The sequence below is a fragment of the Paenibacillus eucommiae genome (assembly GCF_017874215.1).
Lineage (GTDB): Bacteria > Bacillota > Bacilli > Paenibacillales > NBRC-103111 > Paenibacillus_AI > Paenibacillus_AI eucommiae.
Genome location: NZ_JAGGLB010000001.1, coordinates 461,371 through 519,041, shown reverse-complemented (window position 1 = coordinate 519,041; position 57,671 = coordinate 461,371). Strand labels below are relative to the sequence as shown.

Below are 57,671 nucleotides of genomic sequence, written 5' to 3'. Positions count from 1 at the left end.
TATTTCTTCTTTTATTTGCTAAATTAATTCTTCTCAAGTTTATACCGGTACACTGGACCTATTTCGCCGATTTCGGACTCACCGACTTGTCCAGATTAGGTTTTTTTTCGGAATTATGGGGATTTACCGGCAACGCGGCGTATTGGCTGCACCGTTTGTTCTATACAGCACTTATCATCATCATTTTCAGCGGAATTGTGTATAGGGCAATGGACAGCAGGAAGGAAAAAAAGCGTAATATCATTTTTTACCCAATCGTAGCCGCAGCTGTTGTGACAATGTGTATAAGTGTTTTTTACTATGCTTCTATTTGGCAGGAGCGTACTGAGTCCGCTAAGCAGAATTTAGCATTTTATAGAGAACTGCCTCAAGAGAATCCAGCGGAGATCAATCAGGCTGCTATCGAGCGGTTTTTGGCTGGAAAAGAAGCGGATCCGAATATGAATCCGTTAACGCAGCAGCATAAAAATATGCTGCAAATCGGCCAGCGGTACAGCGGGCTGACTGCTCTCGACTACGATTTGAAGGTAAACTTGGAGGAGAAGCACCGAATGGAGGTGCAGGGCACGATTCGGTTGAAGCATGGAGGCAATGAGGCATTTGGCCGGTTTCCGCTGTCGTTAAGGCATCATTTCCAAGTAAATGAAATAAAGGTTGATGGAATGCAGGCGGACTTCGAATGGGAGCCAGGAGAGGATGTTGTGTGGGTTGTTCCTGCTAGCCCCTTACAGCCTCGGACGAACGTGAAGCTAACAATAGTTTATGCAGGTACGGTCAATGACTGGTACGATCCGCAAGGATCGGGAGGGATAGATAATTCCTTGGATGCCCATTGGGAGCGAAGGGTTTTTATTGATAAGGATCAGTTGTTCCTGCCAGGATATTACGGATGGTATCCTTATCCGGGTACCGACAGACTGGCCGGGCTGGAGCAAATCCACTTCGACGGAAGGATTTCAAGCCCCGTTATGGATGAAGCTGTGAGCGAGAGCGAGCCTTACCGGCTGCCTGCCGATTTCCATGTAGAAGTTGAAGCGGGCGGGCAGATGCGTCTTGTCGCAAATGGGGAGAGGACGGATTTGCAAGCTGCAGGGGGAAGGCAGCGGGTCAAGTTCGATGCTGCAGGCATTCGCGGCTTTAACCTCATTGGCGGGGATATTACCGAGTGGAAGGAAGCGAACGATCATACAGCGCTTTCGATTACTTTATCCAATCAGATTCCACCGGCTAAAGCTAAGCCCCTTACAAGCAAGCTGCTCACGCATTATACGGAATTGGCTAAAATTGCAAAGATGCTGAATCCCGATGCCTACTACCCGAATAACATTCATTTCATCCGCACGGATTACCCGGGCAGCAGGACCAATGATTCGTTGGACAACCAACTATTATATGACTTGCCACTCAGGAGAGATTCTCTCAAACTGATCGATGGGAATGGCCTCAGCTATTTACCGTATTTGATTCATCCCGCCTCGATGACCAATAACGGATTCTGGTACTTTGATAAGTATCTTATGAAGGAGACTGTTCTAGCATCCACCACCATGCCCAGTCCCATGTTTAAACTCACAAGCTATATGACAGATGCTATATCGCAATTTATTGAGCACAGTGGTAATCCGCAAGACGGACCGTTGTTTATCCCGAGTAGGCATAAATTGAACGGCGCGCCGCATCCGGTTTACTTAGCGATGAACAATGTCTATCAATCAGTCGGCAAGGAAGACTTTCCGAAGGTGATCCTGCAAATATACGAGTATGCGCAGCAGTTTGAAGGAGAAGTCAAGAATGAGGATGCGAAAGTGGACACGGATTTCACCACATTTCTAAACAAAATCGCCGCTGCACGGCCATAGGATGAACGAAAGGGGAATTGAACCATGACTTGGTTTACAAAATGGGCCTTCGTCAACAAAGCTGCTGTACTCTTTATGGCGGTATTGTTTATGGGGTTGGGCATATTCAGTTATTTTAAACTTCCTATGGAGTATCTCCCCTCGGCAGATAGACCGGAAGTGAGTATTACCATAATCGGTCAGGGCTTTGACGCCCAAACAATGCTGACTGGTGCAACGGAGCCTTTAGAACATGCTTTATCCATCGTAAAAGGAAAAAAAGAGATGTTCTCCACCTCGGCAGATGGATTTGCTAAAATTGAAATGACCTTTGACTCGGGGATGAACATGAAGGATGCCAAAGCAAATGTGCAAGAGGCGGTCAACGCCATCACGCTCCCGCAGGGAATGTCAAAGCCCTTTGTTGTCCAGTTTAATACGTCCATGCGTCCAATTGCACAGCTATCATTAACCTTCAAGGACGGATTAACGAAGGAAAATATCGCACTGGCACAGGATCGGATTTTACCAAAATTCCAGCAAATTAATGGCGTTTCCAGCGCCGTACTATCTGGAGCCTCTGAATCCAGAGTGTGGATTCATCCGGATAAAGATAAGCTTGCCCAAGCGAAAGTGCCGCTGCAGGCTTTAACGGGCGCCTTGAAGGGCCAAAATATGTCGGCTGCGATAGGTGAAAAGTCAATTGACGGCAAGGCTAGTGAAATCAAAGTTATCGGTAATCTCACAGATCTGGCGGCAGTGGGTAATTTGATTATCGCGCCAGGGATCAAGCTCAAGGATGTTGCTGCAGTAGAGGCGGCTTCTAATCAAGAGAGCATTATGCGAGTTAATGGTAAAGATTCCTTGGAAATTATCGTTACAAAGGATGCGAGCTCAAACGCAGTAACGATTGGAAAAGAAATTGCCACAACCGCCGAAGGTATACAGAAGCAATATCCTAATGCAACAGCAGAAATCTACAATGCGACTTCCGATAAGGTCGTCTCCTCGGTGAACAGTATGATGAGAGAAGTATTGCTAGGTGCTTTATTCGCTGCTATTGTCATTCTATTATTTTTAAGAAATCTTCGATCTACGCTGATTACGGTGTTCTCCATTCCGCTGTCACTAGGCTTAACCTTGTTTCTCTTATCGAAATCAGGTGTTACTTTAAATCTGCTAACCTTGGGCGGTGTGGCCGTTGCCGTCGGGCGACTTGTCGACGATAGCATTGTCGTCATCGAAAACATATTCCGCAGAACGCAAAAAGCGGAGTTTTCCAAGGAGTTGATTATCGATTCGGTACGCGAAGTTGCCAAAGCGATTACGGCTTCCACCTTAACGACAGTTGCGGTTTTCCTGCCGATCGGTCTATTGGAGGGCACCTTGCAGGCCTTTCTGCTGCCTTTTGCCTTAACTGTCACCTATGCTTTACTCTCTTCCCTGTTCGTAGCGCTCACTGTCGTTCCGCTTATGAGCGCGTGGCTATTAAGAAACGCCAGTTTGAAGCCTCATAGGGAACCGGGAAGGTTATTGCATGTACTAGCATGGGCATTGAATCATAAGATCATAGCTATTGGACTTTCCCTGTTTCTATTCATAGGCTCCATAGTCATGTATATCGCTTTGCCCAAAGGTGCCGTCAGCGCTGAAGATGATACTTCTCTATCCTTCGGTTTAACGTACTCGCCGGAAACGCCTGCCACTACGTTTAAAGAAAAAGCAATTGAATTTGAGAAGTTTATCATGTCACAAAGTGAAGTCAAATATGTTATTATGCAGCTAGGCAACAGCGAAGAAAATGCAAAGTCCGGGCAAGTCGTTTCATCCAGGAATGCCCAATATTCTGTTCTATTAAAAGAAGGCGTGAATGCCGATCATTTTCGGGAGCAAATCAATTCCTATGACGCTGATTCGGATACAGGTCCCAAGGTCACTCCGGTTACGCTGGATTTGACGGGAGACAATAAACAGGAATTGGCCAAAGCCGCCGCTGTTGTCACTGCCGCGGTGAAAGCCATCGAAGGCGTGGAAGATGTAAGCAGCAATCAGGATGAAACGAAGCCCGGATATGCTATCGTTGTAGATCCGGCTTTAGCCAATCCACAGGAAACCGCGCTGACCATTCGATCCTTGCTAAACCCGACACCTATCGGTTCCATGGTTCTGGATGGAAGAGACACGCCTGTGTTCCTGGATGGGATGATCCATCCATCGACCAGTACCGACCTGGCTGGTCTTCAGATCATGACAAGAACCGGAACGGCAGCGTTATCATCAATTGCAAAAATTGAAAAAACAAATGGTTCTAGCAGCTTTTATCAGAAAAACGGACAGCCCTATATTCGAATCACAGCTCAAGTCATAACAGATAAAATGTCTGATATGAATACAGAGATTAGCACCGTGATCAAAGATTTGAAGCTGCCAAGCAGCATTGCAGTCGTGCAGGGCGGGGCATTCATTGATCAAACTGGCGACTTTACAGATTTATATATGAACATGCTGGTTTCCATCGGCATTGTATTTCTGATTATGCTCATTACGTTCAAAACATTCCGCGCCCCGATTGCATGCATCCTTTCGCTCCCATTCGCTGCAATCGGCGCAGTATTGGCAATGATGGTCACGGGGACTCCTTTTGAGATGACATCGATCTTTGGGATCGTTATGCTCATTGGAATCGTCGTGACGAATGCGATTGTATTGATTGACCGTGTGAATCAGAATGAACAAAACATGAATATACGCGAAGCTTTGCTTGAAGCAGCGTCATCACGTATGCGCCCTATTCTTATGACAGCTGTGGCTACAATCTGCGCGATGCTGCCGCTGTTGTTTGCCAAATCTGAGCAGGGCAGCCTTGTTTCCAAAGGATTGGCGGTCGTCGTGATTGGCGGATTATCCTTTGCCACTGTATTTACGCTTATTATGGTGCCTACCTTCTATGAAGCTCTTCATTATATGAAGGCGAGACGTGAGCGAAAGCAGCAAGCCGATGCGAACATGGTTGCAGCATAAGGGCAGGGTTAATGAACTGGAAGAAAGGAGGGATGCTTGTGATTTCCGACGAGGAATTGCTGGAACAGATTGCACATGGCAATGAGGCCAGCTTGGAGGCGCTTGTGTATCGGTATCACAAACCGATTTTTGAATATTTGCAGCGTATGCTGAATAATAGCTCTCTTGCGGAAGACTTGTCTCAGGAATGCTTTATCCGCCTATGCCAGACCGTGCGGACGGGGCGGCTGCCGAGCCGGTTTCGCCCATGGATCTACCGAATCGCCACGAATCTGTGCAAGGATGTATGGAAGTCATCGGCTTATCGCAAGGAATCGTTATGGGAAGCTGAGAAACTGTCCCTCCATTCCGACAGTGAGACTGTCTCTTCTATATTGGAGCGGCAGTGGGAACGGGAATCGGTCATTCGCGCACTCGGCAGCTTGGCGGTTGATGAGAGGGAAATTATCATATTAAGATTTTACCACGAGCTGAAACTGGATGAAATTGCGGAAATGCTGGAACAGCCGCTAGGCTCCATCAAGACGAAGCTATATAAAACATTTAAAAAAATGGCTCATCTGTTAAATACGGAGGAGGTGGATAAGCATGGAACGGCGCGGCGTCAAAGATGAACGGATACAAGGAATGTGGAAGGAATTGGATGATTTAGTGCGGGATGAAGAGGCGGACAATGCAGATACGAATGACCTCAGCCTTGACATTTTCGAAGAAACCACACTTAGAATGGAAAGATATCAGGTAGCCAGTCCGTCCGATGAACAAACGAAGGCACTTCTCTTACGCTTAACTCCGCTTGTGGCTGGGCCGGAACCCATGAGGTTCTCAGACCAACTGCTTGCTGCGGAGCCGGATCAGTCTTCGCTTTGGGTAAGATTTATTCGCTCCATTACGTCTCAGGCTCAAGTGTTTTCCAGGATGTTCTGGATCATATCCGCTGTCATTATGGCTGCAGGTGCACTCGGTATGCCTCTAATGATCCGTGATTATAGCAATGGTTTATTGCTTGTCTCGTCGTTCGTATCTGTTGTTAGCGTCTTTTATGCGATGAGATCCTATGGTACGCCGATGTCCAGACTGGAAGTGACCTTCCCTCTTTCTCAAGTAGAAATGATGATGGGACGGCTCATTATTATTGTACTCTACGACATTGTACTGGCTGCTGCGGTAAGTATTCCCTTATCGATAGCTGGACTTACCGGCCCGCTGTTTATTTTTATTACCAGCTGGTTAGTGCCTCTCTGCTTATGCACCATAATGGCTTTTGTCTCTATTGTTCGCTTCGGCATTTGGATCGGAGGCGCTTTATCGATAGCGGTATGGGGCGTTCAGCTGTCACTTGGGGATTTGCTTGGACCGTTCTACTTTTTGAGTGACGCCAATTATGAGTTTTGGGGAAGCAGCCGTCTCCTTGCACTTGCATTAACGGTAATACTCTGCTTGCTGGCATACCTTACGATGCGAAGCAGCAGGAAGGGGGATAGCGCTCACTATGATCAGGCTTGATGTACGCGGCGCGGCGTTTCGTCATTCGTTATCCACTCCGTGGATTTTTGAAAAAGTGGAGATTTCCTTGTCTCCGGGGATCTACGGTTTATTTGGTCCCAACGGTAGCGGCAAGACAACGATGCTTCAATGTATAGCGGGAATAAAGGCTTTCAGCAAAGGAGATATTCGGTTCATTCTGGATGACCGGCAATTGAGGGATAAGGGATTCCGCGAGAGACTCGGATATGTGTCGCAGGAGTTTGCGTTCTATGAAGAGATGAAGGTTAAAGATTTCTTGATTTATGTAGCCGGGATGAAGCTGATTCCACCCCAATTGGTTCCGGGCAGAGTAGCGAAGCTGCTAAGCGACTTTGGCCTCGCCGGGTTCGGACAATTCCGAATCGAATCCTTGTCCACGGGGCAAAGAAGAAGATTATCGATTGCTCAGGCGATGCTTAACGATCCGCACTTGCTTCTTCTGGATGAACCCCTGGAAGGGCTGGATTTGGAGGAACGGGTCCAGGTGATGGAACTGCTGAATGAGCTTGCCGGCAGCTCCATTATACTAATGGTGAGCCATATTCTTATGGAAATCGAACATTGGGTCGATCAAGTGCTCTTCATCGTGGATAAGCATGTGTTGGGTCCGAAATCGCCGCAGCAATGGAAATCGGCTATGCTGCACGAAGCGAAGGGAGAATGGACAATGGAAGCCGCTCACTCCGAACTGGCTCCAACTTTGGAAGATGTATATCTTGAGCATGTAAGACGGCGTAGTGGAATGGCTCTATAGCTTGCGGCAGTGTAATTTTATGTTTCAATCAAAAAGTGGTGAATCAGGTGTTAATCCTGGTTTACCACTTTTTTTTAGGCTCAAGCTAATAATTAGTGCTTGACAGTCAAGCCATTCGATGGCGGTTAAATGCTACGAAAATGCCAGCTTTATAGTGGCCCGGTACTTGTCATAGCTATTTTCATATCGACGAGGGTAACACGTGCGCTCAGGGTCACCGCAGTCCGTTAGAAGCGGAAATGCAGCGAAATGAGATTGTAAAGGTCACGGATGTCCCTTACAGGCTGAAAAGGGGGCGATTGTGGGGAAAACCACCTTCTAATGGTCGCGGATGTCTAAACTTGCCCCACTATGCTTCCAATTTTATGGAAATATCAAATATTGGAAATTAAGTTGATTTTATATAAATAAAAAATATCCAAATGAGCCCAATAATAATAATTTTTCCCTTTTAAAGCACTGGGAACGAACAAAATTACTAAAAACAGCTATGGCTTGCCGCGGACCCCCGACATGAAAGCGGCTCTTTTACAGAAAATAGAGCTGGGGCTCTACGAGGAGAGATCAAATTTCATCATATATTGGTAAAATAGTATATTTTTCCGCTCTTGAACAACGCTCATATGGAGCTAATATGAAATCCCATTTTTCTGGAAGCGTTGTGGGTCAAGTTTAGTCGCGGATGTCCATTAGAATCGTGAATATGTAAAAATCAGCCTCTAAAGGTCAGCGGTGACCGTTAAGACAGGTCCTTTCCGTATATGGAAGAAATCTTCCGTCGTGGTGATATACGGATTCTGCATCGGTCTATTCCTCTTTTGTTGTTGGGTAGAACTTTCAACCGTACAGGATTGGCAGATGTTTTTCCAGTTTTAGCTATCCATTCATTTGTCAAGCACTGATTGTGGTGTTGAACCTTTTTTTATGAACTAAAATTTGTTGTTCTTACCGTCAATTATAGATCATATATAATATTTAATAAGACGAACTTTATTTTTTGGCATACATGGAGGCATATTCATCCCACTTTAATTTCTATATGAAAGCGGTTTACTATTTGCTTTTTCAAGGAGAGGATGCTCCCGGCACAAATAAGGATTTGATGAGCAGGGCTGTATAAAAGAGGGCTAATTAATCATAAGGAGGACGACTCAATGACACGTGCATGGATGCTTAGGGTATGTCTCATCGCTATACTGGCAATTGTGTTTACAGGGTGCAGCAAAGATAAAGAAGTAACTGAAAGCAAGACAACTACACCGACTAAAACATCAAGTCCAACACCGGCGGCCGTTGATAGCAAGGGGAGCGGCACAGATGGCACAGATGGTTCAGGTACGGATGAAGGCAAGGGCGATGGAGCAGCCAGCAAGTATGATCCTCCAATCACTTTGACTACAGTAAGGGTAAAGGCTCCTACCATTAAGTATACAAATGGCGATACGGTAGATAACAACCCTTGGACTAGAGCTTACGAGAAGGAATTCGGCATTAAGATCAAAGCGGTGTGGGAGGTCGATCCGACCCAGCTTGAACAGAAAATGAATTTAACCATCGCTTCAGGTGATATTCCTGATTTCTTTATGGTCAATGCTGAGCAATTTAAACAGCTTACGGATGCTGACCTGATTATGGATTTGACTGATGCATATAACAATAATGCTTCGGACAGGGTCAAAGGCATTCTGACAGAAGGCGGCGAGTTGCCGCTCAAATCGGCAACCGTTGACGGCAAGCTGATGGCGATTCCATTTACCATTGGAACGCAGGAAGGCTCCTCTATGGTGTGGCTGCGCAGCGATTGGCTGCAGAAGCTGAACCTGCCGGAACCGAAATCTCTGCAGGATTTGCTGGCGATATCCGAAGCGTTCACAACAAAGGACCCTGACGGAAATAACAAAAAGGATACATTCGGCTTGGCATTTGATAAAGATTTCAGCACGCTGAACGGGTTCTTGAACGGGTATCACGCGTATCGCGGAATTTGGCTGAAGGACGCTTCAGGTCAATTGGTGTACAGCTCGGTTCAACCTGAAATGAAAGCAGCACTGCAAAAGCTGCAGGAGATGTTCAAAGCTGGCCAAATCGATCGTGAATTCGGTTCGAAAGCTTTTGCCAAGGTCGGGGAAGATATGATTAACAACAAAATTGGTATTTTGTATGCATCCCCCTATGTGGGATTGTACCCATTGCAGACAGTAGTCGATAAAAACGCTGAAGCCGAATGGAAGGCGTATCCGCTTCCTTCAATAGACGGAACCCCGGCAGTAAACCAAGTTAATTTAGGAGTTAATGGGTACTGGGTTGTAAAAAAAGGCGTGAAGAACCCAGAGGCTTTATTGAAGATGCTCGATCTGTGGGTCCGGACGTTCTATGAGAACAAAGACCCTGCTATTAATGAAGCATTGGTCAACGCTGCTGATGGCAGTGAAATTTGGCAAATGAATGCGATGGCCGCTTACCGGGCTTTTAAAAATGTCGATCAATCCAAAAAGGTTGTTCAAGCGCTAAAGGACGGCAATACGTCGGAATTGACTGGCGATGACATGGGCGTATACGAAAAAATCAAAAAGTTCAACGAAGGCGACCGCACATTATGGGGATGGGACGTCATATTCGGCGAAGGTGGATCAATGTCGATATCCGGATATTACAAGGATAATAATTTGTATATCAACAATGAATTCTATGGGGCTGCTCTGCAGGCAACCGTGGATAAAGGCCCGACACTCAGTAAAATGGAGACGGAGGCGTTCACCAAAATCATTATGGGCGCTTCGATAGATGAATTCGACAAGTTCGTGGAAAACTGGAAAAAGCTTGGCGGGGATGAAATCACTAAACAAGTAAACGATTGGGCTGCAGGCAAATAACGGGACGAATTCGAAGTAATGCGAAAAGTAAGCGAGGGAGAATTGGAGTAAAAGTAGGAGTAGGTAAGGGGACGAGGAGCGTGGGAACTCAGAAGCGCTCCTTTCTCCTTACGGTTATATGGGAGTGCGAAAGGGGGAATTGGCTTGCGGGGAAGAACAGCGAATTTACCATTACATTTGATGCTCTGGCCGGGTCTGCTGATCGTCCTGATCTACAGCTACGGTCCGATGCTGGGCATCGTGATCGCTTTTCAGAAGTACATTCCGGCAAAAGGTTTTTTTGACTCCCAGTGGGTCGGGCTGGCGAATTTTAAATATTTCTGGAGCTTGCCGGATACGCTGCAGGTGCTGGGAAATACGGTGTTTATTGCTTTTATGAAAATTATCACAGGCTTGATTGTGCCTATCACTGCAGCATTGCTGCTGAACGAAATTGCCGCCAAGTTTGTGAAACGCAGTGTTCAGACCTTGATTTATCTGCCTCACTTTCTTTCCTGGGTTATTCTCGGTGGAATTTTGATTGATCTTTTATCGCCATCCACAGGCATTGTGAATTCACTTTTGGTGGCAGTTGGGGTTGAACCGATCTATTTTTTAGGCAGCAATCAATGGTTTCCGTATGTACTTGTGCTTTCAAACATTTGGAAGGAATTTGGGTTTAGCACGATTATTTATTTAGCTGCACTCACCAGTATTAATCCGACGCTGTATGAAGCAGCCGTGGTGGATGGAGCGAACCGCTTAAGGCAAACATGGCATGTTACTCTGCCTGGAATGAGGCCTATTATTGTACTGATGGCTACACTCAGCTTGGGGAGTATTCTCAATGCGGGCTTCGATCAGGTGTTTAATTTGTACAGTCCTCAGGTATATGAAAGCGGAGATATTATTGATACTTTTGTATATCGAATGGGGTTGATCAATGCCCAATATGGACCTGCTACAGCCATAGGACTGCTAAGCTCTGTAGTATCCTGCATCTTTATTTCAGGGACTTACTTTCTGGCCTACCGCTTCGCCAATTACCGTATTTTTTAAAGAGGAGGGTTAGGAGTGAACCAGCGTACATCCCTAAGCAGGAAAATTTTCAGCATTTGCAACTACACGCTGTTAATTGGTATGTCCCTACTTTGTTTACTGCCGATGATTCATGTTCTGGCGATATCTTTCAGCGATAATGTTGCGGCTTCTGCCGGAGCTGTCAAGCTGTGGCCTGTGGATTTCACTACGAAATCTTACGAATTTGTATTAGCCAAAAAAGAATTTATAACCTCACTTGTGGTCTCTGTACAGCGGGTTTTTCTAGGCACTGTAATTAATATGATGTTTACGATTTTAATGGCTTATCCGCTTTCCAAGGAAGCATCGGTGTTTAAATGGCGTACGCTGTATGTTTGGGTGCTGTTCTTTTCTATTCTTTTTAGCGGTGGACTGATTCCCTGGTATATGACGATTCGGGCAACGGGGCTGCTGGATACGATATGGGCTTTGGTGATTCCGAGTGCTGTGCCTGTGTTTAATGTGATTTTGCTGCTTAATTTCTTCCGTGCATTGCCGAAGGATTTGGAAGAAGCTGCTTTTATCGACGGTGCGGGGCATGTCAAAACTTTGCTTCGGGTCTACATTCCACTCTCGGCTCCTGCGCTGGCAACTCTGGTCCTGTTCACTGTGGTAGGGCATTGGAATTCCTGGTTTGATGGGCTTATTCTGATGAATTCTCCCGATCATTATCCGCTGCAAAGCTATTTGCAAACGGTGGTCATCCAGCGCGATTTCACTTCGCTAACCGAACAGGACATCAAAACGATGAAAGAAATTTCAGACCGCACGGTGAAGGCTGCGCAAATTTTCATGGGAGCTTTGCCTATTTTGCTGGTGTATCCTTTTCTGCAAAGATTTTTTATCCAGGGTATTGTGATTGGCAGTGTAAAAGAATAAACGATTGGGAGGGAAGTCATGATGAACAAACGAGCAAAGCCATGGTACAAGTCCAGTTTTCGGCGCAGCCTGACCGATATGCATATCCCTGACTGGGATGGACGGTTTCTATCGGAATTTGAGCCGCAAAATTATGTCGAGATGCTGGAACTGGCTCATGTGGACACGGCTATGATCTATGCGACCTCATGTCTTGGAATTGCTTACTGGCCAACAAAGGTAGGTCATATGCATAAGGGCATTCAGGGCAGGGATACCTTGGGAGAGCTGATTGAGGGCTGTCATGGCAAAGGGATGAACGTCATTGTTTATTATAATTTTTGGTCAAAATGGGCTTATGATGAGCATCCGGAATGGCGTGTGGTTTCAGAAAAAGGTGAGGGTACAGCAGAATATTTGTGGGACAAGGGGCGTTACGGGGTATGCTGCTTCAACACGCCTTACCGTAGCTTTATGATCTCTCAGATCGAGGAGCTGTGTGAGCGGTATGAATTCGAGGGTATGTGGATCGATATGATTTTTTGGCCGTACACGGTCTGTTACTGCTCGGGCTGCCGCAAAAGATACCATCAGGAGATCGGCGGCGATATGCCTCGGGTTGTAGATTGGCAGGATCCGGGCTGGGTGCGGTTTCAGCGAAAAAGAGAAGAGTGGCTTGCTGAATTTACGGGTGAGATCACGGCAGTCATTAAAGCCAGGAAGCCGGATGCCACGGTAGGACATCAATGCTCCGCTTGGTCGGTTGGCTGGAAAGCGGGAATGTCGGGCGCTGCCTTTCAGCAAAGCGATTACACCAGTGGAGATTTCTATGGGGATGCGCTGCATCAATCTTTTACATGCAAGGCCTTTTATCATTTGACCGAAAATAAACCGTTTGAATATATGACCTCGCGCTGCCCCGATTTAACCGACCATACGACGAACAAGCCCAAGGAGCTGCTGCGCGCTCACATGTATGCCTGCATGGCGAATCAAGGCGGCTTTTTATTTATCGATGCGATAGATCCTGTGGGAACGTTGGACCAGCATGTATATGCGACTATGGGGGAACTGTATAAAGAAGTAGAAGCTTATGAGACATATATGAATCATGATGCGCTGTTTTGCCAGGACGTGGCGATTTATATTAATTTCGAATCGGAAATTCCGCTTTATGAAGGGGAAAAGGCTTTAATAGCCCGGGCTACCCAGGCGGCCAAATCATTAATAGAAGCTAATATACCATATGGTGTGGTGACGAAGAAAAATTTGCACGAGCTGTCCCGTTTTCAAGTTGTTATTTTGCCGAACGTTGGGTGGATGGATGAAGAGGAAGTGACCGCATTTAAAAAGTATGTGGAACAAGGCGGCGGCTTGTACGCAAGTAAGCGCACCTCGCTTTGGAACAAAGATGGAATCGAACAGGCTGATTTCCAATTAGCTGATTTGTTTGGTGTTTCTTATGCAGGGGAGACGGAGGAACAAGTTACTTACATGGCCCCCGCGGCAGCTGACGGCAAGATATTCTCCACATACTCGCGCAAATATCCGGCTACGATCCAGGGCTCGCAAATGCTCGTTACAGCGGCAGCCGGCGTTCAGACTGTGGCTAACATAACGCTTCCCTTTGTAAATCCCAAAATCATCGGCAAATTTGCTTCAGCCATCAGCAACCCTCCAGGCATTCAAACGGACTGGCCTGCTATCGTCCAAAACAATTATGGTCAAGGCAAAGTCGTATATGCTGCCGGAGATTTGGAAGGCGTTCCTCATGAGGGGCAGCGGGCCATCTTTACGAATTTGATTCGCTCGCTGGCATCCAAACCGTTTTATTTTGAATCGGATGCACCTAAATCTGTGGAAATCACTTTATTTTACGATCAGTCTGCGGAAAGATATCTCATCTATATGCTTAATTTCCAGGCAGAGCTGCCCAATATCCCCGTTGAAGGCATTCAGGTGAAAATACGAATGGATGACGACATGGAGCCGGGCAAGTTATTGTGGGTACCGCAAAATGTGAGCATCGACTATCAAATTGTGGAAGGCCATCTGGTATTTACAGCTCCGAGGTTGGAGACGTTTCATTTGCTTGTGTTGGAAAAATTCTAGTACATACTTGGCTTATTTTCTATGCTATAATAATAGACGTTTGCTTCCCAGAGGGGAGCCGCGGTTCGAAAACTCCCGCGTCAACAAAACTAGGAGGATGAAAGTGTATGTTTAATTTCGGTTGGGGCGTGATTTTCGTCCTGGTCAACTTTGCGTTGTTCCTGATTTGCTACCGGTTGTTCGGTAAGCAGGGATTATACGCGTGGATTGGTGCAGCGGTCGTATTGGCCAACATTCAAGTCATTAAGACGATTGACATGTTCGGTTTTGTGATGACGCTGGGCAATACGATGTACGCTACGATTTATCTCGTAACGGACTTATTGAATGAGAAGCATGGCGAGAAGGAAGCGAAGAAGGTTGTATGGTTTGGCTTTTTTATCCTGATAATGAGTGTAATCATTATGCAGATGGTGCTTGTATTTGAGCCTGTGGAAACTGAGGTTCCGGCACAGTCTTCTCTGGAAACGATTTTCGGGTTGATGCCAAGGATCGCCTTGGGCAGCTTGGCGGCTTACTTCGTGAGCCAGTTCCTCGATGTAAAGCTCTTCAGCAAGCTGAAAGTAAAGTTTCCGACACGCGGCCAGCTGTGGATTCGCAACATCGGCAGCACAGGGGTCAGCCAGATGGTGGATACGTTGATTTTCTGTGGCATTGCTTTCGCGGGTGTGTACACCTGGGACGTCTGGTGGGATATCGTAATAACGACTTATGTAATCAAATTCGTCATCTCAGCGGCCTCGACTCCGGTTATTTATTGGGCCAGGAGCTTTAAGTTTACTGACTGAGGTCGTGAAACATATAGTAAGGCAATTCGATTCGTATGATGATGAGCTCAAGAATGAGCCCAAGCCGAACCTAGGCTTGGGTTTTTCTGTGGTTTGCGCGCCTAGCCAAGCTAGGCACAACTAATATAAGCCCGAAAGGTGAAATGGCGAGCTGCGGAAAGGGAGTCGGAGGGGGCGTAGTACCGATGAAGTGAGGACAACAAAACCTCATGGAGGGAAGGGCGCCGAAAGGCAATACCCTACTTTGTTCAAGCAAGCCAAGGAGGTAAGAGTGAGTGAATGCAGCCAAACCTGCTAACTACGCCAATGTAAAAACACAAGAACTTCCAAGCAAGCTATACCTTGAAGCTTGTAGTGAATAATTTTCTATTACAGAGTGCAGCTTTGCAGTGATAAAGTAATCGATGGTGCCATTCATTCTCTAAGGAATCAAAAGGAAACTCAGATTTTCCCTATCTTCACTATCCCTTTCACTCAGGAAGCAACCTCTACTGGCAGTTCGTTATCGCTTTGAGCGTGGCACGTTAGGCAATTTGCAGCTGAGTTCAGGGAAGGTAAGTAGCAGATCCTCTCGATTGTGAGTACTGGTGGGGCCATTACTCATCCCCAGCGCCTTTGCCGCTACGAAAATTTCCTCCAAACAAGAGAAAAAACCTTGCTGGCTGTCCGCTTGAACTGGGTGTTCATTGATTGTAGCTGAATGAGGGAATGGCTGTGGGAGGAAGAGCGGTAGCGTCCGCCTTTAAAGATTTGTTCCAACCTCCTCATCTCTACTATTCAAAGGAACAAATCTTTAACAGCGGCTGGAGCCCACAGCCATTCCCTCGGCAACGCACCCAAGTCACGAACACGCACCTCAAAGGACTCGCAAGGCTTTTTTCTTACATAAAGAAGCGATTTTTCTGTAAATGTTCCCATAAGCGATGAAAACCATCATTATCGGGAAGCGCCCATAATCCGTAGCACTGGTGGATAAAATGTCCGAATCCTTTTATTGATTGACGAAATAGTCTGATTACAACCATATATTCCCTTGTTATAATCTAGTTACATACAACGCGGAGGTGGCACTTTGAACCGACCAACACCGAGGCTTATGGCCAAGGACTATTCGATTACTCCAACGTTTCCTTTTCATTTGAGCCACTGGGTGCATGATCGTTTTACTCAAATGAATATGCATTCTCATGAATTTGTTGAGCTTGTTGTGGTTTTAGAAGGCTCTGCGACCCATGTATTCGATTCCAAGCAGTATGGCGTGATGAGATATAGAATATCTCCGGGAGATATTTTCATTGTGAATCCGGATGAGCATCATAATTATTATTTGGAATATGAAGAAACGGTTGAAGTAGTAAATCTGTTATTTTATCCTGAAATTATTGATTATGCATTGCTATGCAGCTCAGAGCAATCCGAATTGATGGATTTCTTCTATATTCAGCCTTTTCTGAAGGAGAAAGCTCGTCTGACTTCCATTTTGAAGCTGGATGTTGGCGCAACAGAAGTAGTAAGAAATCTGGTTCAGAAGATAGAAAATGAATTTTTGGCCAAGCATGCCGGATATCAAATATTAATTAAATTAATGTTCAATGAGCTGATTCTTCGTTTAAGCAGGTATTATGCAGAGCGGCCCAAATTGGTTGAGGGTCCCTCCAGCCCAAAGGATTCCCAGCCCTATATTAAAGATTCCTTTAGAAGGGTGATTGGATATATAGAACGGCATTACAATACCGATATTACGCTAGGAAAGCTGGTCTCGATTGCATCCTGCGGAGAACGTCAGTTGAGCCGCGTATTCAAGGAAACAACGGGGTTGTCCATTATCAACTATATCCACAAAATTCGCATCGAGAAGGCAAAGTTGCTGCTGCTGCATAACGCAGGTATACAAATATCTTCCGTTAGCGCTGAAGTTGGATTTAGTGATGTAAGCTATTTTAACAAGATATTTAAAAGGTTGGTAGGCATAAGTCCAAGGGAGCACCAGGATTTGGAGCAGCAAATTGAAAGGTGACACAGTAATGATAATAGATAATGGAGGTACATAATGACAACAGAAATCAGTGTAAGTATGGAATGGAAGCAAGCCCCTGCGAAAGCTCTGATTCGTGTAAGTAACGGTCTCTTGCTAGACGGCGAAGTAATCAGGGGTGATGGAAGGTGGACGAAGGAGCATTTGTTTGTTAGTAGTGGGGGGGCTTGTCGTCTGAATCTTGTTCTTAAAGAACAGACGGAGAGCGGAACGAAGAAAACGATCGTCACTATTGAGACAGGCAAGCACGCTTTCAGTTTTTTTCTGAAGGATGTTTGTAAACGCTTTCCCATCTTTATTCCTGCATATGGAGCTGCCGTAACGGAAACAGAGGATGGCAGGACGTATGAGCAGATTGAGCAGAATATCAGGCAAAAGGGGCTTGTTACCTATCTTCAGCAAATGGAGCAGGAACCGGAAGAATCCTTCGAGGAGGCTGCAAGGCACACGCGCTCCATGACATGTCAAACTTGGTTGGGGACTTCAAGGGATGTGCGGATTTTTGAGCTTGGGTTTCGCGGAATTAACAAAGATGAGCTGCAATGGGATTGGGTACAGCCGCGCTATTACGGAGAAGAAGTGAAGCTTCCAGAAAATGAAGGGAAAGCTGTTCGCTATCATTTTCTGCTTGGAAGAGGGATTGGCTGTACCGATCCAGTGACTCGGAGACTGGAGGATGGTGTGCTGCCGATCGCCCATACTGAGATTGCGGATGGGGGAATCGTATATAAAAGCATTTCTTTCGTCTCTATGGAACATAGCGGGCTGAGGGCGGAGACGCTAAAGGGCACTCATTATTTGGTTGCAGATGGTTTTGGTTTTGGTCATATGCTGACCGCAGAGCAAGAATCGCAGCGTCAGAAGCTATTGGACACGGAGATGATTCAAGAGGAGGAGACGGTCTTTTACTTTCGTGTTGAGGCGGTCAATAACACGGAAGTCCCGCGTTACGCCTGGTTTAAAAACGTTATTCCAAACGGATGGACGTTAGGTGCTGGAATGGAGTACGAGTTTGACCGTGACCAGGGATTCGCTCAATACGGAACGGGCAGGGTGTTTGCCGTGTCTCTAATGAATGGCAAACCGATGGCCTGTGAAGAGCAGGCAATTCTGATCATGCCCGGGGATAAAGCGGTATACGAATTTCGCATCCCCCATCAACCTGTCTCTGAGGAGCGTGCGCGGAAATTACAGAAGCAGAATTTTTCAGCTAAGCATGAGGAATGCCGAGTGTTCTGGCAGGAGAAGTTGGCGTCTTCCGCGCAGGTTACACTGCCTGAGAAACGAATTGAAGAAATGCTGCAGGCAGGCCTTCTCCATCTGGACTTGGTGACCTATGGTTTGGAGCGGAGGGGAACGTTAGTTCCTTCTATTGGAGTCTACACAGCTATTGGTTCTGAAAGCTCTCCCATTATCCAATTTATGGATGTCATGGGCTGGCATGACACAGCACGCCGCTCGCTGCAGTTTTTCTTTGATAAACAGCATGAGAATGGTTTTATGCAAAATTTTGGTGGCTATATGCTGGAAACGGGTGCTGTCTTATGGTGTGTAGGGGAGCATTACCGATACACCCGTGATGAGGCCTGGATCAGGCAAATCAAGCCTGGATTATTGAAAGCCTATCACTATTTGTTGGCATGGCGGCACAAGAATAAGACGGCAGAGCTGAGAGATCGGGGCTACGGGATGCTTGAGGGGAAAACAGCTGATCCAGAAGATCCCTATCATTCGTTCATGCTTAACGGGTATGCGTATCTAGGTCTCAGCCGCCTGGCGGAGGTACTGACTCACAGCGATCCAGATATGTCGGCGAACATTCGACAGCAGGCGGAAGCGCTGAAACGGGATATTTGCACGGCATTTACCAAATCGATGGCTAACTCACCCGTCGTTCCGCTTGGCGATGGAAGCTGGGTGCCGTCATCGCCTCCTTGGGTTGAGGATCAGGCTCCTCTCAGCTTATATGCTGAAGCGGGAAAATGGATGACCCATGGCTCTATTTTATCGCGTGATTCGCTGCTCGGCCCACTTTACCTGATTTTCCAGGAAGTTATTTCACCTAATGAAGAGGCTGCCAGCTCACTGTTGCAATATCATACTGAATTGATGTTCAGTCGTAATGTTGGTTTTAGCCAGCCGTATTACAGCATACACCCATGGGTACATTTGAAACGCGGTGAAGTTAAGCCGTTCCTGAAAGCTTATTATAACGGATTCGCTGGTTTGGCGGACCGGGAGACCTATACGTTCTGGGAGCATTATTGGCATGCGAGCCCACACAAAACGCATGAGGAAGCCTGGTTTCTCATGCAGACACGCTGGATGCTATATATGGAGGATGGGCAGACATTACGCTTGCTGCCTGGGGTGCCAAGACAATGGCTGGAGGATGGGAAGGTCATCGAGCTGCGTAATGCCGTCAGTTATTATGGACCTATCACCCTGAGGGTAGAATCTCAATCGGCTAAGGGGGTGATCATCGCAACGCTCGAATGTGCTTCCGGGCGAATGCCTGCAGCGGTAGTCTTCCGCCTTCCACATCCAACTGGCGGAGTCCCCAATGCTGTATTCGGCGGGATTTACGATAAGGATACAGAGAGTGTAAGAATCGAAGCTTTCACAGGCAAAGCCGAAATCAAGCTGCAATATGAAGTGCTACAACAGATATAGGATAAAAGGAGTAGAGAAACCGTATGGAGGAAGAAAAGGATTGGCATGCGAGATGGATTTGGGCAGAGAAACAGGATACGTCCAGGAAAAAAGACTTTCAATTGGTTTATTTTCGCCGTGAATTTCACCTTGCAGACACGGCAGGCTGCCAACTCGTTGTCGATGTATCGGCAGATAGCAGATACCGATTGTTTCTGAATGGAGAATCCGTTGCAGTCGGGCCCTGCAGAGGGGATGGGAAGACACATTACTATGAAATTGTCGATCTATCAGACAGACTTCAGGAAGGGGGGAATATCCTTGCCGCCAAAGTGCTTCATTACGAGGATGACAGGCTGGCACCCTCGGCTATTATGAGTGCGGCAACTGGCGTTTTTTTGCTGCAAGGTGCAGTAGTTTATGAAGATGGCAGGGTTATAGAGGACCTATCAAGCAACGAGCATTGGAAGTGTATGTACGACTGTTCGCTTACCTTGCTGCAAGAGACGCAAACTTGCGTCGGAGGGCTGGAGTCGGTTGACGGTTTGGCTGTCCCGCATGGTTGGGAGACCATCCATTTCAATAGTCGGCATTGGCAGTCCGCAGTCATAATCAGTGAGACTTATCACCCGATCGGTGGAGCCTTGACCCCGTGGCAGCTTAAGGCAAGGCCGATCCCCGCGATGTATGAACGGCAGAGGAGCTTCGTCAGCTTGATTCGGCACAAGGGAGTAATTAGCAAAGCAGATATCGCGCATTTGTTGAATGGCACAAGAGGATTGCATGTGCCTGCCGGAACCAGGTTAACGTTGGAACTGGATGCCGGAGAGCTGACAACGGGTTATCTTCGATTTGTTATGGAAGGAGGCAAGGGGAGCGAAATCAGCTTTCTATGCTCGGAAAGCTATGAAACAGAAGATGGAAGAAAGGGGGTGAGGGATGACCCGGAGGGGAAGGTGCTCCGGGGTAACCGGGAAGCTTACCTGGTATCAGGAAATAACGAGTTTGGATCTGAATCGTACGAAACCTTCTTATTTCGTACGTTCCGATTTATCCAATTGGACATCTTCGTAGCGAACGAGCCGCTCATGTTACATTGTGCGGATTATCGCGAGACGGGCTATCCATTAGAGGTAAAGGCCGCGTTTGCATGCTCGGACGAGACTTTGTCACCCTTATGGGATAATAGCCTGCGAACGTTGCAGCGTTGTATGCACGAGACGTATATCGATTGCCCTTATTATGAACAGCTTCAGTACAGTATGGATACTCGTCTGCAGATCCTGTTTACTTACAACGTTAGCGGGGACGACCGGTTGGCGCGCAAAGCGATTCATGATTTTCACAGCTCGCTGCTGCCCGGCGGTATGCTGCAAAGCCGCTATCCCTGCAATCAGCCGCAGGTCATACCCGGGTTTGCCTTACACTGGATCATGATGGTGTACGATCATTTCCATTATTGGGGGGACGAGACATTGGTCCGCCGGTATCGACCGACCATTGATGCTGTATTGGATTGGTTTGGAAGACGTATAGGCACGGATGGTCTCTTGAAAGCTGCACCGAAAAGCTATTGGTCTTATGTCGACTGGGTTGACGAATGGGAAACGAGTCAATCACGAGGTGTGCCGTGTCCAGGGAGGCGTGGACCGTTGACGGTGTACAATTTGATGTATGCGGATGCGCTGCATAAAGCGGCATATCTCCATGAAAGAACAGGCAGAAAGGACTGCGCAAGCGAATACAAGGATCAGGCAAGTAACATCATCACGGCTGTAAAGGAGCAGTGCTGGTCATCGGAGCTTCAGTTGTTTCAAGACGGTCCCGGGCTTGAGCAATACAGTCAGCATGCCCAGCTGTGGGCCATTCTTGCCGGTGCGGTCCATGGAGATGAGGCGCGCAGGATATCCATCGAGCTGATGAATAATCAATTGCTGCTGCAGGTTTCGTACTCGATGATGTTTTTCCTTTTTCGGGCTATGTCAAGTGCGGGAACGTATGAGATGACCTTTGAAAAGTGGGATTTATGGAGAGATCAGGTCAACCTGCATATGACTACATGGCTGGAAGATCTGGTGTCGGAGAGGAGTGATTGCCATGCTTGGGGAGCCGTGCCGCTTTATGAATTCCCTTGCGAAATCTTAGGGGTTAAGTCTGGGGGGATAGGTTTTTCCCGTCTTGTGATTGAGCCTAAGCTTGGCAGCCTTACCTGGGCGGAAGGGGCAGTTGTGACTCCTCATGGTGTCGTTAGTGTGTCATGGCATAAGGATGGAGAGAATGGCAAGTTTCATATTGATGTAAAGGGGCTGCATGGAATTCCTACGGAAATTCGTTTGCCCGATGGTACGGTTCATGAATATGAAGGCCGTAATGAGGCAGAGATTGAATCGTTTGTCCATATTGAAATTTGAAAGGGGAAATGAAAAGAATGAGACCAATACGAACTGTATGGTACATGTTCCTGATTGCGCTGCTCGGTTCATTAGCAGCAAGTTCCGCTGCACAGGCAGCTGAAAGTACGATTGACCGGTTTCCGATCGGGATCTATGAACCGCCGGACCCGGTTCAAACGACAGATGCACGTTATGCGGAAATAGCGGAAATGAATGCCAATTTAATTATTGGCGACAATGGTTTGGTGACCCATGCAACGAATGAAGCTGCTCTGAACTTAAGTGAGAAGTATGGGCTTAAATTTATGGGCATGGATTGGGGCCTCGTGTCCAAGTCCAGAATGATTCAGCAGCGGATCAGTGATGGGAACGGTTATGTGGTGAAGCGAATCCAAACCATTGGCCAAACTTTCCATGGTCCGACTGACAACCCGAACAGTCATTTGAAATGGTTTATTGGAAGCATTGCGATCAAGCTGGATGTTCAGCAATGGCCAGCAGGAGCAAAGCTTAACTTATGTGTATACGATAGTCCTCTCAAGACGAAAACTATGGGGTGCGATTCGGTCGCCAGCCCGATTCCAACGGAATATGCTGAGTTTTGGATAAATCAATATGTAGATTCAGCTAACACATCCTTTTATTTGGAATTGGCAACGCATACGGACCATGACATAGGCAACATCCTGGCGAGTAAAAATGACGTTTATGCAGACGGCCAGGCTTATGTGAACGGCCAGCCGCAAACGAATGATCTCTACTTTGAGGTCAGGTTTTCCAAAGAAGCGAGCGCCTATTCAGAAGGAGCAAGACCTACTGACGATTATTTAAAGTATTTAACCGATAATTTCAAGGATAAACCTGCATTTTATGGCTATAATTTGCGTGACGAACCGTCATTTGCCCTTATGCACAGACTGGAAGATGCAACCAAAAAATTAAAAGAATACGATCCTGATCATAAGGTATACGTCAATCTATTCCCTAATTACGGAAGTTTTGAACACTTTTTCAGCGAGGTTGAATTAAGGCATAATTTGAGTTTAACTACAGGCGTGCCGCTTGGCCAAACATTCCGAACTGAAAGTAATGAATATCAATTGTCTACTATTAGAATGTTCCTGAATTCAGGCACATGGACCCAAGACGAGAAGGTGAAGGTGACGTTGTGGGATTCGGCAGACAAAACAGAGCTGCTTCATGAGCAAGTTGTCGACAAGATGAGCAACGATTGGCCAATCTTTTATTTCAATGTATCTGTCCAACCGGATACCGAATACTATTTCGAGCTGGAGCATCTGGGTGGAGGAGACGGGTTTATCGGCTCTGTCGTCGCGCTTGATGAATTGGATCGTTACGGGAGCGCTTATTTAAATGGAGTGATGCAGCAGCAGGATCTGTATTTTATCGTCAACCAGCTATTTACGCCGTTCTCTTATGAGGATTATATTTATCGCTGGCTGCAGACTAAGCCGGATGTGCTGGCTTTTGACAACTATCCTTTTATGAGTGATGGCAGCATGCGCAGCAATTTTTACGAAAATCTTGAGATTATCCGCAAACAATCCTTGAGGAGCAACACTGACTTCTGGTCCTTTGTCCAATCTACCGGGATTGAAGGCTTGTATCGCCAGCCGACAGAACAGGATATGCGCTTGGAGCTCTATTCCAACTTGGCATACGGAACAAAAGGTTTGCTATATTATACTTATTTCACCGGTGCATCGTGGGCTGCACCCTATTTCGGAGCGCTGATTTTACCTGATGGAACGCGGAATGTAACCTATGAATATGCCAAAAAGCTGAATGCCGAAGTACTAGCCCTTGGACCGGCCTTGAAGAAGCTGACTTCTAAAGCGGTTTATCATAGCGGTGAACCACCGCAAGGAACGAATCGTTTGCCTGATGACTTCTTCTTTCAGCCGACGAACCCGGATCATCCCGCGGTGATCAGTCAGTTGGAAGGTCCTGATGGGCAAGCTTATGTGATGGTCGTCAATCGTGGAACTAGCAACGGTCGGGTCATTCCTTTTACGCTTCCTGGCAAGCCGGCTGCAGTAATGGAAGTTTCAAAGGTGACCGGTGAAGAAATCAATACGAATTACAATACTGAGACAGGGGAATTGTCTGCTGGGTTCGACGCTGGAGAAGGCCGGTTGTTCATTATTTATGAGAATGAAGCGCCAGCTGACGTGAAGGCACCGGCATGGGAAGACGGAAGCGAGCTGTGGGGCTCCGCGGTAGGAGAAACGGGTGTAACTCTGTCTTGGACGCCAGCCACTGATAATTGGAAGGTGACGGGGTATCGAATTTATGTTAATAATGAGCTTCGGAACACCATTAGCGGTGACAGTACGGAATATGAAGTACAAGGCCTGCAGCCAGATACAGGTTATGCATTCAAGGTTGAAGCGGGAGATGCCGCAGGTAATTGGAGTCAAGACGGCCCCGAAGTAATGGTAACCACAAAGGCAGAAGAAACGCCAGAAGATAGGGAACATCCCGCATGGCCTGACGGAAGTAATCTGTCTGCGACGGATGTGGGCCAGACGAGCCTCCAGCTTACGTGGACGCCTGCGCAAGATAATCGAGATGTTGTCACATACCAGGTATACAAAGGAAATGATGTGCTGACGAGTGTGAGCGGAAGTGTGTATGGGTATTATGTGACCAGACTAGAACCGGGTACTACATACTTGTTTAAAGTGAAAGCGGGAGATGCCGCTGGTAATTGGAGCACTGATGGTCCTGAAGTAACGGTAATAACGAATCCGACTATCGTTGTTCAGCAGCCAAGTACCTCAAATCCTGCACCCTCAACCCAGGTGGATTCGTCTCCTAAGCCGATTGTAAATGACAGAAAAACTGTGGATGAGAGTGTTTGGAAGAACGTAAAAAACGGAAAGGCCACCATTCGTATGAGTAAGGGAGAAGATGAACTGCGGCTGCCGGCTCATAGCGCCATATTGTTGGGCAGTAACCGGCTGGAAGTGATTACCGATGGAGCAACGATGCTCTTTCCTTCCGACGTTTTCTCAGCATTGACGGCATTGTTGGGCAGAGAAGCGACGAAAGACGATCTCATTGTGTTAAAAACCAAGAAGCTGGATGAGAACGCAACTGCTGAGCTTATGAACGGGAATAGCGGGAGAAACACAGTGTTAAAAGCAGGCAACGGTATTTATGAGCTTTCCTTGTCCCTTGTAGACAAAGATGGCAAAGAACATAAATTGGAGGCATTTAACAAACCAGTTGATGTTGAGTTTTATTACGACAGGGCTAAAGGAAATGAAGGCCTTCTTGGTGTCTATACTCATAATGAGAAGTCGGGACAATGGGAGTTTATCAATGGAACGATGAATAGCCAGCAAAAAACAGTAGTGGTGCAGTTGAGACATTTCAGCAAATATGCTGTGCTCGAATATAACCAGACATTTAATGATGTGCCTGATACGCATTGGGTCAACAAAGCGTTACAAGTACTGGCAGCAAAACATGTGATTGAAGGCATGACGGAAACAACATTTGTGCCAGGGGGTAAAACAACGCGTGCGGAATTTGCCGCTATGCTTTCGCGGTTGCTTGACTTAAAATCGAGGGGGACAGCAGCGTTTACTGATGTAGATTCATCGCAATGGTACGCGGATGCAGTAGGAGCTGCCTACGAAGCGAAGCTGATTGAAGGAAAGAGCTCAACTACGTTCGCCCCCAATGATCAAATTTCCCGTGAAGAAATGACAGTGATACTCGTCCGCGCATTCTATTACAAGAGCGGCAAAACAATGGGCAAAGCGGCGATTTCATTTACGGATAACAGTCAAATATCCGATTGGGCAGTAGAATATATCCAATCTGCCGTCTATGAAGGGTTAATGGAAGGGCTCGAAAGAAACCGGTTTAGCCCCTCAGCATCTGCCAGCCGTGCTGAGGTTGCTCAAGCAATTTATAATTTTTTACAGAAAATTTAAGTTAGAGCATATCGTGGAAGCCTGTTGAGATTATTCTCGACAGGCTTTTGGTGCGCTTGGCAGCAGAACGATTTGATATATATCCTGTGTTTATCCATTCCCGTATTGACCCCGTAGGAAAGATGTTATAATATATATTATATATAATAAAGCGCAATTGTAAGCAGCAGCGTGACAGACAACAGCTTATAAGGAGCGTGGCAGAAGAGAGAGTGGAGCTATGGAATCTTTGGTTAATAAGCAGTCGTTCATTGGTTTAGATACTTGCACCTGGCTGTATAGTGGAGCGGAAGTGCCTGTGCACCAAGGCTGTATGGATGCAGTCAATGAGTATTTGCAATATAGGGGCAAGGGACCTGGCGGCAGGGCGCATAATGCGGAGATTGAACAATTATGCAAGCAGAATCTGGCTCAGCTTTTGCAGGGGAATCCAGAAAATATCGCATTGCTATCGAATTCATCGGAAATCATTTCTATGATCGCCCAGTCGCTGGATTTCGAAGAGGGCGATAATGTAATCCTGAATACTATCGAGTTTCCTTCAGGGGTTCTTCCCTGGTTATTGTTAAAGAGCAAAGGTGTAGAGGTTCGTGTTGTAGATCATAAGGACTGGAAAATTTCAGTGGAAGACATTATGGATCAGGTGGATGAGCGCACAAGGCTCGTCATAACCAGTCATGTGAGCTATCATACGGGTGCGAGATTGGATTATAAAAAGCTCTATGCAGAGCTTAAGAAAACCCAAGCCTTGCTTCTGCTTGATATCACACAGTCCCTTGGTGCTGTTCAGGTGGATATGAATCATGCTGATTTTGTTGTGTGCAGCTCCTACAAGTGGCTCTTATCACTTCATGGCGTTGGAGTTTTAGGGGTTAACCCGGCTCGTGTTCAAGCATTCAATCCGAAGTCTGTAGGCTGGAGAAGTGTGGCGGATATGTTTGGACCAGACCGCTTTAAAACGGTCACCTTCCAGGATGATGCGCGCAGATTCGAGCTCGGCTTTCCAAGCTATCCAACCATTTATGCGATGCAGTATTCAACTGGCCTGCTGCTGCGGGAAGGTCCGGAGCGGATTGAACAGCATATTCTCTCGCTTGGGGGAATGCTGATTGAACAGCTCAGTGAACTGGGCTACGAAATTATGACACCAAAAGAGCCAGATAAACGAGCAGGCAATATATGTGTTGTGGCCGAGCGTGGAGAAGAAATCGCAGACGAGCTGCACAAGCAGCAGATCTATGTGTGGGGCGGTGACGGCAGGTTCAGGGCTTCGATTCATTTATTTAATGATTCAAAAGATATTGAAACATTAATCCAAGCGTTAAGGAGCTTCCAATGACCGCCAATACGAATGCGAATTCGAATATAAATGCGAATGCGAATAATGCGAAGGCCAATACAAAGCATCGCGCTTTGGAAATTCTTGAAGATTTAATTCGCATACAAAGCGTCAATCCGCATTATGGTGATGGGGCAAAAGGTGAAGGAGAAGTCGCGGATTACATTGAAGCGCGCTGCCGACAGGCGGGGCTCTCCGTCAGAAGACAAACTGTCCTGCCCGGACGAGACAATTTAATTGTGGAGATTCGAACAGGTAAGCCCGGGGGTGCATTGCTGTTCGAGTCGCATATGGATACGGTCTCCATTGGAAGCATGGAGAATGCGCTGGTTCCAACTTACCTGGACGGAAAGCTTTACGGCCGTGGGGCTTGTGATACGAAAGCAACCTTGGCAGGGATGTTATATGCCATGGAAGAATGTGCGAAGATCGCGGATCAGCTGCCCAGGGACTTGGTCTTCTGCGCTTCAGTCGATGAGGAGCATGCTTTTCGCGGCTTAGCTGCGTTTATGGAGCTGGACCTGCCCTTCTCTGGAGCTGTTGTTGGTGAACCGACGGAGCTTGGAATCGTGGTAGAGCATAAAGGCTGTGCCCGCTTCACTGTCCATACGCACGGTAAGGCAGCACACAGCTCTATGCCCCAAGAAGGCGACAATGCCGTTTACCAAATGATGCAGGTCCTGCGCTTCATTACAGAAATCGAAGAGCCCAAACTGAATGCTGTTCACAGTCGGCTGAGCGGCTCTCCAACGATTGTAGTGGGAACCATACAGGGTGGCAAACAGATTAATATTGTCCCGGAGAGCTGTGTCATCGAGGTTGACCGGAGAATTATTCCGGGTGAGACGCCTGAGCAGGTTTTGCAGGAGTTTGAACAGCAACTGCTGGATGCTGTGAAGCAGCATGAAGTTAAGGCAAGTGTTGAACCGCTGCTGCTTGATCCTGCGCTAAATACGCCGCATGATTCGGCTATCGTTCGTGCGTCACAAGAGGTAGCCCAGTCACTTGGACTGCAAGATCAATTATGCGGGGTTCCTTACGGAAGCGATGCCAGCAAGCTGCAGCAGTGGAAGGGAATCCCGACAATTGTCTATGGACCTGGCTCGATTGCGCAAGCGCATTCCAAGGAGGAATGGGTGCCGGTGGACGAGGTTGGGCAGGCCGCGGAATTTTATTTGCAGCTGGCTAAGTCGTACAAGGGACAATAGAAGTTGGGTTTTGATTACTGGAGCATAGATTCTTAGACTATAGAACCTATCATAAATTTAAATCATAGATTCAATCATACAGGAGGTTCAAAGATGAAGAAGGAAATCATACGTACCGATAAAGCGCCTAATCCTTCAGGAGCGTACTCGCAAGCTGTTAAGCTGGGGAATATGGTTTATGTGGCTGGAACCTGTCCATTTGAGTTAGAAACAGGAAAGGTGCTTGCTCCTGGTGATATTGGAGCGCAGACACGCATTGTTTTGTCCTATATGCAGGAGATTTTGAAGGCAGCTGGTTCTTCTATGGATAACGTTGTGAAGGTAACTGCTTTTGTGGATGATCTGGATCAGTTTCAAATATACAATCAGGCATATGGCGAGTTTTTCCAGCATGAGCCGCCTGCGCGCAGCACGTTTGAAATCGGCAAGTTTCCAGTAGGCATGTGTGTAGAAATCGAGTGTATCGCATTTATAGAGGAGGATCATTCATGAAAACGCTAGTTTGGAATGCAGCAGAGACAATGAACATTGAAGAGCGGGAAGTACCGGTTTTGCCGGAAAATGAAATATTAATCCGGGTTGAAGCGGTTGGGATTTGCGGTTCGGAAATAGAAGGATATTTGGGTCATAACAGTTTGCGGATTCCGCCACTCGTAATGGGACATGAATTTTGTGGACGCATTGAGCAGGTAGGCGCTAAGGTTCCAAATAGAGAAGGCATACAGGTAGGTCAAAAGGTAGTTGTCAATCCGCTGCTGTACTGCGGGGAATGCAACAGCTGTCTGAAGGGCTTGACGAATCTCTGTGCAAGCCGTTCGATTATTGGTATCCATCGTTCAGGGGCATTTGCCGAATTTGTTGCTGTACCTGCCAGTGCGGTTGTGCCTGTACCGGAAGAAATTGATTCTTTCCGCGCTTCGCTTGCTGAGCCTTTAGCCTGTTCCTTGCGTGCAACGCGGCGGGCGCTGAGCCAGCATCCTTTTGCCAATGTTGTGATTTTCGGCGCTGGTGGAATTGGTTTGCTGTGTGCCATGATGGCTAAAATATTAGGCGCTTCACGCGTTATGATTATAGATACGAATGCCGAGAGACTGCAAATAGCTCTGCAAGTAGGGCTTGATGAAGCTGCGAATCCAAAAGAAGAGAACGTGGAAGACAAGGTGAAGGCAAGCTTCGGCTCCAAGGGCGTGGATGTTGTCATTGATGCTGCCGGTTTTCAGCAAACGCGGGAAGTATCTTTGAAAATATTGAACCCTGGCGGCACACTGATGAATATCGGGCTTGGGATCGACGGAACGAATTTGCCTATCAATCATTTGATTAGAAGCGAGATCGAAATATTGGGCTCTTTTACCTATACAAGACAAGATTTCAAATATGCTGTGGATCTCTTGGTCAGCGGCCAGGTGACCGAGCTTGGCTGGACTGAAGTACGTCCGTTGTCAGAAGGGCCAAATTCTTTTGCTGAGCTTGTGGCGGGGAAGGTTACTAACGGTAAAATATTTTTATCCGTATAATACTTTGTCAGTGTAATGCTTTATCAATATATACTTTATCAAAATAGTACGTTATCTGTTTCATACTTTGATCTGTGTAGATGAGGAGAATTTCGATGGAAAAAGTCAGGGTAGGTATTATCGGTCTTGGCAGGTGGGGAGAGTGTCATCTGGAAGCCTTCTCTTCGCTGCCGCAGGCAGAGGTCGTTGCCGTATGCGATATGAATCAGGAGCGGCTGGATAACGCGGGGAAAAAATACGGAGTAAAAAATCTTTATTTGCAGTATGAGGATTTAATCAAGCGTGACGATATCGATCTGGTCAGTGTCGTAACCTTCGAGAAAAACCATCTGGAGCCGACGCTCCTAGCCTTGAAATCAGGCAAGCACGTGCTTGTGGAGAAGCCGATCACAACACGGCTGGATGAGGCCAGACAGATGCAAGCAGCGGCACAGGAGAGCGGACGCTATGTGCTGCCCGCACATTTGCTTCGTTTTGACCCGCGGTATGCAGAGATTTACCAAGCGATTCATTCGAATCGGGTAGGTAAGCCGGTGAGTATGCATATGAAGCGCGCACGCGAGAAATTCCTGTTTGCTACGTTTCAGCGTACACACACAGTCTACGAGCTGACGATTCACGATCTTGACCTCGCCATTTGGTATGCCGGAAGCCGTGTCAAATCGGTTAAGGCCTACGGGAAAAGCCTGACAGGCGCTCCTGCACCTGAAGTGCTATGGGCATGTCTGGAGTTTGAGAGTGGTGCGGTAGCTATTTTACACAGCAACTGGATGACGCCGGATGAAGCTGGAATCGAGATTGCGGATTCTATCGAAGTGATAGGTGAGCTGGGAACAGCGAGCTTTGAAACGAGCCATTCAGGCTTGCAAATATGGAATAAGTCTGGAAGGAATTCGCCTGATACGCATATTCATTTTCAGCTTTTTGGGCAGACGGTTGGATCCTTGAGGGAGCAGTTTATGTATATATGCCGCTGCTTGACCAGCGGAGAGACTCCCGAGCAAATCTCCTTCACGGATGCTGTGCATGGCGTGGAGGTAGCTGATGCTATTGTGAAATCGTGTGAGACCGGGCAGGAGATTCGTCTATAAGAGGAGGACTTATGCAAATCAACGAGCGCATGATGTTGGTTGGAAGCGGTAAATATGGCTCTTTAATTAGCGACTCTATGGATTGTAATGTTTATTTGCTTGATGGCGGCGCCGAATGTGCATTAATTGACGCCGGTGGTGGCGTTGATCCGCAGCGGATCGTAGCGAACATCGAGAAAGCGGGGATTGCTATGGCAAGGGTGAAGTATTTACTTCTAACCCATGCCCATGCTGATCATGCTGCGGGAGCCGCTTTCTTCCAAACGCGTTATGGTATGCAGGTGATTGCTGCGAACGAAGCGGTTCCGTGGCTGGAACAAGCAGATATGGACAAGACGAGCTTTAATGCGGCCAAGCGCGGTGGAGTGTATGCCCCGGATTTTCAATTTCCAGGCTGCGCGATTGCCCGAGGGGTATCGGAAAATGAGAGTATTCAAATCGGCGAGCTTGCTCTAAAGGTACTGGAAACTCCAGGACATTCGCGGGGGCATGTAAGCTTTTTGCTGGAGCATGAGGGTAGGAAGGCTTTGTTTGCCGGTGATACTATTTTTGCCGGAGGGAAGGTCGTTATTCAAAATATATGGGATTGCAGCATTCAGGATTATGCGGAGACGGTAGCCAAGCTTCACAGCCTTCACATTGATAGCTTGATGCCAGGTCACGGCCCGTTTCTTGTGAATGAAGCGTGGCGGCATGTTGAAATGGCTCAAAATTGCTTTAACAGACTCGATGTTCCGCCGAACTTATAGGGAAGAACGAGGGAAGCAAAGAGGGAAGGACGCCTTGCGGCGTCCTTTTGAAGTGAGAGTGCATTCAGTTCTATATTATGAAGCTAAGTTCATTGGGGTTGATGCCTAATGGACTTTTTTCAATGTTTACTTAATTGGTCTTGAGCATCCGCAGATATATGTGGTCACTCCACGAATGGAGCGATTTTCGGGAACACACGCAACGCGGTTTTATAGAATACGTCCGCATGGAACGCCTCCGGAATTAACTCCTGCACGAATTGCAGGTAAGGCTGCACCGGGGCGAGCGGCCAGTCGGTGCCGAATAGCATTTTCTCGTAATGGTCGCAATAGGTCAGCGCGTGGCGCAAATGGGTGAAGAAGAGCGGCGAATCTTTGAGCCGCGCGCATTCCGCGGCATCTCCGACCATGAGGCCGGACAAATCGGCGAATACGTTGCGGTTTTTGTAGACGATTTCCGCTCCGTCCAGCACCCACGGGTCTCCGAAATGGGCGATCATGAAGTTGACGTCGCGATGGGTGACGGCAACCTCGTCCACCGTCAGTGGATGAGAATATTTCAAAAGGCCGCGTTCGGAGTAAGTATCCCCCGTATGATAGACGACAGGGGCCTTATACTGCTTGGCCAGCTCGTAAACCGGCTGGTAGACGTCGTCGTAGGCATAGTACGGATAGTAACCGAGGTAAATTTTAATACCGACGGTTTCCGGCCTCTGCAGTGCTTTCTCCAGCGCATCCAGACCGGCTTGATCCAGCTTGAACGGGTTCACGCCGAGGCAGCAAACGATCTGCTGCGGATAGGACTGAACCATATCTAGACCCATCGGTGTGGAGGATTCCTGGTCGGGGAAGCCTCCGGGGGCTGTTTCCGTCACTCCCATGCCGATGCCCAGTACGACGCCGTTCTCTGCGTATTCGCGAAGCAGCCCTTCAACGGAGTAATCGACGAACGAGCGGCATTCCGCTGTTTCCTTAAACGAAGTGATATGGGATAAATGCATATGTGCATCAATGATTTTCATTTTGGGTTGCTCTCCTAACGTATCAGTCGTATCAGTACTTTCAAGTATAATAGGGAAGGGGAGAAGTTTCAAATCAGGTTGCCCCGATAAGATCATCCAATGAAGGTGATGTGCAGGCCAAGAGGGAACTAGTGAAGGGCACTTAGGAAACTTAGGAAACTTACGTGTTGTCATTCTTACGACTTTCACGCGTACGGGGCATTTTCAGCAGGCAAAGCGGCATGAGACGAGGGATCTCTGTTGAAGGACTCGCCAATCGCTGAGCATACTTCTGCACCTCGCAAATATCTATACATGTGGGCGTGTGGAATCAGTCCTTGGCTGGCTGGTTGGATTGTGCTGTCCAAAAGAAGGTACTACTTGTTCAGTTTATTTTTGTGCATCTTCAATTTGTTTCTATGATGTATAAATTTATGCGATTGAAAGGCACCTTCGATCTTATAAAGACGAGACATCTGTTTGTGATACCAAATCCAAAAATAATTCCACATAGTCATATTGTCTCCTATTTATTATTCGAATAGTATGACTTATTCTATCATAAATAGTTCTTTTTTACTATATACATTGACAAGGAAGTCGGAATGAATCATAATGTAGGAATAGCAGTCGGGGAAGCACCTCACAAAGCCAAACACCATAAGTGTTGCTTTGTTGAGGTGCTATTTGTTTATTAGGAGGTATCTATGATTATGAAGAAAGAGCGGGATGACAAGCTGAATACGAACGGAATTAAGGAGCAGGAGATTACGTATGACATTTATGCGGCTATGCCAGACGATGGTCAACGTTATGAGATCATTGAGGGTATGCTGGAGATGATGTCCCCCGGTCCCGCTACGGCTCATCAAGCGGTAAGCGGGGAACTGGAATTTCTGTTAAAGCAAAGCTGCAATTCGGATTATGTGATTTATCACGCACCACTTGATGTGATATTAAGCCAGAGGGATGTTTTGCAGCCTGACATTCTGATGATTCACCGCAGTCGCCTTCATATTGTGGCGACTCGCGGCATTGAGGGCCCACCCGATTTGGTTATAGAGATTATTTCGCCAGGTTCCCGCAAACGGGATAAGGTGAAGAAGAAGAAGACATACGCCAAGTACGGCATTCCTGAGTATTGGATCGTAGATTCGGATTCGCAATCGTTGGAGCAGTATCGGCTTATTGGCGAGCTTTATGAGCTTTATAATTTGTTTGAAGGTGATGAAATTGTCACTTCGGACAAGCTGCCTTGTGTTTCTTTTGCTATAAGCGACTTATTCAAAGAGCTGCCTCCTCTGAATCTGGCCTAATATCAGTCTGACGGATGCTGCTTATGTATGAAAGCTACTGTAAGCTAGCCTTATCAACAAACGTAACACAAGGTTCGGAGCATCCGTGAAGCTCAAATACGACAATCTCGTTCTGACCCTGCTTCAGCAGCGGAGCCGGGACATATAAGGTCTTTTGAGGCCCTCGTTCCCAATAACGCCCCAAATTAAAGCCATTGATATAGACCACGCCTTTGGTCCACCCTGCCATGTTAAGGAAGGTATCGGCAAGCTCGTCGATCTCCAAGGTTCCTTTAAAGAAAGTAGGCACATTAGCTTTATTGGCTTTAGCTTCATCTTTATCTTTATCTACGGCCGTCTTGACAGCAAATGGAATAGAAGAGACAGAGTCCAGCGGCAGTGTGTGAATGGTCCAGTCATACAAGAACTGATTGGCAAACCTCGCACCTTCGGTAATTCCTTTGTAATCCTTAAGCAGAGGACCGTAGTTCGTTCTACCCATATTTTCCACGAGAATGCTCAGCTTAGCTCCCTGATGGGGAATTTCCAGCTCTACGCTTAGCATTTCCTTGTGGTCACGTTCAATAATGCCTATGAACTTGTCATCCAGGAATATCATGGCCCGATCATGCACATCCTGCACGAACAGGGAGCCTTTGATCCGTGGTCCGGAAATATGTGTAGTATACATAATAAAGCCATAGTCTTGACCAAGCTTCTCCATAGGCTCTGGACAGGTATGCTGCGATGGCGTACTGAATGCATCTAAATGATCTAACAGACCTATCTGTTCAGTCATATGTACCTGGCCATAGCTTTTCTTTTTTATAGGATCGGGCAACACTAGCTCGCCCAGTTCTACATAATTTTCGATCACCTTGCGGACTGCATGAAATTTAGGAGTCGGATCCCCAGCTTCATCCAATAGTACATCGTAATCATAGCTTGTGATCGTCGGAGCATATTCAGGGTTGTTAGCCCCGTTATAAAATCCGAAGTTCGTGCCTCCGTGGAACATATAGAAGTTGACGGAAGCATTTGCTTTCAGCATCTCATCGAGTACCTGGGCTACGTCACCGGCATCTCTCGTATGATGCTCCTCGCCCCAATGATCGAACCAGCCGTTCCAGAACTCCATGCACATCAGCGGCTTATCCGGCTGGTATTCGCGCAATTTTTCGAACGACTCGTCAGGACTCGAACCGAAATTTACGGTTGCCAGCACGCCTTCGACCATCCCGCCCTGCAGCATATAATCGAGGGGGCCATCCGAGGTGAATAGCAGTACATCTATGCCGCGCTTTTGCATGCTGTCTTTTAAATAGTTCAAATATTTCTTATCATTACCATAGCTGCCGTACTCATTCTCGATTTGCATCGCAATAATGGGCCCGCCATTTGTGCAAAGCAGGGGCTCAAGCTTCGGCAGCAGCACATCATAATAAGCATCGACTTTATCCAGAAAGGGCTGATGGAAGCATCGTAATCTCATATCTGAATCGGCCAGAAGCCAGGCAGGAAGCCCTCCAAATTCCCATTCGGCGCAAATATAGGGACTTGGACGCACGATAACCATGAGTCCGACTTCACCAGCGATTTCAATAAATTTCTCAAGATCCGCAATCCCCGCAAAGTTAAATTCCCCTTGTTTAGGTTCATGCAGGTTCCACGCCACATAAGTCTCGACGGTATTAAAGCCGCAGGCTTTCAGCTTAAGAAGACGGTCGCGCCAATACTCGGGTACAACACGGAAATAGTGAATAGCACCAGAAATAATCCTAATTGGATTTCCATCCATCGTAAAGTTCTCTCCTTGAAAATTAAACATTCCCATTCAGGCTCCACCTCATGTATATTAATAATAATTACTTTCCCTTTCATCATAAGAAATAAAATCCGGGGCAACAATTGGCAAAACATCCTTCTATTTGTCCTTTTGTCGTTTTGCAGCTTTGAAGTCCTCAATGGTTATAACTTGATGTATGAAAATTGAAATACTCCATTTGTTATCATGAAAGGACGGGAACGATTTATTCCTGTTTTACGGAGGAGGCAGTGATTATGGATACCGAGATTCATTTTTCTAATACGATCCATACGCTTCAAATCACAGGTTGTCACTTCGGGGTGAGGCCTGGGGGCTGGTCATATCCGAGGCATCATCATCATTTATTCGAGCTCCTCTATTGCTGGGAGGGAGAAGTAACTCAAGTAGTGGAAGGGCATGAAATCAAGCTGGCCCGGGGGGAGTGGCTGCTTGTAAAGCCGGGTATTAAGCATAGTACTTATAATGATTCGGAGCATCCCTATACTTTTTTCAATATTCATTTCAATATAGATGATGAGGAGCTGCGCAGCCTGCTGACCCCTTACACGTACCGGCATCTGACCCGCAGCAGTATTCAACAGACCAAGCTTCCTGCTTATCTGAAAGAAATAGAAGCCTTGCTGCAAAATCAGCTTACGGATTCCCGCAATTATGAATGGGAACACAATCGGGGGACGATCACTTTAAATAGCATTCATAAATTATTTCTTCAAGGCCAGCTTCTGTTCATGATCAGGGAGGTTATTATCCTGCTGAGCGGTTTTGCCCTGGCGGGCGCTGCAGCAAATGCTGTGAATGAAAAAGGTCTAAGCTCCACGAGTCAAGTAGACGTTGCTCACGAAATCGAAGGAAAACTGCGGAGCAGTGTTTGCTCTAAGGGGGTAATTACCGATATTGCCAAAGAGCAAAATTTAAGCCGCAGCCAATGCTCCAAAATTTTCACCCAGGTATATGGGATGTCACCGCGCCAATATTTAAGCGATATCAAGCTGAATCAAGCCAAAAAATTATTGCTCAGCAGCGAATTAACCATAGAAGCTATCTCTGATGAACTAGGCTTCACTTCGCTCAGCCACTTCTCCAGGCAGTTCAAAAGGTGGACAGGCGTCTCTCCTAATCAATTTCGTCCGAAGCATGAAGGTGGTAAATCCTAAGAATAACGCCTTTGTGGCGTCCTTTGAGGAGCTCGTTCATGACGTTCGTGCATAGAGGGAGGGAATGGCTGGGGCTCCAGCCGCTGTTAAAGATTTGTTCCCTTGAATGGAATGGATGAGGAGGCAGGAACAAATCTTTAAAGGCGGACGCTAGCGCTCTTCCACGCACAGCCCTTCCCTCTTCTCAGCTACAATCGTACGAATGGCACGAACGCCAAGCTCAAACGGACTGTTAGCAAGGTTTTTTGATTATATTTGTAAATAAATTACTATAAGTACAAATTATGGTTTTAAAGAACGCCGCAGTTGAGAAGGACCTGCCGCTTTAACGATGATATTCATCGTTAAAAGCATAAGGTCTACTCCACATCCTTACTTTAACGATGAAAAACATCGTTAAAGTCCCTTTTAATCCCCCTGAGAGGCCATCCGTCCTCTTTTAACGATGAAAATCATCGTTAACGTGACGGATTGACCTGGAACTCTTACTTTAACGATGAAAAACATCGTTAAATGGGGCACACGCTCGTTTCGGCGAAGAGCTGGCTGCTTGGGGCATTCACATCAAAGGGTGCAAGAACGTCTGATCGAAAATTGTTCTTTCGAAAACAATACACAATCCGATATCGCCATCGGATCATTGGCGGCAGAATGAAATGGGATAAAGCTTTAGAGGTACCTAGAGAAGGCGCTAATTACGCAAATTTCGAAGTAGGGGATCAAGTTATGCTTACTCCCACGGCAGGAGCACCCCTCGGCTATATTTGTACGGAGGCGGGAAAACCAGGGAAGTGGCAGCCATTCGGTTTTATCGGTGAAGCAGAATAGTTAAAGCTTTATGGAAATATGTTTAGTGAATCATTGTTTTAAGAACGCCACCTTCCTAGCATAGTGCTAGGAAGGTGGCGTTTGCGTGTGTGTGGCAGGATGCAGGAGCAGGCAACATATTGCTGCAGCAGACTGATATCCTATGCAAAAAAGTGATAATTCTTGACATTATGAAGCAATATTAGTCACAAAACTGATAACGCCTTCTTGAGAGGGTCTGTTAGAATATGGTTGAAGGAATAGCCAGCGCACTAGAAGCTTTCGAGAAAATAAAGCAGCTATCACTGGATCTGGCATTCTCTAATTATCGTATTATAAGGAGGCGAAACCCCGAAATAACGTAGTTGCATTTAGTTACATCAAACTATCCATGTACTTTGTAAGCGCTTTATAAAAGTTTTAGAAAATTTAAGGAGGCTCGAAAGTGAAGAGAAATTTTTTTCGTAAGGTGTCGATGTATGTTTGTCTGGTTCTTTTGTTATCCTTGTTCACGTCCGTTGCTTCATCTATATCTTATGCCGCAGTGGAGAATGATGCTGCACCTGCAAGTATTCCGAATCTGATGGGGGATTTCCATGATCCGAGTGCAGGTTCGGCTGAGGATCCTAATGCCAGCAGTGGATTGGAGCTTGTTGTTGAGGGCGTAAGTAGCGCAGCTCTCGTGATAACAACGACTGCGACAGAGCTTGAGAAGCAGGCAGCGCAGGAGCTGCAAAGCTATCTGAAACAAATATCCGGAGCCGAGCTGCCCATTGTGACCAATGGTGCTGCTGCCAGCGGCATCAAAATTTACCTAGGGAGTGCTGCGCCGGACCCACAGTTGGGTCAAATACGGGATGGTGGTACGGATCCCGATTCCTTTCGTCTGGCGGTTAACGGTGACAGCATTCAGTTAGCCGGGCTATCAGACAGAGGCACGCTGTTCGCTGCCTACGAGCTCCTGGAGCAGGTTGGCGTTCGTTGGTTTGCACCAGGGGAGATCGGCACAGAGATTCCAGCGAAACGAACGATTCGTGTGAAGGAGCAGAATACGATCCAGCATCCGGGCGTGACGAGCCGGTATGTTGGAGGCATGGATTATCTGTTTTCCCAGGAAGGGATGGAGTTCGTCGATGAGTTTGAAGGAAAGAAGTGGCTGCAGCATAGCAGGGGCAGCACGGATCCTCATCTGGGCGGACACGGCTTCCCTTGTACAATTACAGCCCAGCAACGGCCGGATTTATATGTTCGGGTAAATGGAAGGCTGACCATCCAGTTAGATGTAACGAAACCGGAGGTGCTGGCCTGCGTCGTTGATGGGGTATTGAAGCAGCTGGAAAAAAATCCGGATACCAAATATATCGCTTTGGGACCTGAGGATGGAGACGATCTAGGGGTATCTGCCTGGGATGCCGTAGATTACGATCCGCTTATGGGCGGGAACTCTGTAACTGATCGTTATGTCAAGTTTTACAATCTGGTTTTGGAACAAATTGAGCCCCTATATCCCGAAGTCGGTATTGCATTTTTTGCCTATTCCCGTTATATGAGGCCTCCTGTTCAGGAAGTTCCAAACCCTAAGCTGCTTCCTGTTATTGCTCCAATAACGGTCGATCGCATCCATTCGATTGAGAACGGACTGTCATGGGAACGTACATATTTGAAGGATCTCATCGCGGATTGGAAGAAGCTTGGCGTTCAAGTATCCTTTTACAGTTATATGTTCAATCTGGCTGATCCTGGCCTTCCGTTTTCCATGATTAATCGTATTGTCGAAGAAATGAGTTATTTCCGCAAAGAGGGGATGAATGAGCTTCGTTTCGAAGTGATGCCATCCTGGGGCTACCAGGGCCCGTCGTTATATTTAATGTCCAAGCTTAGCTGGAATCCGGAGCTTGATGTTCAGGAGACGTTATTCGACTATTTCTCCAAATATTATGGACCAGCGGCAGAGCCCATGTGGAATCACTTTCGTAAACTGGAAGATACGTTTGCTCATGCCGATTACTATACCGGAGCCGTTTACGATTACTCGAAAATATTGACTCCGGAGGTTATGGCAGAGCTGGAGGGCACTTTGGCCGAAGCGGAGAGCAAAGTCGCAGCAGATTCCATTTACGCCAAACGGGTCTGGATGACACGCGTTGCGTTCGATTTTGGAAACCTATTTACGGATATGCGGGATGCTTACCTTCAGTTTGATTTTGCGAAGTCGAAGCAATTGTATGATGACTCAAAAGCACAGTTAAAGCTGGCTGCCCTGCAATCCCCCGTTATCATCCATCCTTGGACGGGCGGATACCTGGATACATTCTGGAAGTATCCCATTGAGGAGACTTATGAGCGGATTACGAGCGGCAACGAAATGATTGCACAGCTGCCAGATGAATGGTTGGCCATGCTGATTCCCAAAGGAAATGGCGAGAAGCTGGGATTATGGAAGCCAGGAATAGGCACGCAATCTTGGATGAAGCTGAAGACCTACTCCGATTCTTGGTCGAATCAAGGCTTGCGTTACTACAAGGGTGAGGTCTGGTATCGTACTGAAGTTCACGTTGCGGAAGCATATAAAGATAGGCCGATTCGGCTCTGGTTCGGAGACATCGACGAAACTCCGAAGGTTTGGGTCAATGGGCAGGAAGTTCAACCAAAGTCTACAGGTATCGCAACGGTCAAGCCTTGGGAATATGACGTTACCCGTGTCATCAAGTTTGGGCAAAAGAACGACATTGTCGTTTCTGTCAACAATCATTCTTTAGACGAAGTGGGTACTGGCGGCATTCAGGGTCCTGCGTTTCTCTGGGCGGGTTCTTCTGAACCTCCAGAAGAGCCGGTTGATCCGGATGAACTGCTTACGAACCCTGGTTTTGAAAAAGGGATGACAGGATGGGAATCTTTCTATACGGCTACGTTGACGTCTGTTACTGATCCAGTAAATTCGGGCTCTAAAGCTCTTGGAATCAGTAAAAGAAGCGCCAACTACACAGGTGTGATGCAGGATATTACACAAATATTGTTAGATAAAGGACAAGGAACTTATGATTTTGAAGCCATGCTGCGCACGGAATCAGATACACAAAGAATGTATGTTAATATTTTTGTCCTTGATAGCGAGGGTGAGCATTACTTTAACGGGTCTTTTGAAAACGTAGGCAGCGAAAATTGGGTGAAATCGTCAGGCTCGGCTGCCATTACTTGGTCAGGAGAGTTGAAGAAAGCCCGTATATACACGGAATCCTTTGCGGAAACAGGAAAAGGCAATTATTTCGTCGATGACATCAGTCTCAAGAAAAAAAAACTCTCAATACCAAATAAAAGCACATTAACGACAAGTGCAAGCACGATTCCCTCAGGGACAGAATTTAAAGTTAACTATGGACTTAGCAATGTTAGTCAAGCTGTTTATGCGCATGATATCAAGCTGGATTATGACCCTGCCATCATGGAATTTGTATCTGCAAGGTCCTTAATAGAAGGGGTTGCGATTGTCGAGACCATCAAGGAGCCTGCGGGTAAACTTCGCTTGATTGTTGCCAGTCAAGGCTCAGAGCATGCTGTAACAGGTAACGCGCAGGTGGTAGAGCTTACTTTTAGAGCAAAAAACATCGTTCAGACGGCTTCAGGCGACATCTCAATTACGAGCGCTGCTCTGGGAGATGATCAAGGTAACGAATCCCAGGCGGGAACATCGTCCATCCGGATTCAAGTAACGGCAGGAAGCACGGGCGGAAACCCTGTTGACATCAATCAAGATGGCAAAGTGACCGTGGGCGATTTATCGTTCGTGGCAGCACATTATGGCAAAAACAGCAGCAGCCCGGATTGGCAGCAAGTGAAGAAAGCGGACATTAATGGAGATGGCAAAATTGATATCCTTGATCTGGCTGCAGTTGCCAAGAAGATAGTGGAGTAATGGAAAAGAAAAGCAGGGAGGGGAGTTCCCCTTCTTGTTTTTAAAGGAAGTCGCGGCTGTTTGACGCGTGGAAGGGTTGGTCATATGAATCGTAAAATAATCGTTTACATGCTGATTTCTCTACTCTGCTTACCTGGGCTGGTTCTCACAACCAGCTATGCGGAGACGCCTTCATCCTTTCTTTTAACGGCGAATAAACCTGTTGAAGGTACAATTATCCTAACCCTGAGTGGTAAGGATATTAAAGATTTATACGGCTATGAGGCCAGATTTACGTTTGATCCTGACCAGTTAGAGCTGGTAGAAGCCAAGTCCAGTCTGGACGGCTTTTCCGTATTGCCTATCATCAAGAATAATGAGATCACTATCGCACATACCAAAATTGGCAATGTCGCTGGAGAAAGTGGAGATATCGACATCGGTACCCTGACTTTTAAGCGCAAGAAGCACGGGACCTCCACTGTTAAATGGGAATCTATAAAGGCAGTAGACCGTAATCTATCCGATCATACGTATATCATAGGAAAGAGCGTTTCCGTGAATTTGCTGAAAAGAGGGTTTCTTGATCTGGGCGGCCACTGGGCTAAGGCAGATATAGAACTGCTCGCATCGAAGGACATTATTGAGGGGATGGATGAAGATCATTTTGTACCTGAGGCGCATGTAACCAGAGCACAGTTTGCGGCGATGATTTCGAGAGCGCTGAACACGCTGAACCTTAAAACTAGTTTGAAAGTGAGTATGCAGCAAAGTCCGTTTACGGATGTTGCCCCTGGCTCCTGGTATAAGGATGTCGTAAATAACGCTTATTCGGCAGGGATTATCGAAGGCGTGACAGCAACGAGTTTTGCTCCGGAAAGAGAGGTTACAAGGGAAGAAATGGCTGTGATGATGGTGAGAGCGAGTACCTATGCGGCCGTTCCTTTGGCTGGGGATAGTAAAGTTACCTTGGTGGCCTTTGCAGATTCAGAGTTGATAAGCGAGTGGGCGAGAGAGGGAGTTCAATCTTCGGTTCGTTTAGGCCTTATAAATGGCAGAGCAGGAGACCGGTTTGTACCCCGGGATCAGGCAACGCGAGCGGAAGCAGCGACAGTGATTAAAAGGTTTGTTGATCTTCTGTAAATGGACAATAATTGTAAGCAATTTTCAGCATATTTAAGAAATGGGAGGTAAATAAGTGAAAAAGAAAATTTTCTTAACGATTTTAGCGTTTTCTATGTTCATGAACATAATCAGTGTTGTCAGTGCCACGGTACCACCTGGCAACAATGATCGGCTGCAATATTTCGGCTATTATGGTGCGGATGGTTCTGAATTTGGCAATCCTACAGATAAATATTTACATGTAATTGGAGATATGGCTAACAGCAACGTCGCCTTGATTCACGGCTGGATTTACGGCCAGAAATTAAGGGATATTATCGAGACAGCCGCATCGAAAAATATGAAAGTGATCCTCCATGTTTATGACATTTTCTTTGCCTATGATGCTATAAAGCGCGGTTATTTGGTTGGGCCTTGGGCAAGTAATTGGGCTACTTTGAAGCAAACGCTGAGCGGTCTTGAAGACAATGTGCTTGGGTTTTATTTCGACGAGCCTTGGCTCGCTGGTGTGAAGGAGGAGGACTTCAGATTTGTTACCAAGCTGATCGGTGAAGATTTTCCTGATAAAAAAGTGATGCAGGTTAGCGCACTAGCCGATTTGGACCCTGGCAATACGGGAGACGGCATGAAAAGCTCCTATCTCGAATATGTCACAGACGTCGGATTCGACTATTACAGTGGCTGGGAGCATGGAGATTACTTGATCTATCATGAAAGATTGAAGGCATTAGCGAACAAAAATCAGAATATCTGGCTTATCCCCAGAGCATTCAGCAGAAATAATAATTCTGACGGCATGCAGGAGGAATTGTTGCGGCATTACGATCTGGCTTTAAAAGACTCTCGGGTTATCGGCATACTTCCTTTCAATTTCCCATCTGGTGGGGACTGGGGCAAAGGCTTGGAGTATTTTTTTGACGAAACGAAACCGCTCTATGATTCCTATTTGAAAAATACGCATATTCAGGTTGGCAAAAGCGTTATTGCAAATGAGGGAACAAACGGTGGAACAAACGACAATCTATATGTGGCTTCGTTTGATTTCAGTTCCGTACAAGGAGACAGAGGCTGGTATTATCAACAAGGAGACGGCAGCTCTTATACGGACTTGGCATGGGATACGGGGGGAGCCGCATGGCAAGGAACGACACCGCTAGTAACGGTTGGGTCTGATTTTCAGTATCCTGATGGCGAAGATGCGATCCGTAAGTGGGTTGCACCGAAATCGGGAACGATCCAAATTTCTACGAACGGAAACATTCGTAAAAGTGGTGTTTTGGGTGATGGTGTGCGTCTCAAATTGTTGAAAAATGGTACTGGAATTTGGCCGGAGGCGGGTGAATGGAAGCTGCTTCAAGCCAACGATACAAGCGGAATCACCATGAAGACAACCACCGAAGTGCAGGCTGGTGATGTTTTATACTTCGTGGTGAATCAGAACGCCAGCTCGGCCGGCGACAAAACGTTGTGGAACCCGGTCATTGTTTACAAGACTGTCACTGAAGCGTCTTCCGTGTTAACGGGCCCCGAATCTGTCATTAGGGGGGATGAAATCACCATGCAAATAGGCATCAAGGGAGACCCCCTTAACTTCACTTCTTGGCAAGGCGTTCTGAACTACGATCCTGACAGGCTGCAATTTGCAACGAAGACGGTGACGCTCGAAAATAATGGAGGCACGTATCAGGCTTTGGCAGATGATGCTTATACGAATGTGCGGCCAGGCTTTCAGCTTCTGTCCAGCAGGGTGCAAGCGGAGCAAGGCAAAATATTCATCTCGATGGCCAGTACGGGGAACGGAGATGTGGTACGTGAGGGCGGCAACTTGCTTACTTTGGATGGCTCCGTAAAGACAGGCGCAGCGATAGGCACTACAGAAGTATCGCTTGCTGATCTTAAAGTATCGGTTGAAGGAGCAGACACAGAGGTTGCTGGCACTTCTATGGCCATACAGGTATATGCAAAAGTACCGGTTGATCCGGATGAACTTCTTACGAATCCTGGATTTGAAAACGGTACAACGGGATGGGAGGCCTTCTATCAGGCTACTTTGACGTCCATTGCTTCTCCTGTGAGTTCGGGTTCTAAAGCGCTGAGAATTAGTGAGAGGGACTCAAACTATACAGGTGCGATGCAGGACATCAAAGCGATATTGTTAGATAAAGGGCAGGGAACTTATAATTTCGGAGGCATGCTGCGTACGGAATCAGGTACACAAAGAATGTATGTAAATATATTTGTTAATGATAGCGAGGGTGAGCATTATTTTAACGCTTCTTTTGAGAGTGTGGGGAGCGATAAATGGGTGAGATCTTCAGGCTCGGCCAACATTACATGGACAGGAGAGCTGAAAACGGCCCGAATATACATGGAATCAATGACGGAAACGGGAAAAGGTAATTATTTTGTGGACGACTTCAGTCTCAAGAAAAAACCACTGCCGGTTCCCAACCAAAGCACATTAACGGCAAGTGCAAGCACGATTCCGTCAGGTGCAGAGTTTAAAGTTAACTACGGGCTCAGCGATGTTAGTAAAGCTATTTATGCACAGGATATCAAGCTGGATTATGACCCTTCAGTTATGGATTTCGTATCTGCAAAGTCCCTAATAGAAGGTGTTTCCATTCTGGAAACGATCAAGAACCCGGCGGGTAAGCTTCGCTTAATTGTTGCCAGTCAAGGCTCAGGGCATGCTGTAACCGGCAGCACGCAAGTGGTAGAGCTGACTTTTAAAGCGAAAAAATTGTTACAAACGGCTTCAGGCGATATCTCGATTACGAGCGCTGCTCTGGGAGATGATCAAGCTGCTGAATCCCAAGCGGCATTATCGTCCATCCGTGTTGAGGTAACGGCAGAAAGTGTGGGAGGCAGCAATACGGACATCAATGGAGATGGCAAAGTGACCATAGGTGATTTGTCCATACTAGCCGCGCTTTACGGCAAAAACAGCAGCAGCCCGGATTGGCAGCAAGTGAAGAGAGCGGATGTGAATGGAGATGGCAAGATTGATATCCTTGATCTCGCTGCGGTTGCTAAGAAGATAGTAGAGTAATGGAAAGAAAAACCCAGGAAGGGGAAACCGCCTTCTTGGGTTTTCTATTTTGCAACCTCTCGTATACGTTCCAGAAATTCAATCCTATTTCCAAAAGGATCCTCAACAAAAATTCGCTTTACGCCTTCCACAGCGTAATCTTCCTGAACTGGGATCAACTGCGCTAAATGCTCTTGCAATGCAGATACGTTATGCACTTCAAACGCAGGATGCGCCTTTTTGGCGGGATTAAAATCATTCTCTACCCCGATATGAACCTGCTGCTTGCCGCATTGAAACCATACCCCGCCTCGTGTTTTTAACTTTTCAGGCTTTTCTATTTCCTCCATACCTAACAGCCCGTGATAAAAATTTCTTGCTTCTTCCTCGCATCCTTTTGGCGCTGCCAGTTGAACGTGATCGATACCTACGAAATGGTAGGGCATGAATTTTTTTGTCATGAGAGGTTCTCCGTTCTCTATTTTTTTTTCTTTCCTTGCTACTGTCTTCTTTTTATCTCTTTTCTCATTCCTGTTTGGTGTTTGTGGTTTCGTATGGTGAAACTTAGTTTCATTTAATTTATTGTACCATTTTTATCCAAACAATCATAGAGGGAAATTCACGACAGGCTGCAGGAAAAGTTTAAGAATCTCTTAAGCTTTCTGAAGCTATTCTTAATTTGCGGACAGAGGCGCCATGGATCTTGTATAGTATTAAAATACATAATTCTGGAAAAAGGGAGATTTTTCATGACATTCAAGTGGACGGTTTCGTTATCGGTGTTCATGGTCGCGTTGATGTTGATATCCGGTTGTAAGGAGAAAGGGGAAGTTGGGCAGCAGGAGCAAAAATCCGTAACCATCCTGTATCAGGATGAGTACTCTTTTCCTTACAGAAAATTGGTTGAGTTCAAGTTTCCTGAGCTTCACATTGAATTTATTTCATATAGTCATCTGATGGAATCGCCGAAAATGCGCGAGGAGCTTTTGAAGTTTGTGGATGAAAAGAAGCCGGACTTGATTGTGCTGCCGCAGTTTGATCTGCAATATTTCGAAGATATGCTTGCTCAGGGATATTTAATGAATTTGAGCACCTATATTGTGAAGAATTCGTTCGATATGCAGAAGCTTATGCCTAGTGTGGTAGATCTATTGAAGCAGAAGGGGGACGGGCAGCTGTATGGCCTAACTACCAGCTTTAGAAGCAAGGCGTTGTTTTATAATGTTGACCTTTTTAATCAATATGGTATTGAGCATCCTCACGATCAGATGAGTTACAAGGAAGTGCTGGAGTTGGCAGCCAGATTTCCTGGTGATGGCGGAGGGGATCAAGGGGAGCGGGTATTCGGCTATCATCAATTATGGATGACACCGACCAGATTTGTGTTAGCTGTGGGCGAAGCAGAACGTTTGAATTGGTATGATGAGACACCGAGTGTGACCATCAACACAGGCGCTTGGAAAAACATATTTCAATATGTGCTTCGGGGTTATCAAACGGGAGCGATCTTTGACGCAGTTTTGCTAGAGAAGCAGTTGGAGGAGACAAGCAACAAATACGATTACAGCCAGGCTATCGAAGAATCGAAGCAGCGGAATTTGTTTGCGACCGGGAGAGCGGCCATGACGGTAAGTTCTCCAGGTTTAATCGGTCAAATCATGAAATTTAAGCCGGAGATGAATTGGGATGTCGTAACAGTACCCGTTGATCCTGCGAATCCGGAGCTGACTGATGTTATCGAACCGGGGCCTATAATGGGCATTTACGCCAACTCTGCGAACAAAGAAGAGGCATGGAAGCTGCTAGCATTTATGAACGGCGACGAGGTTGCAAAAATACAAGCAAAAAGCGAGCGCTACAGCGATAAGCTGCCAATGAGAACATCATACATAGATCCTAATAGCAAGCAGATGGATGCTTTTTATAAGCTGCAAATAGATGAACGGCCAGTTTCCACCGCAGAAATACCTGGTGAGGTTTATAATATCCTGGATAGAGAAATCCAGCAGGTTCTTCTTGGCCGGAAGCCGCTTGATGAAGCGCTGCAGACGATTCAAGAACAAGCCAGTATGGAGCTGATCCGGGCAAAGAACATGAAGGAGGTGGAGGGTAAATGATGCAACCTGAGAATAGAGGCCAGAGAAAAGTGGAATACGAGAATTCGGAGAAGACGGGGAAGACCAAGAAGGCCCAGAAGGTATTGGGAAACGGCGTGCTAGCTGCTAGAGCAACTGGAATCGTAGTCCTTTTATTACTTTGTACATGTTTGATTTCAGCATGTTCTAAGACAGCACCCGGTCCTGAAGAATGGAAGAGCGAGCTGAGTATCAATGCCTATACGGAGGAGGGTTTTTACAGTTCGGTGGGGGGCGTGCTTTCTTTGCAATTTCCAAATATCAACTTCACCGTCATCCCAACAGACCACGGAGAATCTTTTCAATTGCCAGAACAATACGACAAACTAATTGAGGAAACCAAGCCTGATATTATTGTGATGGATGGTATAGGGGTATACGAAAGAATGAGTGAACGCGGTATCCTCTATGATTTAGGAGCTTTAATGAAGCGGGACAAGTTCGATACGGAGCGTGTACAACCAGGCATGCTACAATTTTTGCAGCAAAAAGGGCAAGGAAAACTTCTAGGACTTGCTGCTTCTTTTAACAGCAGTGCACTTTTTTTCAACCAGGATTTATTTGAGCGTTACCGGATTCCTGTGCCTACAGATCAAATGAGCTGGGAGGAAATGCTTCTGCTGGCAGCTAAGTTTCCTGTGGAGGAGGGGGCCGAACGTATTTATGGATACAGCGGAAACTGGGGCCATTTTAGCAATGCGATCTTTTCCTTGGCAGGGACTGAGAAGCTTAGCTATTTTGATGAAAATCATGAGTTTCAAATAGACACCGAGAAGTGGAGGAAGCTGTTCCATCTGCTCGTAGATTCTTATAAAAAGGGCGTTATCTACAAGGATTGGGAAGATAAGTTTAGTGAAGGGCATGCTGCTATGACCATTTACGGACCTGAGTATATAAGGACTCTTAAGGACAAGGGGATATCATTCAAATGGGACATCGTCACTCATCCCGTCAATCCGGCGAACCGGGACGTAAGCACAGTGATGAGCATGAACCGTATATATGGTATTCATAGCGGGACTACAAATCTGGAAGCGGCGTGGGAAGTTGTTAAATTTTTAAATGGTCAGGAGATGGCCAAGCTGGAAACCTATTCCTTACCTACACATACATCAGCGCTGAAAGAGAGGGACGGAATAAGCCTGGAGCCCTTCAGCAAGCTAAGAATGGATGTGGAGGAAGAATCAGTGGCAGAGAATGTGCCGCCATCCTTTTATATGACTTTAATCAACATCATCAATCAGGAAATGGAGGGTGTATGGAAAAACGAGAAGTCGATTGAGCAGGTTTTACAGCAAATTCAGGCTAAGGCTCAGCAGGCTTTGTCAGTGGCGAGGATGGAGCAGGAGCAAACGGGGTAAACAGATGCTTACGGACACAAATAAAGGGGCTGAGGTCCGTAAGCTTTCTAGTCGCTTTCTAAAGGGTGGAGTCCGTCGCTTTGGGCTACAAAGAGAGGGACTCTGATCTTCCAAGGCTATGAGCCTACGTCTATGGTTTCATCTCGTAATAATAATCCGTCTCGTTCATTCGTATCACGAACACAACCGGCAATCCGCTGTCCTTCACTTCGACAGGTACCTCGATCACATAATGAATCCGCTCCGTTGAAAGCGGGTCGATCTTCACAATGTTGCTGTACGTAAAATTAGAGCCATTGTCTTCCTCAATCGTGGAAAAACCCCTATATTCATATTTATTATTATAGATAAGACGAACCGATATCGCCTCTTCCGCGTCCTTCCCTATGGTCATAAGGTTTTTGAATGCAAACGAGATATGTGCGTAGATCTTGCCCGGATCTTTTACTTCATAGTACGAGTACATTCCGCTTGCTTTGGGTGGTTTAACCGACGTTTCAAACTTAGCATCCAGGATCGTTAGTTCGGCATAGGCTTCATCAACTGTCTTCTCAGCTGCCTTAAGTGGTTTATATTGCTGCCAAGCTGTCTGTTCGGGCAGGGGGTGCTCTTTTCCCATCGTCAACGTCTGGCCTTTCGAGGTAGTATTGGTTCCTTTTACACTGTTACCATTTGCAGTCACCACAACTTCTACCGATTTGCCGCTGGTTTTCACTTCTAATGGAACCTCCGTTAGGAAATGCAGCTTGCCGCTGGTCAACGGAGCAATAAAAGTAATATTGCTATAGCTTAATTCACTGCCGCCGTCCTCTTCAATCGTTGAAAATCCTGTGTATTCATACTTGCCATCATACATAATTTTGACATTCATAATTTCATCAGCAGAAATGGATGTGCCACCCAAATTTTTTACATGAAACACGTTATGCACGTAAATTTTGTCAGGGTCTTTGACTTCATAATAGGAATATAGGGTTCCTGGATTCGGAGGAGAAACCTTGGTGGAAAACTCCGTCGATACCATGCTGATTTCATATTGGTTGGGATAGAGCAGTACATCCCCTGTGTCGAAAGTTGTTGGATATACGGGCGACGGTTCCGCTTTCTTGACATTAGCCGTCTGTACAGCTTCCGGCTCATTCTGCTGATTAGTCTCATTTCCAACTGTTGCAGAAGTAGAAGGGCTTGAGCTAGCACCGCTATTCTGTTCTGGTGTACTGCATGCAGCACATATAACTAGGATCATACTTACCATCCATAGTTTCGCTATCTTTTTCATGTCTTCTTCTCCTATTCAATGATCTGTCATACATGTAAAACCGTACCACAAATTTCCACAAATTAAAACATTTTTTTCCAAGCAGTTTCTTAGCGCTTTCCGCTCACTAGGTCTCGGGACTGATGGCAAAAGCATGCCGGAGACCGTCGTACACTAGGTTCATGTCCGCTACAATGGAGCATATATTAGTGTTTAGAACATTGGAGGGATGTAGACGCATGGCTATTCTGGAAGTAGTGCATTTGCGCAAAACCTTTGGTTCCGTGACGGCAGTGGAGGATATTAGCTTTAGTGTGGAGCCGGGTGAAGTATTCACGATTATCGGACCCAATGGGGCCGGAAAAACGACGACGCTGGAGATGATTGAAGGCTTGCAGCCGCCGGACAGCGGCTCGATTACGGTGGGAGGCTTGAATTGGGGGAAGGATGCGGATCGCATCAAGTTCATGATCGGTGTGCAGCCGCAGTCCAGTGCGATGTTCGAATTGCTGACTGTTCGGGAAAACCTCGACTTGTTCGCGTCCTTTTACCCGGATCCGCTCTCCGTCGAGCAGGCACTTCAAATGGTTAGCTTGACAGATCATCAGGGCAAAAGGGTTAAATCCCTCTCCGGCGGACAGCGGCAGCGTCTGGCAATAGGGCTGGGGATGATTAGCAACCCTGCGATTATTTTTCTCGATGAACCGACGACGGGACTGGATCCGCAGGCGCGCCGTAACATCTGGGATATTGTGCTGATGCTCAAAGAGCTGGGCAAGACGACGATTCTGACGACTCATTATATGGAAGAAGCGGAGAAGCTGAGTGACCGCGTCTGCATTGTCGATCAAGGGCGGGTCGTAACGCTCGATACGCCATCAGCCTTGATTGGACAGCTTACGAAGGAGCGGGAAATTCGGCTGTCGCTGATGGACGGCGAAGAGGCTGCGAAGGAGACGGAATTGCTGGCCCAGAGCGTGGATACCGTAATTCGCGCTGAACGCGAGGGGGCGGATATCCGGCTGTGGACGGAGCATCCGGAGGATACACTGTATAGTCTCTTCGGCTTTACGAAGGAGCGCGGCTATCGGGTAGATCAGGTATCCATTCGCGAGATGACCCTGGAGGATGTCTTCATCTCCTTCACGGGCAAGGAATGGAGGGACTAAAGATGAAGCTAAGCCATGGCAATCAATTAGGCAAGCTGTTTGGTGCGCATCTGAAAATGATGTTCAGAGAAAAGGCGGTCTGGTTCTGGAATATTTTTTTTCCTATTATTTTGATGGTACTGTTTATGCTTATTTTTGGCGGAGGCGGTGATGGTGGTGAATTCAAGTCGAAGGTAGCGGTCGTCAGCGAAACGCAAAGCGAGTCTTCGGCGGCACTGCTGGAGCAGCTTCGTCAAATTCCCGTACTGGAATGGGAAACGAAGGAGCCGGTAAGCCGGGAACAGGCCCTCGACTGGATTAAGGATAAGACGGTGGAAGCCGCTATCGTTCTGCCAAGTGGAGAAGAGGCGCTGGAGCTGATTTTCAATACGGAGAAGGAGCAGAACGCGGCTTCACAGGCGCTGGCGGGCATTATCGACCGTTTCGTACAGCAAGCAAACTGGGCAGCGGCGGGAATAGAACCGTCCCTCCACATGAAAATTAGCTCGGTATCCGCCGGAAGCGAAGATTTGAGCTATGTCGATTTTCTGCTTACGGGGATGATTGCCCTCTCTCTTGCGCAAGGCGGGCTGTTCGGGATGGTGGATCTCGTGGAGATGCGCCGTAATGGCTTGATGAAGCGGCTGCGCATGACGCCAGTCAGTCTGGGCCTGTTCGGCTTGGCTAGTATGGCAGTACGTTACGTGCTTGGTATTGTTCAAATTGTGCTGCTTACGGCAATTGGTGTATTTGGCTTTGGAGCGAACCTGCACATTGACTTCTTGACGCTTTTGGTCGCCTTCTTTGTGGGAAGTCTGGCATTTAACGCACTCGGCTACTTGATCTCATCATTCAGCAAATCGATGGAAGCCTACATGGGTGTAGCGAATATCGCCAGCTTCCTGATGATGTTCCTGAGCGGCATCTTTTTCCCGACGAACACCTTGCCCGAATGGCTGCAGTCAGTCACCCAGGGAATCCCACTCACTTATTTCGTAAACGTATTGCGTGATGGTATGGTATACGGCGAAGGGTTCTTGACGGGAGATTTCTGGCTGAGCATCGCTGTTCTAGCGGTATGGGGAGTAGCTGCCTTCTTGCTCGGGGGCGCCTTGTTCCGCCGTACAAAGCTGGCGGTGCGGTGAGGAGTTATGGTGCAACAAATAGCTGGTAAGATTGGGGAAGTTTGAGCAAAGGTGAGTAAGTGAGAGTGAGAAATAGTGAGTAAGAGTGAGTAAGAGTGACAAAAGTGAGTAAGTGAGGGAAAAGCAAATAGATGGAGAGTGAGTAAGAGAGGGTAAGAGTATGTAAAGAGTAAAAAGAGTAGTAAAAGTGGTGGAAGACAAATACAAAAAAGCCGGAAGCAAACGACCTTGATGGTCGCCTGCCTCTGGCTTTTTTGGTAAGCTTCAAAAGTGAATGGAGAGCTTTAGCTCGTTTTAGTGATGAAAAACATCGTTATAGAGTTGGTTTTGCAGTGGATTCCTCATTTAGCGATGAAAAACATCGTTAAAGTTACATGAAATAGCTAAAAGAGAATTTTTTTGACTCTTTAAGAATATAAAACATCGTTATTGAGCCAAATTTTCAATAAACACCAACTTTAGCGATGAAAAACATCGTTAAAAATTCATTATCATCACTATCCCTTTCTGTCAGGAAACAGACGCCTGCCGGCTGTCCGTTCGGGCATGGCTTGTTCTGCTCCTGCAGCTGGAATAGGAAATGGGTGTGGGTGTGGGTGTGGGTTTAAAAGCGACAGCATCATTTAAAGATTTGTTCCTACTTCCACATCCATTTCCCAATTATTAATAATGAACGTGCAGATGCGGCGTTTCGATTTCTTTTCCGGCATGCAGGGATCGCATCAGAGCATCCAATGCCCCGGTTGTGAGCAGAGAGCGCTCCACTGGATAAGGCGGGATATGCGTGTGCATAAACCGCTCGATGGCCAGTACCATATAGCTGAAATGGCTGTGCGGCTTTTGATTCTGCAGCCTGAATTCGACGCATACGGGAGGTTCGCCTTCTACGACTTGATAAGCTGAAACAAACATCCGGCCTTCCGGCTCTGCGAAAATAATACCAGCCTGCAGCCCGTCCACGTACTCCAGCTCGACGAAAACAGGAAGTTTCAGCATGTATGGAAACATCTCGATATCGCGCAGATTGACAAAGCCACCAAGCGCCTCGTACATTTGCTTCCAATCATCCGATATAATCCGGTCAATCGCTGCTTGGTCCCGGTAGGTTCTTACGGCTCTGATGCCGGTTTCACCATAGGCGCGGTTTTCGGCAACGCTTTGCATCATTTCCATCGTGTGGTAGCAATAACGCTCCACATCGTCGTAGGCAAAGCCCAGCATTTTGTGCATCGGTGCGCCGTATGGGATTCCCGTCGTTGCAGGGATACGCGGTGCGAAAGGAAGCACTGAGCTGGACATGAACGGGATGTTATGCCGCTTGATTTGGTCATACATCCATTCAATGTCCTCTTGGACTACGGCAAAGCCCTTGTCCGTAAATACCGGAACGATGCGATTGAATTCCAGCATGATATTCAGGCATTCCTCAAAAAATTTCCTCCGCGGATACAGAATTTGATCAAATTCGTTCATTGGATATTCGCCGAGCTCTCCGATGATAATAATGCCGTCAAGTTGGAAAGAAGGATCACCGTTCAGCAATGCTTCGCGAATCGACCCGTGCAGCGCCACGCCGTGTTTGGCCGCCATATCCCTGCCCATATCGTTAGCCGGATATTGATCGATGTACATGGAGACGATATCCACCGTGGATGTATAAGCTCTTCCGTTTAACGTGTACCCGTCCAAAAATTTGGTAATGATTACGTCCGCATGGTTAATATCCCAATACTCCGTAATGATGGCCGCGATTCTTTTTCTAGGCTTCGACATAATTACCTCCAAATAATCGTTATTATTAATAGGTTACCGCGAGGGACCGGACTCTACCCATAGTAAAACCTGCGAAAGTGCAGGATTTTTCACCTGAAATCGGGTGTTACCTAGAATTCCTGCAATTGTGCAGGAAAAAAGCCTCTAGCAGTGCTCAAAGCAGAAAACCTGCAGTATTACAGGAATTACCTTTACCTGGTCCATTTAGATCCAAAAAAGATGTACTTTTGCATCATTGCCCCAAGGACAGGTTGGATTCGATTTTAAGTGTTTGTCGGACATCAGATCTCAAAATCGTACAGGGTAATTAAAATCCAGAGACCGAAGCATAGCATCGCAAAATTGAATGATTTGCTGCGATTGTTTCATAGAGCTATAATCAAGCGTTTTTTTTGAATCTTCTCCTGCTCCTGCTTTTTTTCCTGCTGCTGCGTCTGTGTCTGTGTCTGCGTCTTCTTCTTCTTCTTCACCCAGATAAGCGACATAAGACTTCAATTGTTCATGGAGCGCTGCAATCGAAGCGGATCTCAGTTGCTCCTTCAGTGCTTCAGGCAGCAGGGAAGCCTGCCAATTCCAAGGATCTCCGATCAAAAGGGCGATATCTCCGGTATCGATGGAAATTGTCCCTTTTTCTCCTATGAGCTCCAGCGTACCCGTGGTCAACGATTGTATTTCCCCATGCGTGTTGTCATGTTGTATTTCTCCATCTTGTATTTCTTTATGTTGCACTTCGCCTTGTTCAGTTTCACCATCAGGTGTCCATAAGGAGGACATTGTGACGGTTACGCCATTTCCGAATTCGAAATCCAACCGCTCGATATTGCGCAAGCCGTTGCGGAGCGGTTTCGATCCGAATGCCTGACCCACCTGTATAAAGTCGGCGTTACTCAGCCAGAAGGCGAGGTCCAGATCGTGAACAAGCATTTCGAAGTAGGTCGGCAGACGATGATAAGCCTGGAAGAGCCGCTCGCTGCGGGTGCGGTGGAAGATCAGCTGCTGCAGCTTTCCGATCTGTCCGGATTGCAGCTGCGCATAGGCATCAGCATAAGGCTTTAAGAAACGGGACGGGCGTGTGACGAACAATTGCTTGTTGCTTCGTATGGCATTTTTCCACATTTCAAGGGCCGACAAGGGATTGTTCACTACCGGTTGGTCGATCACAACATGCTTGCTATTTTTTAGCGCCAGAACGGTCGGTACATAATGATGCAGTTCATGCGTGGCCACGCTGATCAGATCGATGTCTTGCTTTGCCAGCATTTCATTCAGGCTGTTATAGCGTCCACGGATGCCATAACGATCAGCCGTTTCGTTGGCCTTTTCCATAATCGTATCGCATAGGGAGACCACTTCCATCTGCGGGATGGCCTGGTATGCTTCTACATGGCATTCTGCCCAGCTGCCGGCTCCGACAATGCCTACTTTGATTTGTTTCCTCATGCGATCGCTCTTTTCCTCAAGGTTTTGTTTCAGCAGAATACCTGGAATCGAATTTAATAAATGGATAGCCATCCTACCTAGCATAGTCAATATCTGGCCAAAGTACCATACCATTTTGTACAGATTAATTATACTTTTTGAGATGGTATAGACCTAGTTATCGACCAATGATTTTGGAATTTCAATTACATGAATTTTGTCAGACTGGATTGAGACTTGGAGCTGACGCAACAGTTGAAGCTTTCTCGATCCAATATGCCATTAACTTTTTTATTAGTGACTCTAAGTAAACAAGTGTACATGAATGTCAAGTCATGCGTATAGAGAAGGGGATGTGTTTCAAATATAATATAAACATGAAGAAGGTGCTAGTTAGGATATCCCATCTTCTTTGTATGCCGGTTTTACCGCGCAAAATGATCAGGGGGGCAAAAGAATGAAGCGAATGAGCAGATTGGCGTTATCCTGTTTAATGATCGTCGTTTTAATAGTTTTATCGGCTTGTGGCACTAAAGAACCTAAGGAGGGAACGTCAACTCCGAATACAGGTAACACTCCTGCGGCTTCGGTTGGCAATGAAAAGGCTGAACCGGTAGAAATAACAATGGTTCGTGAAAATTATGCGGATGTGAAATACCTCTCAGGTGAATCAATTGACAAAAACGCGGTATCGGATGCTTATGAAAAAGAACTGGGAATTAAAATTAAAAACCTGTGGGTAGCTGACAGCACCCAGTACCAACAAAAGCTGCAAATGAGTATTTCGTCTAACGATATTCCCGACTTGATGTTTGTAAGTATGCCGCAGTTGCAGCAGCTTATTGAAGCGGATATGATCTTGGATTTGACGGATATTTATGAAAAGACAGCTACTGCGGAAACGAAGGCGTACTTGACGGGCGATGGCGGTAATCAGTTAAATTCAGCCAAACATCAAGGGAAATTGATGGCCATTCCTTCAACAAATAGCCCATACAATTCTGCTTCACATGTTTGGTTGAGGAGGGATTGGTTGAAACAGCTGAATTTGCCAGAACCGAAAACGATGCAGGATGTTCTTTCAATTTCCGAGGCTTTTACAAAACAGGATCCAGGAGGATCGGGGAAATCGTACGGGATTGCGCTCACGAAAGCTTTGTTAAGTGAAGGTGCTTTTATGATATCTGGTTTTTTTAATGGCTATCATGCTTATCCAGGGCAATGGATCAAGGATGATTCTGGGAAACTTGTGTTCGGGAGCATTCAACCAGAGATGAAGCTTGCTTTGAAACAACTACAGGACATGTATAAAGATGGTCAGATCGATCCGGAATTCGCTGTTAAAGATGTGGTTAAGGAAAACGAGCTGCTTGCCTCGAATAAAATTGGGATAACATATGGCCCTTTCTGGCTTAGTGCCTATCCATTGATGGACAACGCGGTTAAGGACGGAGTATTGGTTCAGGATTGGTGGCCGTATCCAATCGTATCCCACGATGCAGTGCCAGCTATGACAC

Annotated in this window: 37 protein-coding genes (2 of these 37 only partly in view); 31 read left to right on the top strand and 6 right to left on the bottom strand. The window is 46.7% G+C overall.

Translation table 11 applies throughout. The annotated features are described in order from the left end of the window. The 20 genes from J2Z66_RS01740 to J2Z66_RS01645 all read left to right on the top strand — a co-directional run. Nucleotides 1-1,859, top strand: partial view of an ABC-2 transporter permease gene (locus J2Z66_RS01740; RefSeq protein ID WP_209969136.1) — the 3' portion only. 517 nt of this gene lie to the left of the window's left edge; only the last 1,859 of its 2,376 coding nucleotides appear in the window; the start codon falls outside the window, past its left edge; the stop codon is at nucleotides 1,857-1,859. 24 nt (nucleotides 1,860-1,883) lie between these two features. Further along, nucleotides 1,884-4,859 carry an efflux RND transporter permease subunit gene (locus tag J2Z66_RS01735; protein ID WP_209969134.1) on the top strand — a complete coding sequence of 992 codons (2,976 nt, stop codon included), beginning with the start codon at nucleotides 1,884-1,886 and terminating at the stop codon, nucleotides 4,857-4,859. Between the two features lie 38 nt (nucleotides 4,860-4,897). After that, nucleotides 4,898-5,473, top strand: a complete 576-nt coding sequence (locus J2Z66_RS01730; protein WP_209969131.1) for an RNA polymerase sigma factor — start codon at nucleotides 4,898-4,900, stop codon at nucleotides 5,471-5,473. Continuing rightward, nucleotides 5,448-6,365 (top strand): hypothetical protein, encoded by a 918-nt coding sequence (locus tag J2Z66_RS01725; protein WP_209969129.1) that lies wholly within the window; start codon nucleotides 5,448-5,450, stop codon nucleotides 6,363-6,365. Before J2Z66_RS01730 ends, J2Z66_RS01725 begins: the two co-directional genes overlap by 26 nt. Beyond that, complete coding sequence (locus tag J2Z66_RS01720; protein WP_209969126.1) at nucleotides 6,352-7,140, top strand: ABC transporter ATP-binding protein; 789 nt, start codon at nucleotides 6,352-6,354, stop codon at nucleotides 7,138-7,140. The genes J2Z66_RS01725 and J2Z66_RS01720 overlap by 14 nt, the downstream gene beginning before the upstream one ends. A gap of 1,154 nt (nucleotides 7,141-8,294) precedes the next feature. After that, nucleotides 8,295-10,013, top strand: coding sequence for an extracellular solute-binding protein (locus J2Z66_RS01715; protein WP_209969123.1), 1,719 nt, complete (start codon nucleotides 8,295-8,297; stop codon nucleotides 10,011-10,013). Between the two features lie 180 nt (nucleotides 10,014-10,193). Beyond that, nucleotides 10,194-11,051, top strand: a complete 858-nt coding sequence (locus tag J2Z66_RS01710; protein ID WP_209969541.1) for an ABC transporter permease — start codon at nucleotides 10,194-10,196, stop codon at nucleotides 11,049-11,051. A gap of 15 nt (nucleotides 11,052-11,066) precedes the next feature. Continuing rightward, nucleotides 11,067-11,951: a carbohydrate ABC transporter permease gene (locus J2Z66_RS01705; protein WP_312894334.1), complete on the top strand. Its 885-nt coding sequence runs from the start codon at nucleotides 11,067-11,069 to the stop codon at nucleotides 11,949-11,951. Nucleotides 11,952-11,969: 18 nt separating this feature from the next. Then, nucleotides 11,970-14,042: a beta-galactosidase trimerization domain-containing protein gene (locus J2Z66_RS01700; RefSeq protein WP_209969120.1), complete on the top strand. Its 2,073-nt coding sequence runs from the start codon at nucleotides 11,970-11,972 to the stop codon at nucleotides 14,040-14,042. A gap of 107 nt (nucleotides 14,043-14,149) precedes the next feature. Beyond that, complete coding sequence (locus J2Z66_RS01695; protein WP_209969117.1) at nucleotides 14,150-14,830, top strand: queuosine precursor transporter; 681 nt, start codon at nucleotides 14,150-14,152, stop codon at nucleotides 14,828-14,830. A 1,072-nt stretch (nucleotides 14,831-15,902) separates the two neighbouring features. Continuing rightward, nucleotides 15,903-16,847 (top strand): helix-turn-helix domain-containing protein, encoded by a 945-nt coding sequence (locus J2Z66_RS01690; protein WP_209969114.1) that lies wholly within the window; start codon nucleotides 15,903-15,905, stop codon nucleotides 16,845-16,847. Between the two features lie 33 nt (nucleotides 16,848-16,880). Next, on the top strand, nucleotides 16,881-19,538 hold the full coding sequence (locus J2Z66_RS01685) for a hypothetical protein (RefSeq protein WP_209969112.1): 2,658 nt from the start codon (nucleotides 16,881-16,883) through the stop codon (nucleotides 19,536-19,538). 23 nt (nucleotides 19,539-19,561) lie between these two features. After that, entirely contained in the window at nucleotides 19,562-21,928 is a 2,367-nt protein-coding gene (locus tag J2Z66_RS01680; RefSeq protein WP_209969110.1) for an alpha-L-rhamnosidase-related protein, read from the top strand. A gap of 17 nt (nucleotides 21,929-21,945) precedes the next feature. Further along, complete coding sequence (locus J2Z66_RS01675) at nucleotides 21,946-25,878, top strand: S-layer homology domain-containing protein (RefSeq protein ID WP_209969107.1); 3,933 nt, start codon at nucleotides 21,946-21,948, stop codon at nucleotides 25,876-25,878. Between the two features lie 220 nt (nucleotides 25,879-26,098). Further along, nucleotides 26,099-27,217, top strand: a complete 1,119-nt coding sequence (locus J2Z66_RS01670) for an aminotransferase class V-fold PLP-dependent enzyme (RefSeq protein WP_209969104.1) — start codon at nucleotides 26,099-26,101, stop codon at nucleotides 27,215-27,217. Further along, on the top strand, nucleotides 27,214-28,425 hold the full coding sequence (locus tag J2Z66_RS01665) for a M20 family metallopeptidase (RefSeq protein ID WP_209969101.1): 1,212 nt from the start codon (nucleotides 27,214-27,216) through the stop codon (nucleotides 28,423-28,425). The genes J2Z66_RS01670 and J2Z66_RS01665 overlap by 4 nt, the downstream gene beginning before the upstream one ends. Before the next feature lie 93 nt (nucleotides 28,426-28,518). Beyond that, complete coding sequence (locus J2Z66_RS01660) at nucleotides 28,519-28,917, top strand: RidA family protein (protein ID WP_209969098.1); 399 nt, start codon at nucleotides 28,519-28,521, stop codon at nucleotides 28,915-28,917. Continuing rightward, nucleotides 28,914-29,942, top strand: a complete 1,029-nt coding sequence (locus J2Z66_RS01655; protein ID WP_209969095.1) for a galactitol-1-phosphate 5-dehydrogenase — start codon at nucleotides 28,914-28,916, stop codon at nucleotides 29,940-29,942. The genes J2Z66_RS01660 and J2Z66_RS01655 overlap by 4 nt, the downstream gene beginning before the upstream one ends. Nucleotides 29,943-30,037: 95 nt before the next feature. Beyond that, nucleotides 30,038-31,033: a Gfo/Idh/MocA family protein gene (locus tag J2Z66_RS01650; protein WP_209969092.1), complete on the top strand. Its 996-nt coding sequence runs from the start codon at nucleotides 30,038-30,040 to the stop codon at nucleotides 31,031-31,033. Between the two features lie 11 nt (nucleotides 31,034-31,044). Further along, complete coding sequence (locus J2Z66_RS01645; RefSeq protein ID WP_209969089.1) at nucleotides 31,045-31,782, top strand: MBL fold metallo-hydrolase; 738 nt, start codon at nucleotides 31,045-31,047, stop codon at nucleotides 31,780-31,782. 164 nt (nucleotides 31,783-31,946) lie between these two features. On the opposite strand, the gene J2Z66_RS01640 is transcribed toward J2Z66_RS01645, so the two are convergent. After that, nucleotides 31,947-32,804 (bottom strand): amidohydrolase family protein, encoded by an 858-nt coding sequence (locus J2Z66_RS01640; protein WP_209969086.1) that lies wholly within the window; start codon nucleotides 32,802-32,804, stop codon nucleotides 31,947-31,949. 686 nt (nucleotides 32,805-33,490) lie between these two features. Here J2Z66_RS01640 and J2Z66_RS01635 point away from each other — a divergent pair. Continuing rightward, nucleotides 33,491-34,099, top strand: coding sequence for a Uma2 family endonuclease (locus J2Z66_RS01635; protein ID WP_245375194.1), 609 nt, complete (start codon nucleotides 33,491-33,493; stop codon nucleotides 34,097-34,099). Nucleotides 34,100-34,133: 34 nt separating this feature from the next. On the opposite strand, the gene J2Z66_RS01630 is transcribed toward J2Z66_RS01635, so the two are convergent. After that, on the bottom strand, nucleotides 34,134-35,912 hold the full coding sequence (locus J2Z66_RS01630) for a glycoside hydrolase family 35 protein (protein WP_209969082.1): 1,779 nt from the start codon (nucleotides 35,910-35,912) through the stop codon (nucleotides 34,134-34,136). A 227-nt stretch (nucleotides 35,913-36,139) separates the two neighbouring features. Here J2Z66_RS01630 and J2Z66_RS01625 point away from each other — a divergent pair, with 227 nt between their 5' ends. The 5 genes from J2Z66_RS01625 to J2Z66_RS01605 all read left to right on the top strand — a co-directional run bounded on the left by J2Z66_RS01625 (nucleotide 36,140) and on the right by J2Z66_RS01605 (nucleotide 45,936). Next, nucleotides 36,140-37,060, top strand: coding sequence for a helix-turn-helix domain-containing protein (locus tag J2Z66_RS01625; RefSeq protein WP_209969079.1), 921 nt, complete (start codon nucleotides 36,140-36,142; stop codon nucleotides 37,058-37,060). A gap of 651 nt (nucleotides 37,061-37,711) precedes the next feature. After that, complete coding sequence (locus J2Z66_RS01620) at nucleotides 37,712-37,888, top strand: hypothetical protein (protein ID WP_209969076.1); 177 nt, start codon at nucleotides 37,712-37,714, stop codon at nucleotides 37,886-37,888. 424 nt (nucleotides 37,889-38,312) lie between these two features. Beyond that, nucleotides 38,313-41,780 carry a DUF4838 domain-containing protein gene (locus tag J2Z66_RS01615; RefSeq protein ID WP_209969073.1) on the top strand — a complete coding sequence of 1,156 codons (3,468 nt, stop codon included), beginning with the start codon at nucleotides 38,313-38,315 and terminating at the stop codon, nucleotides 41,778-41,780. Between the two features lie 84 nt (nucleotides 41,781-41,864). Then, nucleotides 41,865-42,902, top strand: coding sequence for an S-layer homology domain-containing protein (locus J2Z66_RS01610; protein WP_209969068.1), 1,038 nt, complete (start codon nucleotides 41,865-41,867; stop codon nucleotides 42,900-42,902). A 55-nt stretch (nucleotides 42,903-42,957) separates the two neighbouring features. Then, nucleotides 42,958-45,936 (top strand): cohesin domain-containing protein, encoded by a 2,979-nt coding sequence (locus J2Z66_RS01605; protein ID WP_209969066.1) that lies wholly within the window; start codon nucleotides 42,958-42,960, stop codon nucleotides 45,934-45,936. Between the two features lie 44 nt (nucleotides 45,937-45,980). On the opposite strand, the gene J2Z66_RS01600 is transcribed toward J2Z66_RS01605, so the two are convergent. After that, the gene (locus tag J2Z66_RS01600) at nucleotides 45,981-46,361 is read right to left on the bottom strand and encodes a VOC family protein (protein WP_209969534.1); all 381 of its coding nucleotides are present in this window, start codon (nucleotides 46,359-46,361) and stop codon (nucleotides 45,981-45,983) included. A 303-nt stretch (nucleotides 46,362-46,664) separates the two neighbouring features. On the opposite strand from J2Z66_RS01600, the gene J2Z66_RS01595 reads away from it, so the two are divergent. Both J2Z66_RS01595 and J2Z66_RS01590 read left to right on the top strand, forming a co-directional pair. Beyond that, nucleotides 46,665-48,032 (top strand): ABC transporter substrate-binding protein, encoded by a 1,368-nt coding sequence (locus J2Z66_RS01595; RefSeq protein WP_209969063.1) that lies wholly within the window; start codon nucleotides 46,665-46,667, stop codon nucleotides 48,030-48,032. Continuing rightward, a complete protein-coding gene (locus J2Z66_RS01590) occupies nucleotides 48,029-49,411 on the top strand; it encodes an extracellular solute-binding protein (RefSeq protein WP_209969060.1) in 1,383 nt (460 codons plus the stop codon). Before J2Z66_RS01595 ends, J2Z66_RS01590 begins: the two co-directional genes overlap by 4 nt. A gap of 130 nt (nucleotides 49,412-49,541) precedes the next feature. Here J2Z66_RS01590 and J2Z66_RS01585 read toward each other — a convergent pair whose 3' ends face one another. Further along, complete coding sequence (locus tag J2Z66_RS01585; protein ID WP_209969057.1) at nucleotides 49,542-50,690, bottom strand: hypothetical protein; 1,149 nt, start codon at nucleotides 50,688-50,690, stop codon at nucleotides 49,542-49,544. A 218-nt stretch (nucleotides 50,691-50,908) separates the two neighbouring features. Between J2Z66_RS01585 and J2Z66_RS01580 the strand changes: the two genes are divergently transcribed. Then, nucleotides 50,909-51,838: an ABC transporter ATP-binding protein gene (locus J2Z66_RS01580; RefSeq protein ID WP_209969054.1), complete on the top strand. Its 930-nt coding sequence runs from the start codon at nucleotides 50,909-50,911 to the stop codon at nucleotides 51,836-51,838. A 2-nt stretch (nucleotides 51,839-51,840) separates the two neighbouring features. Further along, complete coding sequence (locus J2Z66_RS01575) at nucleotides 51,841-52,962, top strand: ABC transporter permease (protein WP_209969051.1); 1,122 nt, start codon at nucleotides 51,841-51,843, stop codon at nucleotides 52,960-52,962. 663 nt (nucleotides 52,963-53,625) lie between these two features. On the opposite strand, the gene J2Z66_RS01570 is transcribed toward J2Z66_RS01575, so the two are convergent. Then, nucleotides 53,626-54,735: a hypothetical protein gene (locus J2Z66_RS01570; protein ID WP_209969049.1), complete on the bottom strand. Its 1,110-nt coding sequence runs from the start codon at nucleotides 54,733-54,735 to the stop codon at nucleotides 53,626-53,628. Nucleotides 54,736-55,023: 288 nt separating this feature from the next. After that, nucleotides 55,024-56,175, bottom strand: a complete 1,152-nt coding sequence (locus tag J2Z66_RS01565) for a Gfo/Idh/MocA family protein (protein ID WP_209969046.1) — start codon at nucleotides 56,173-56,175, stop codon at nucleotides 55,024-55,026. Between the two features lie 436 nt (nucleotides 56,176-56,611). Between J2Z66_RS01565 and J2Z66_RS01560 the strand changes: the two genes are divergently transcribed. Next, nucleotides 56,612-57,671 carry the 5' portion of an extracellular solute-binding protein gene (locus J2Z66_RS01560; protein WP_209969044.1) on the top strand. Its footprint extends 611 nt past the window's final position, so the window shows 1,060 of its 1,671 coding nt (coding positions 1-1,060); the start codon lies at nucleotides 56,612-56,614; the stop codon falls past the right edge of the window.

What these genes read in the sequence shown, in the direction of transcription:
- J2Z66_RS01650 (WP_209969092.1), top strand. Translation starts at nt 30,038, where the DNA reads ATGGAAAAAGTCAGGGTAGGTATTATCGGTCTTGGCAGGTGGGGAGAG.
- J2Z66_RS01665 (WP_209969101.1), top strand. Translation starts at nt 27,214, where the DNA reads ATGACCGCCAATACGAATGCGAATTCGAATATAAATGCGAATGCGAAT.
- J2Z66_RS01675 (WP_209969107.1), top strand. Translation starts at nt 21,946, where the DNA reads ATGAGACCAATACGAACTGTATGGTACATGTTCCTGATTGCGCTGCTC.
- J2Z66_RS01640 (WP_209969086.1), bottom strand. Translation starts at nt 32,804, where the DNA reads ATGAAAATCATTGATGCACATATGCATTTATCCCATATCACTTCGTTT.
- J2Z66_RS01610 (WP_209969068.1), top strand. Translation starts at nt 41,865, where the DNA reads ATGAATCGTAAAATAATCGTTTACATGCTGATTTCTCTACTCTGCTTA.
- J2Z66_RS01620 (WP_209969076.1), top strand. Translation starts at nt 37,712, where the DNA reads ATGAAATGGGATAAAGCTTTAGAGGTACCTAGAGAAGGCGCTAATTAC.
- J2Z66_RS01580 (WP_209969054.1), top strand. Translation starts at nt 50,909, where the DNA reads ATGGCTATTCTGGAAGTAGTGCATTTGCGCAAAACCTTTGGTTCCGTG.
- J2Z66_RS01660 (WP_209969098.1), top strand. Translation starts at nt 28,519, where the DNA reads ATGAAGAAGGAAATCATACGTACCGATAAAGCGCCTAATCCTTCAGGA.
- J2Z66_RS01725 (WP_209969129.1), top strand. Translation starts at nt 5,448, where the DNA reads ATGGAACGGCGCGGCGTCAAAGATGAACGGATACAAGGAATGTGGAAG.
- J2Z66_RS01565 (WP_209969046.1), bottom strand. Translation starts at nt 56,175, where the DNA reads ATGAGGAAACAAATCAAAGTAGGCATTGTCGGAGCCGGCAGCTGGGCA.
- J2Z66_RS01720 (WP_209969126.1), top strand. Translation starts at nt 6,352, where the DNA reads ATGATCAGGCTTGATGTACGCGGCGCGGCGTTTCGTCATTCGTTATCC.
- J2Z66_RS01630 (WP_209969082.1), bottom strand. Translation starts at nt 35,912, where the DNA reads ATGGGAATGTTTAATTTTCAAGGAGAGAACTTTACGATGGATGGAAAT.
- J2Z66_RS01590 (WP_209969060.1), top strand. Translation starts at nt 48,029, where the DNA reads ATGATGCAACCTGAGAATAGAGGCCAGAGAAAAGTGGAATACGAGAAT.
- J2Z66_RS01570 (WP_209969049.1), bottom strand. Translation starts at nt 54,735, where the DNA reads ATGTCGAAGCCTAGAAAAAGAATCGCGGCCATCATTACGGAGTATTGG.
- J2Z66_RS01695 (WP_209969117.1), top strand. Translation starts at nt 14,150, where the DNA reads ATGTTTAATTTCGGTTGGGGCGTGATTTTCGTCCTGGTCAACTTTGCG.
- J2Z66_RS01635 (WP_245375194.1), top strand. Translation starts at nt 33,491, where the DNA reads ATGATTATGAAGAAAGAGCGGGATGACAAGCTGAATACGAACGGAATT.
- J2Z66_RS01575 (WP_209969051.1), top strand. Translation starts at nt 51,841, where the DNA reads ATGAAGCTAAGCCATGGCAATCAATTAGGCAAGCTGTTTGGTGCGCAT.
- J2Z66_RS01685 (WP_209969112.1), top strand. Translation starts at nt 16,881, where the DNA reads ATGACAACAGAAATCAGTGTAAGTATGGAATGGAAGCAAGCCCCTGCG.
- J2Z66_RS01595 (WP_209969063.1), top strand. Translation starts at nt 46,665, where the DNA reads ATGACATTCAAGTGGACGGTTTCGTTATCGGTGTTCATGGTCGCGTTG.
- J2Z66_RS01585 (WP_209969057.1), bottom strand. Translation starts at nt 50,690, where the DNA reads ATGAAAAAGATAGCGAAACTATGGATGGTAAGTATGATCCTAGTTATA.
- J2Z66_RS01625 (WP_209969079.1), top strand. Translation starts at nt 36,140, where the DNA reads ATGGATACCGAGATTCATTTTTCTAATACGATCCATACGCTTCAAATC.
- J2Z66_RS01655 (WP_209969095.1), top strand. Translation starts at nt 28,914, where the DNA reads ATGAAAACGCTAGTTTGGAATGCAGCAGAGACAATGAACATTGAAGAG.
- J2Z66_RS01700 (WP_209969120.1), top strand. Translation starts at nt 11,970, where the DNA reads ATGATGAACAAACGAGCAAAGCCATGGTACAAGTCCAGTTTTCGGCGC.
- J2Z66_RS01735 (WP_209969134.1), top strand. Translation starts at nt 1,884, where the DNA reads ATGACTTGGTTTACAAAATGGGCCTTCGTCAACAAAGCTGCTGTACTC.
- J2Z66_RS01680 (WP_209969110.1), top strand. Translation starts at nt 19,562, where the DNA reads ATGGAGGAAGAAAAGGATTGGCATGCGAGATGGATTTGGGCAGAGAAA.
- J2Z66_RS01670 (WP_209969104.1), top strand. Translation starts at nt 26,099, where the DNA reads ATGGAATCTTTGGTTAATAAGCAGTCGTTCATTGGTTTAGATACTTGC.
- J2Z66_RS01710 (WP_209969541.1), top strand. Translation starts at nt 10,194, where the DNA reads ATGCTCTGGCCGGGTCTGCTGATCGTCCTGATCTACAGCTACGGTCCG.
- J2Z66_RS01715 (WP_209969123.1), top strand. Translation starts at nt 8,295, where the DNA reads ATGACACGTGCATGGATGCTTAGGGTATGTCTCATCGCTATACTGGCA.
- J2Z66_RS01600 (WP_209969534.1), bottom strand. Translation starts at nt 46,361, where the DNA reads ATGCCCTACCATTTCGTAGGTATCGATCACGTTCAACTGGCAGCGCCA.
- J2Z66_RS01645 (WP_209969089.1), top strand. Translation starts at nt 31,045, where the DNA reads ATGCAAATCAACGAGCGCATGATGTTGGTTGGAAGCGGTAAATATGGC.